This is a genomic window from Amycolatopsis sp. 3B14 (assembly GCF_050958625.1).
Taxonomy (GTDB): Bacteria; Actinomycetota; Actinomycetes; order Mycobacteriales; family Pseudonocardiaceae; genus Amycolatopsis_E; species Amycolatopsis_E thermoflava.
Genome location: NZ_JBHZEN010000047.1, coordinates 1 through 54,960, shown reverse-complemented (window position 1 = coordinate 54,960; position 54,960 = coordinate 1). Strand labels below are relative to the sequence as shown.

Here is a 54,960-nt window from a genome sequence, read left to right as displayed (position 1 = left end):
GCCGCGCAGGACGCCTTCGCCGACGGGGTGCAAGCGCTTGCCGCACGCACCGGGTGGCGGCCCGACCACGCGCCGCTGCCGCCGCTGCAGTCGACGTTCGTGACGCTCAACGACGTGCTTGGGTCGAGCAACCACCACGGCATCGCGGTGAACCTGCAACTGGCCGGGAACTGGCGCGGCGTCCCGGTGCGCGTCCTCCAGTTGCGCTACCGCACCGAGTACGTCTCGACGACGCGCGCCGCCACCATGGTCCTCGTGCCACGGCCGGTGCCCGGGCCGTCGCTGACCGTGCGGCCCGGCGACGCCGCGGCGCACCTCCCGCCGGAGGTCGCGCAGCGGATCACCACCCAGACCCTGTTCTTCACCAGCGAGCACCTCGCGGCCGTGTTCCCCGGCGAGATGACCCAGCAGGACCTCACGACCGCGACCGCGGACCTGCTCGCCGACCTGTCCGGGGCCCGCCGATGAGCGAAGAGACCGGCCCGACCGAGTGGACCGCACGCGAACCGGTCGGCGTCGGCCCGTGGGAGGGCGAGTGGCCCACCGGTGCGCACTACGACCCGGAGCTGCTGTCCGAGGGCGACCGCCGCAACGTCGTGGACGCCTACCGGTACTGGCGGCGCGAGGCGATCGTCGCCGACATCGACCGGCGACGGCACCCGTTCCACGTCGCGATCGAGAACTTCCAGCACGACCACAACATCGGCACGGTGGTGCGCACCGCGAACGCCTTCGCCGCGGCCGCCGTGCACATCGTCGGGCGGCGGCGCTGGAACCGGCGCGGCGCGATGGTCACCGACCGGTACCAGCACCTCGAGCACCACCCGGACGTGCCGTCCCTGCTGACCTACGCGCGCGACCGCGGCCTGGCGATCGTCGCCGTGGACAACACCCCTGGGTCGCAGCGCGTGGAAACCGCCGAGCTGCCACGGGAATGCGTACTGCTGTTCGGCCAGGAAGGCCCCGGCCTGTCCGCCGAGGCGCACGACGCGGCGGCGATGGTCGTGTCGATCGCGCAGTTCGGGTCGACCCGCTCGATCAACGCCGGGGTCGCCGCCGGCATCGTGATGCACGCCTGGATCAGGCAGCACGCGGACCTGTCGGCGGCCTGGTAGGCGTCACCTCGACCGGGATCCCGTTCAGCACAGCGGTTCCGGACAGCGCGTCCAGCAGGGTCTCGTCGGCCACCAGGTTGCTGTTCACGCCCGCGTGCGCCGCGGCGACCGCGGTCTGCGTGCCCGGCCCGCCGTGGCCCCAGCCGTGCGGGATGCTGACCACGCCGGGCCGGATCTCCTCGGTGATCTCGACCGGCACCTCGATCTTGCCTGCCTTGGAGCTGACCAGCGCCGGTTCCCCGTCGGCCAGTCCGAGCCGCTCCGCGTCGGCCGGGTGGACCTGCACGGTGCACCGGTTCTTGCCGCGCACCAACGGTTCCAGGTTGTGCATCCACGAGTTGTTCGACGACAGCTGCCGTCGCCCGATGAGCACCAGCTCGCCGTCCGGCACGTGCGCGAGTTCCGCGGCAAGGCGCGGCACGTCGGCGGTGATGGCCTCCGGCGCCAGCTCGACCTTCCCGCTCGCGGTCGACAGGATCTCCGGCAGGCGTGGGCGAAGCGGCCCGAGGTCCACGCCGTGCGGGGCGGCTTCGAGGTCCGCCAGGGTCAGGTCGTACGGCCCGGCGCGCAGCATCAGGTCGATCAGCCGCGCCGGCCCGCGCCGGTCCCCCGCGACGGCCGGGTCGAGCCCGGCGCGCTGCGCGATCTGGCCCGCCACGAACGCGTCCAGCGCTTCGATGTCCGGATCCGGGCCCTGCCCGGTGACGATGCTGGTGAGCCGCAGCATGGTCGCCCACTCCGGCGGCAGGTCGCTCGTCAGCGCGGCCGGAGTCCAGTTCGCCACGTTGCGCACGGCCAGCTGGTACAGCGCGACGTCGTAGTGCTCCCGTTCCAGCGGGGTGGGGCCGGGCAGGATCACGTCGGCGTGCCGGGTCGTCTCGTTGCGGTAGATGTCCAGCGACACCATGAAGTCCAGCCGCGCCAGGGCTTCCGCGAGCCGTCCGGCGTTCGGGGTGCTCAGGCACGGGTTGCCGCTGACCGTGATCAGCGCGCGGACCTGGCCGTCGCCTGGCGTGAGGATCTCGTCGGCCAGCGTCGCGACCGGCACCTCGCCCAGCACCTCCGGCAGCCCCCGCACCCGGGTCCGCCAGCGGCCGTGCCGGAACGGCCTGCGCTTGCCGGGCGCGCTGTTCGCTTGTCCCGCAGCGGCGAGCGGGAACATCACGCCGCCGGGGCGGTCCAGGTTGCCGGTGAGGACGTTGAGCACGTCGACCAGCCAGCTGGCGAGGGTGCCGAACGCCTGCGTGGTGGTGCCGATCCGGCCGTAGACCGCGGCGGACTCGGCGGCGGCGAGCTCACGGGCCATCCGGCGGATTTCGCCGGCCGGGATGCCGGTGACCGGCGCGACCGCTTCGGGGGTGAAGTCACGGGCCAGTTCGCCGACGTCCGCGACGCCCGTGACGTGCCCGGCGAGGTGGCCCAGGTCGGTCAGGTTCTCCGCGAACAGGACGTTGACCAGCGCGAACAGCAGGAGCGCGTCGGTGCCCGGGCGAATCGTGTGGTGCTCGTCGGCGACCTGCGCGGTGCGGGTCCGGCGCGGGTCGACCACGACCACCTTGCCGCCGCGCTCGCGGATCGCCCTGAGCCTGCCGCGCATGTCCGGCGCGGTCATCAGGCTGCCGTTGGAGACCAGCGGGTTCGCGCCGAGCACCAGCAGGTGCTGGGTGCGGTCGACGTCCGGCACCGGGATCGTCATGCCGTCGCCGAACAGGTAGCCGCTGGAGTAGTGCTTGGGCAGCTGGTCGACGCTGCCCGCGGTGTAGAAGTTCTTGGTGCCCAGCGCCTTGAAGAAGACGCGGCCGTAGAGCGAAGTCGACAGGTTGTGCACGCTCGGGTTGCCCGCGTACACGGCGACGGCGTCGCGGCCGTGCGCCTCCATGATCGGCAGCAGGCGGGTGTTGATCTCGGCGAACGCCTCGTCCCAGGAAACCGGGACGTGCTTGCCGTCGCGCTTGACGAGCGGGGTGCGCAGGCGGTCGGGGTCGTGGTGCAGCGCGCCCAGCGACGCGCCCTTGGGGCAGATGAAGCCGCGGGAGAAGACGTCCTCGGCGTCCCCGCGCACCTCGGTGACCTGGCTGCCGTCGAAGGTGACCGTCAGGCCGCAGGTGGCCTCGCAGAGCGGACATGTGACATGCGCCGTTGTCATCCCCTGATCGTCGACGGAACCCAGCGATATGTCGAGGGCCAATCCATGATGGGTTCATGCACAGCGACTGGGCCGCCGCCGCGGAACGGGCGATCGTCACCCGGCACCTGCGCCGGGTCTGGGGACTGCCGGGCACGCTGCTCGCCCGGAGCGGCTGGCCTGCGGCCCCCGGTCAACGGCTGCACGTGCACTGGAACTACTGGTGGCAGGCTCACCTGCTGGACTGCCTGACCGACGCGCAACTGCGGGACCCGACGCCGGCCAGGGCGGCGGCGATCGACCGGTTCGTGTCGTCGATGCGGCTGCGGAACCGGGGCAGCTGGCGCAACGACTACTACGACGACCTGGCGTGGCTGGGGCTCGCGCTGCAGCGCACCGGCCGGGACGTGGGCTTCTTCCTCGGCGAGCTGCGGTCCGGCTGGACGACGGAGGGCGGCGGCGGCATCTGGTGGCGGCGCGGCGACCGGTTCAAGAACGCGCCGTCGAACGGCCCGGCGGCGATCCTGTTCGCCCGGGCCGGTGACGTGGAGCGGGCGCGGGAACTGCTGGACTGGATGGAGAAGACGCTCGTCGACCCCGACACCGGGCTGGTGTGGGACGGGCTGCGGGTGGACAGCGGCGACCTGGTGCAGGAGATTTACACGTACTGCCAAGGGGTTTTCCTCGGCGCGTGCCTGGAAATGTCCGAACTGGACCAGGCGGCGCGCACGATCCGGGCGGTGGCCGCGAACTGCGCGCCGGGCGGCGTGCTGCGCGGCCAGGGCGGCGGCGACGGCGGGCTGTTCGCGGGAATCCTGGCGCGGTACCTGGCGCTGGCCGTGCACCGGTTACCGCCGGGCCCGGAGCCGGACGCGGCGCGCGACCTGGTGCTCGCCTCAGCGGAGGCGGCGTGGACCGGAGCCGCCGACGCCGACGGCGGCCCGCTGTTCAGTCCGGAGTGGAGCGAGCCGGCCCCCACCCCGCCCCTGCCGAAGGACCACCCCGCGCGGGACCTCTCGGTGCAGCTGGGCGCCTGGATGCTCCTGGAGGCAGCAGCGACGCTCTAACCGCGGAACTCGCCTCCGCAAACGCAGAACTCGCTTCGGCGAACGCAGAACTCGCGCCCAGGAACGTGGGACTCGCGGCCGCGAATGCAGAACTCGCGCGAGTCCCACGCTCCGCCGCGCGAGTTCTGCGCTCCGCCGCGCGAGTTCTGCGCTGGGGTGCGTGAGTTCTGCGGAACTGCCGGTGTGGTCGCGCTAGTGGCCGCAACCGCAGGAGGCGCGGTGCATCAGGCGCGGCGGCAGGCGGACCGTCTCGTGTGGCCGGTCCGGGTCCTTGATCCGGGCCAGCAGCAACCGCACCGCACGGCGGCCGATCTCCTCGATCGGCTGCGCCATCGTGGTCAGCGGCGGCTCCACCAAGTCCGACCACTCGACGTCGTCGAAGCCGGCCAGCGCCAGGTCCGCACCTGCCCGCAACCCCTGGCGGCGGACCTCGTGCAGCACCCCGACCATCATCGAGTCGTTGGCCACCACCAGCGCGGTCGGCCGGTCCGGCAACGCGAGCAGTTTCGCGGTCGCCGCCGCGCCGCCCTCGCGCGAGGAGTGCCCGGACACCACCAGCTCCGGGTTCCACGACAACCCGCCGCGCCCGAGGCCCAGCCGGTATCCGAGCGTCCGCTCCTCGGAGGTGGTCAGCCCGGGCATTCCGCTGACGAACCCGATCCGCCGGTGCCCCAGCGCGGCCAGGTGCTCGGTCAGCGCGGACGTGGACTGGATGTTCTCCGACCCGACCTGGTCCACGTCGGTCCGCATGGTCAGCCGGTCGATCAGCACGGTCGGCAGCCCGAGCGACACCAGCTCGCTGATCACGCGGCCGTCGCCTGCGGCGGGGGTCAGCAGCATGCCCTCGACCCGCCGGGACCGCAGCGTCCGGACCGTCTCCTGCTCGGTCTTCACGGTGTCGTGGGTGTCGGCGAGCAGCACCGTGTACCCGGCCGCGGCGGCCTCGCGTTCGATCGCCTGCATCAGCGCCGCGAAGTACGGGTTGGCCAGCAGCGAGATCGCGACGCCGATCTGCCGCGTGCCGCCGGTGACCAGCGAACGGGCGATCGCGTCGCCGGTGTAGCCGGTCTCCTCGATGGCGCGCAGGACCGCGGCCTTGGTTTCCGGGGCCACCGCGCGGGTCCCGTTCACCACGTGTGAGACGGTGGTGATCGAGACGCCCGCCAGATCGGCGACGTCCTTCTGGGTGGGCCTGGACGGCATCAGATTTCTCCAACGAGCACGAGCGATCCGCAAGCGTTTGCGCAAACGCTTGCCGGAGTAGTGTAAGCCCTCCTACCGTCCCCGTCGGCAAACGATCAGCCTCGATGGGGAGGGCAGCGTGAGACAGCGGAGTCTCCTGTGCCTCGTCACGGCCGGCTTGCTGGCCGTCAGCGGGTGCACCGTCGAACGCCACTGGGGCGGGAGTTCCGCTCCGGCGGGCAGCGGCCAGGCCAAGGTCGGCCTGGTGACGAAGACCGAAACGAACCCGTACTTCGTGGAGCTGCGCAACGCGGCGAGCGCCGCCGCGCAGGCCCAGGGCGCCGAGTTCATGGCGCTGGCCGGGCAGTTCGACGGCGACAACGACGGCCAGGTCCGGGCCATCGAGAACATGGTCCAGCAGGGCGTCACGACCATCCTGATCACCCCGAACTCCTCGACCGGCGTGCTCGCCGCCATCGCGCGGGCCCGGCAGGCCGGGGTCATGGTGATCGCGCTGGACACCGCGACGGACCCGGCCGACGCGGTCGACGCCACGTACGCGACGGACAACGTCGCGGCCGGGCGGCAGCAGGGCGCCTACGTCAAGGCCGCGCTCGGCGGCGCCGCCCCGAAGGTGATCATGATCGACGGCACCGCGGGCAGCACCGTGGACACCTACCGGCACAACGGTTTCCTGGAGGGCATCGGCCTGCGAGACGGCGACCCGGCGATCGTCGGCAGGGACAACGCCAACGGCGACCAGTCCATCGCGCAGCAGAAGATGGAGAACCTGCTCCAGCGCAGCACCGACCTCAACGCCGTCTACACGATGAACGAGCCGACCGCGCGCGGCGCGTACGCCGCGCTGCAGGCCCGCGGCCTGCGGATCCTGATGGGCTCGATCGACGGCGGCTGCCAGGGCGTGCAGAACGTGCGCGACGGCCAGTACGCCGCGACGGTCATGCAGTTCCCGCGCAAGATGGCCGAAGAAGGCGTCGCCGCGGCCGTGCGGTACGCGAAGACCGGCCAGAAGCCGAGCGGGTTCATCGACACCGGCTCCGTCGTGATCACCGACCGCCCGATGCCGGGCGTGCCCAGCCAGGACACCACGTGGGGCCTGCAGAACTGCTGGGGGACGAAATGACGGCGTCCACTGTGGAGCGGCGCGAGTCGCTCGGTGAGTTCTTCCTGCGCGCCCCGGCGATCGGGCCCGCGCTCGCGCTGGTGGTCGCTGTCGTCGTGTTCTCGTTGTCCACCAGCACGTTCCTGGAGCTGGACAACCTGTCGCTGGTGGTCGAGCAGTCGCTGGTGGTCGGCACGCTCGCGCTCGGCCAGACGCTGATCATCCTCACCGCGGGCATCGACCTGTCGAACGCGGCCGCGATGGTGCTGGCGACACTGCTGATGGCGAAGCTGCTGGTCGGCGGGGTGCCCGGCGGGCTGGCGCTCATCCTCGGCGTGCTGGTCACGGCCGTGCTCGGCCTGGTCACCGGTTCGCTGGTCACCCGGGTCAAGCTGCCGCCGTTCATCGTCACGCTCGGCTTGTTCACCATGCTCACCGCGGCCGCCAAGCTGGTCGCCGACGGGCAGGCGGTGCCGATCGCGCCCGACTCGCTGCTCGCCTGGCTCGGCACCCGCCGCTACCTGTTCGGCGGCATCCCGGTCACCTACGGCATGACGCTCGCGCTGGTCATGTACCTCGTGCTCTGGTACGCGCTGACCAGGACGGCGTGGGGCAAGCACGTCTACGCCGTCGGCAACGCGCCGGAAGCCGCGCGGCTGAGCGGCATCAAGGTCAACCGGACGATCGTGTCGGTGTACCTGGTCGCCGGGCTGATCTTCGGCATCGCCGCGTGGCAGGCGCTGGGCCGGGTGCCCAACGCCGACCCGAACGCCTACCAGCTCGGCAACCTCGACTCGATCACCGCGGTCGTGCTCGGCGGCACCAGCCTGTTCGGCGGACGCGGATCGGTGTTCGGGACGATGATGGGTGCGTTGATCGTGACGGTGCTGCGCTCCGGGCTGACCCAGCTCGGCGTCGACTCGCTCTACCAGGACGTCGCCACCGGTGCGCTGGTGATCGCCGCGGTGGCCGTGGACCGGCTGGCCAGGAGGCAGAAATGACCCCGACACTCTCGGCGCGCGGCCTGGTGAAGCGCTTCGGCCGGGTGACCGCGATCGACGGCGCGGACTTCGACCTCGAACCGGGCGAGGTGCTCGCCGTGGTCGGCGACAACGGCGCGGGCAAGTCAAGCCTGATCAAGGCCCTGTCCGGGGCGCTGGTGCCGGACGCGGGCGAGATCTTCGTCGATGGCGAGCCGGTGCACTTCCGGACGCCGCTGGACGCCCGGCGCTGCGGCATCGAGACCGTCTACCAGGACCTGGCGCTCGCGCCGGCGCAGGACATCGCGACCAACATGTTCCTGGGCCGGGAGATCCGCCGCCGTGGCCCGCTCGGGCTGGTCCGCAAGCTGGACACGGCGAAGATGCGCGCCGAGGCCCAGCGGGTGCTCGACGAGCTGGACATCAAGATCAAGTCGATCACGCAGCCCGTCGAGACGCTCTCCGGCGGCCAGCGGCAGGGCGTCGCGGTCGCGCGGGCCGCGGCGTTCGGGACCAAGGCCGTGATCATGGACGAGCCGACCGCCGCGCTCGGGGTCGCCGAGTCGGCGAAGGTGCTGGAGCTGATCGACCGGATCCGGCAGCGCGGCCTGCCGGTCGTGCTGATCAGCCACAACATGCCGCACGTGTTCGAGATCGCGGACCGCATCCACGTGCACCGGCTGGGCAAGCGCGTCGGCGTGGTCTCGCCGAAGACGACCAGCATGAACCAGGTCGTCGGACTGATCACCGGCGCGCTGCGCGCCGGGGCGGACGGCCAGGTCGAGGAGGTCGAGTCGGCGGTGCGGACGGGGTTGTCGGCGTGACCGTCCTGCTCGCGGGGCTGTGCACGGTCGATCTCGTGCAGCGGGTGGCGGAGTTGCCGTCCCCCGGCGAGAAGGTGCAGTCGCTCGGTGTCGAGGTGGCCGCGGGCGGGCCGGCGACCAACGCCGCCGTCACGGTCGCCGCCCTCGGCGAGGAGGCCGTGCTGGTCACGGCGCTGGGCAGACACCCACTCGCCGGGCTGGCCCGCGCCGACCTGGCCGGGCACGGCGTGCGGATCGTGGACATCGCCCCCGAGCAGGACGAACCCCCTGCGGTCAGCGCCGTCGCGGTGCGTGACCGCGACGGCGAACGGACCGTCGTCTCGCGCAACGCGGGGTCGAACCCGGGCGCCATGCCGTCCGAACTGCCGGACGGCGTCCGAGCCGTGCTCGTCGACGGGCACCTGCCCCGGCTGGCGCTGGGCGTGGCGCGCTGGGCGCGGGAGCGCGGCGTTCCGGTCGTGCTGGACGCGGGCAGCTGGAAGCCCGTGCTGGACGACCTGCTGCCGCTGGTCGACATCGCGGCCTGTTCGGCGCGGTTCCGCGTGCCGGGGCCCAGCCTGCGGGAGCGCGGGGTGCCCACGGTGGTCGTGACGAACGGCCCCCGCCCGGTGCGCTGGGAAACGAGCGACGATGCTGGTGAGATCGAGGTGCCGCGGGTGCCCGCGGTGGACACACTGGGCGCGGGGGACGTCTGGCACGGCGCATTGGTGTACGGCGTCGGGAGGTTCGGGCTGCCGGAACTGATCCGGTTCGCCAACGAGGTGGCCGCGGAGAAGGTGCGGCACGCGGGGCCACGGACGTGGGTCCCGGAGGTAGGGAAGTTGGGAGTGCGATGACGAGTCCGACGTTCGACGAGCTGCTGACCAGGGCGGAGGGCCTGGTGACGCGCGGGAGGCGGTCCATCCTGGGGATCGTGGGCGCGCCCGCGGCAGGCAAGACCACCCTGGCGCGCGGGCTGGCCGACGCGCTCGGCAACCGCGCGGTCGTGGTCGGGATGGACGGGTTCCACCTGGCGCAGGTTGAGCTGCAGCGACTGGGCCGGACCGACCGCAAGGGCGCGCCGGACACCTTCGACGCCTTCGGGTATGTGAGCCTGCTGCGCCGCATCAAGGAGACCAAGGAGACGGTGTACGCGCCGCTGTTCCGGCGCGAGATCGAGGAGCCGATCGCGGGCGCGGTGTGCGTGCCGCCGGAGGTGCCGCTGGTCATCACCGAGGGCAACTACCTGCTGGTCGACGAGGAGCCGTGGAGCGACGTGCCCGGGCTGCTCGAGGAGGTCTGGTTCCTCAAGCCCGACGAGCAGGAGCGGATCGAGCGGCTGGTCAACCGGCACCGCCGCTACGGCCGCACGCTGGTCGAGGCGAAGGGCCGGGCGCTGGGCAGCGACCAGCGCAACGCGGACCTGATCGAGACCACCGCGAGCCGGGCCGACCTGGTGCTGGAGAACCTGCCGCTGCAGAACTTCGTGATATGAGCGGGGTCCTCGTCGTCACCGGCGGCAGCCGGGGAATCGGCGCGGCGGTCGCGACGCTGGGCGCCGCGCGCGGGTACGACGTGGTGATCAACTACGCGAGCGATCCGGCGGCGGCCGAGGAGGTCGCCGCCCTGGTTCGCGCCACGGGCCGGAAGGCGCTGGCCGTCCGCGGCGATGTGGCGTCCGAGGAGGACGTGATCGCGTTGTTCGACGCGGCGGCCGGGCTGGGGCCGGTCACCGCGGTGGTGAACAACGCGGCCATCACCGGCAACACGCCGGGGCGGCTGGACTCGCAGGACGTGGCGACCGTGCGCCGCGTGCTGGACGTCAACGTGACGGGCGTGTTCCTGTGCTGCCGGGAGGCAGTGCGGCGGATGTCCACTCGGTACGGCGGAGCCGGTGGCGCCGTAGTGAACATTTCGTCCACAGCCGCGCGCACCGGTTCGCCCGGCGAGTGGACGCACTACGCCGCGACGAAGGCGGCGGTCGAGACGCTGACCTGGGGCCTGGCGCAGGAGGTGGCCGGCGAGGGGGTGCGGGTCAACGCCGTGGCGCCCGGTCTGGTGGACACCGGCCTGCACGCGGCGGCCGGGCTGCCCGATCGGGTGGAACGGCTGGCGCCGACGATCCCGCTCGCGCGCCCCGGGCGGCCGGAGGAGATCGCCGAAGCGGTCCTGTGGATGCTGTCGCCCGCCGCGTCCTACGCCGTGGGCGCGATCCTGCCGGTCGGCGGCGGTCGCTGACGCCGTCCACAGCCTGTGGATGAAACTTCGAGTTGTCCACAGGTACACCCGTGGAAACCGGGAACCCGAACGGGACGTTGTCATTCCGGAGGGGGCTCGATCGGGTGAGAAGGGACTGCATGTCGAAGCTGACCGGAGTGCACCACTTGGCGCTCACGGTGACCGACGTCGACCGGAGTGTGCCCTGGTACGAGCGCGTGCTCGACCTGCGGGAGACCGGGCGGCGGGAGGATCCGGAGAGCGGCCTGCGGAAGGTGCTGCTCCAGGCCCCCGGCGACGCGTTCTCGGTGGTCCTGCTGCAGCACCCGGACACCGAGCGCGGCCCGTTCGACGAGCGCCGGACCGGGCTGGACCACGTCGCGTTCACCGTGCCCACCTTCGCCGAGCTGAAGCAGTGGGAGCAGCGGCTCGCCGACTACGGGGTCGAGTACAGCCCGGCCAAGGAGTCGCGCACGCTGCCCGGCTCCGCGGTCGTCGTGTTCCGCGACCCGGACGGCATCCAGCTGGAGGTCTGGGCCGGCATCGACTCCTGAGACCCGGCGCTGTTGATCTGCGCGGTCGACCGCGAGAACCTGGTTCCACCACCCGACCGCGGTGGAAGCGCCTGCCCCCGGAGGACCGATGACGGACCGGATCTTCGACGCACTCGCCGACGCCGGCGCGGACCCGGACGCCGTCGGCTGGCTGGCCGGTGGCCGCGAGATCGGGTTCGCCGAGATGGACCGGCTGTCCGACCGGTTCGCGGCCGGCCTGCTGCGGCACGGGATCCGGCACGGCGACCGGATCGCCGTCCTCGGCCCCACCACGCCGGAATGGCTCGTGGTGTACTTCGCCGCGGCCAAGATCGGCGCGGTCGTGGTGGGTCTGAGCGTGCGCTACCGGGAGAACGAACTCGCCCACATGCTGCGTGATTCCGGAGCGCGCCTGGCGGTCACCGTGCCGTCGCACGACGGGGTCGACTTCCCCGCGCTGCTCGCCGGACTCGTGGAAACCGTGGTGACGTTCGGCGGCGACGGCCTGACCTTCGACGACCTCCTGGTCGACGGGCCGACGGCGGAGGCCAAGTCAGCGGTCACCCCGGACGACCCGGTGATGATCATCTACACCTCGGGCACCACCGGCACACCCAAGGGCGCCGTCCTCACCCACCGCGGCCAGCTCGCGGCGGCTCGCTCGCAGGCCAGGCACATGCGCATGACCGAGCACGACGTCCTGCCGGTCGCCGTGCCGCTCAACCACGTCAGCGGGATCACCTGTTGCGTCCTGAGCGCGCTCGTCACCCGGGCGCGCGCGGTCCTGCTGCCCGCCTTCGACCCGCGCGAGATCGCCGGCCTCTTCGCCACCGCGGGCCTCACCCTGTGGGTTGGGGTGCCCACCATGCACACGCTGCTGCTCAACCGTCCGGAGCTGGACGCGGTGGACACCTCGGCGGTGCGGCTGGTCGTCACCGGCGGCGCGAACGCCGAGCCCGCCCTGCTGGAGCGCCTGCACGCCCGGTTCCCGGTCGCCAGGGTGATGAACCTCTACGGGCTGAGCGAGACCGCGGGCGCCGTGTTGATGACGGCATGGGACGACGACTTCGACACGACCGCGACCACGGTCGGGCACCCGCTGCCGGACGTCGAGATCAGGGTCGCCGGCCCGGCCGGAGCGGACCTGCCGGCGGGTGAGACCGGGGAGCTGCTGGTCCGGTCGCCGTCGCTGATGGCCGGCTACCACGGCCGCCCGCGGGAGACGGCCGAGGCCTTCGCCGGCGGTTGGCTGCGCACCGGCGACCTCGCGACCGTGACGGACACCGGCGCGGTACGGCTGCGTGGGCGGGCCAAGGAGATGTTCGTGCAGGGCGGGTTCAACGTGTACCCGGTGGAGGTCGAAAACGTGCTCACCGCGCACCCGGACGTCGTGCTGGCCGCCGGGATCGGGGTGCCCGACCCGGTGCTCGGCGAGATCGGCCGCTACTACGTGGTGCTCGCGCCAGGGGCCACCGCGACCGCCGAGGACCTGAAGTCGTTCTGCGCCGGGAAGATCGCCGACTACAAGGTGCCGAAGGAGATCGTCGTGCGGGACAGCCTGCCGCTCACCCCCGCGGGGAAGATCCAGAAGAGCCGCCTGCGCGACTAGCGCACGCCTCGGGGCTCACGGGCCGCGGTGGGAAGGCGCCGCGGGCCTTGGCCAGGTCGATCTGCTCCTGGCCGCGCTCGGTCATCAGGCCCCGCTCGATCATCCGCGTGGCGCGCTCCTGGTTCACCCGGCTCCAGTTGCTGCCCGGCCGCCGCGGGGTGAAGCGCAGCCGGAAGCTGGTCGCGTCGTGCTTGCGGGCGTGGCTGTCGATCCAGCCGAAGCACAGCGCCTGTTCGATCGCCTCGCCGTAGCCGACGCTCGGCACCGGGCTGTCCTTGTGCTGGATGACCAGCCAGATCTCCCGCTCGGTGCCGCTGTGCGCGGCCAGCCAGTCCCGCCACTCCGCCGCGGTGCGCGCGCTATGCGTGGTCATCGCAGCATGTCCAGGTAGTGCTGGTTGAACATCACGCCGAGCACGTTGCCGAACGGGTCCACCACGGACGCCGTGACGAACCCTGGCCCGCGTTCGATGGGCTTCTCGTGCTCGGTGGCGCCGAGGTCGAGCAGCCGCCGGAAGGCGGCCTGGACGTCGTCCACGTGCCAGTAGACGATCGCGCCGTTCGGGCCCGGCTTCTCCGGCGCGTAGCGGCTGTCCTTGAGGCCGAGTTCGTGCTGGTGGTCGCCGATGCGGAATTCGAGGTAGGCCGGCGGGCCGTCCAGCGGGCGGCGGAAGTACGGCTCGGCGCCGAGCACTTCGCTGTACCAGCGGCCGGCGGCCTCGACGTCGTCGGCGTAGTAGGTGACTGTGGTGAGTCCTCGCAACATTTTCGGGTCCTTTCTCCGGTGACAGGACCCAGGCTCGCGCCTAAAGTGCTCACCAATTGAGCACTTTCTCCGGAGGAATTCGTGCGAGCCGACCGGTTGATCTCCGCGGTGCTGCTGATGCAGGCCCGCGGCCGGGTCACAGCCGCCGAGCTGGCCGCCGAACTGGAAGTGTCGGTGGCGACCGTGCGCCGTGATCTGGAGGCGTTGTCCACAGCCGGGATCCCGGTTTATCCACAACCCGGCCGCGGCGGCGGGTGGTCGCTCGTCGGTGGGGCGCGGACGGACCTGAGCGGGTTGTCGGCGGCTGAGGCGCGGGCATTGTTCCTGCTCGCCGGGCCGGTGGCGGAGTCGGACGAGGCGAAGGCGGCGTTGCGCAAGCTGGTGCGGGCGCTGCCGGGACCGTTCCGCGCGGACGCGGAGGCCGCGGCGAGCGCGACGATGATCGACCCGGCCCGCTGGGGCGAGCGCGACAAGACCCGCCCGGAGCTGGTGGACCGCCTGCAGGCGGCAGTGATCGGGCGGCGGAAGGTGCGGCTGGCGTACGCGAACTCGAAGCGGGAGCGCTCGGAGCGGCTGGTCGACCCGTGGGGCCTGGTCGACAAGGACGACGTCTGGTACCTGGTGGCCGGCACCGAGCGGGGCAGGCGGACCTTCCGCGTGGACCGGATCCTGGCGGCCGAGGCGACGGACGAACCGGCCGGGCGGCCGGACGACTTCACGCTGGCGCAGGCGTGGGACGAGGTGGTGGCCGAGGTGGAGCGGCGCCGGTCCCGCACGTGGGCGACGGTGCTCGTGGAGTCGCGGTTCGCGGATGTGCTGCGGGACCAGTTCGGGCGCCACAGCGAGGTCGTCGCGGAGGAGGACGGTCGCAGCCGGGTCCGCCTGGCCGCGCCGACGCCGCTGGACATCGCCCGGCACCTGGCCGGGTGGGGCGCGCTGGTCGAGGTGCTGGACCCCGAACCGGTCCGCGCGGAACTGGCGCGGATCGGTGCCGAACTGACGGTGCGGTACGCCTAGGTCCGGCCCGTCCTGGGAAACGTCCTAGGCCGCCGCGGGGTACTCGTTGTCCGGCTCCTCCTCGACCGGGCGGCGCATCTCCTGCCGGTACCGCACGAAGCCGTAACCCGTGCCGACCACGAAGAACGCGACCGACAGCCACACCAGCACGGTCTTGACCCACGGGATCGCGTCCAGCAGGCCGGCGCCGTAGTAGCCGATCAGCACCAGCGTCGGCACCCAGAACACGCCGCCGATCGTGGTGGCGAGCATGAACCGCCGCGAGTCCATCCGCGCGGCGCCCGCGATGAGCGGCGCCAGCGTGCGGATCCACGGGATCCACCTGGCCGCCACGATCGCGAAGAAGCCCTTGCGGTCGAGGAATTCCCGCGCCCGTTCGAGGTTGTGCCGGTTCAGCACCTTGCCCCCGCGCCGGGCGATGAACCGGACCCCGGTCTGCTGGCCGATGTAGTAGCCGACCTGGTTGCCGATCACCGCGACGACGAGCGCGGCCCCGGACAGCAGCCAGGCGCTCGCGTGCGCCCCGTGCGAGGCGAGCACCACGCCGGCCGCGAACAGCAGCGAGTCCCCCGGCAGGAACAGCCCGATGATGAGCGCGCACTCGATGAACACGAAGCTGAGCACGATGACCCAGACCAGCAGCGGGCCGGCGGTGTTCAACCAGCCAACGCCGACGGCTTCGGACGCGGCGAAGTCGAAAGTCACCCGGAAAGCGTACGTGCCGTACGCAACCAACAGTCAGCCGATCGGCGGAAAACAGATGATCGTTACGGAACGCGGTCGCACACCGAACAGCGTGTGCGACCGCGCATCCGCTCACATTTGCGGCAGCGACTCGCCCTGAACAGCCTCGATGTCGAGTTCGATCTTGATGTTCGACCCGATCGCGGCGACCCCGGCGCGCACCATCGCGTTGTAATTGATCGCGAAATCGTTCCGGTGCAGTTGCGTTTCCGCGTGGAACGCGACCCGCACCCCGCCCCACGGGTCGGGCCCGTACCCGCCGTAGGTCAGGTCCAGCTCGATCGGCTTGCGCTCGCCGTGCAGCGTCAGCTCCCCGGCCAGCGTCCAGGTGTCGGCGCCGCGCTGCCGCATCCCGGTGCTGACGAACCCGATCACCGGGTAGGACTCGACGTCCAGGAACTCCGGCGACCGCAGGTGGTCGTCGCGCATCTTGATGCCGGTGTCGATGCTCGCGGCCTTGATCTCCGCCTCGACCCGCGACTGCTCGGCGGGGCGGCCGATCTCGATGCGGCCGCTGATGTCGGAGAACCGCGCCTTGATGCTGGCGATGCCCAGGTGCCGCGCGGTCGCCACGGCGCTGGAGTGCACCGGGTCGATCGTCCACGGCCCGGCGGGCGGCAGCTCGACGGCGCCCGCCACCGGGGTCACCACCAGGTCGCCGAGCGAGCCCGACCCGTCCGACCCGATCTGCGCGGTCCGCGCCACCGGGGCGTACCCGGCGGCGGTGAGGACCGCGGTGTAGACGCCCGCGGGCAGCGGTGGCGTGACCACCGCTCCCGTCTCGTCGGCGACGGCGCGGGCGACCTGCTGGCCGCTCATGTCCGTCACGGTCAGCACCGCGTTCGCCACCGCCCAGCCCTCGGCCGTGCGGATCTGCGCGCGCAATCCGCTCATGAGTGCTCCACCCCGTTGTTCGCCGGGTCGCCGAGCTGGTCGAGGACCTGCTCGTACCCCAGCCGGACGTCGTGCTGGATGTCGCCGCCACCGGGCAGGTTGACCTGGCTCGTCGCGGGTGGGTACCCGCTGGCGACCACGGTGTAGTCGCCCTCCGGCAGGTCGCTGACGACGTACTCGCCGTTCTCGTCGGTCCGCGCGACCGCGGCGACGTTGCCCTCGGCGTCCAGCACCGTGATCCGCGCGTCCGGCACCGGGCGGCCGCCGTCGGTACGGGCGGTCCCGGCCAGCAGCACCGCGGGCGCGATCTCCACGTCCTGCTGCAGCACACCGCTCTCCGGCACGGTGATCAGCGAGGCCACCGGGCGCATCCGGTCGGCGCTGGCGACCAGCGTGTAGGTGCCGGAGCCGACGCCGCGGAAGACGTAGCCGCCCTGGGCGTCGCTGATCGCGGCCCCGGTGACCTCACCGCGCGAGTCGGTCAGCGTCACGGTGGCGCCGGCCAGCGGAGAACCCTTGCCGGCCACCCGGACGACACCGCTCAGCTCGCCCGACCCGATGAGCGTCAGGTCGAGCCGCGCGGGACCGTCCGCGACGACCACGCTGGCCGCCTGCGGCTGGTGCCCGGCCGCCGACACGATGAGCACGTACGTGCCGTTGCCCGGCGCGGCGATCCGGTAACCGCCGTCGCCGCCCGCGGTCGCCCGCGAGACCTGCCTGCCCCGCTGGTCGATCAGGGTCAGCGCGGCGCCGCCGACGGACGTGCCGTCCTGGCGCCGGATGGTGCCGGTGACCGGCTGCCCGCCAGTGCCGAGGGCCTGGTCCGCCCCGGCGCTCGCGACCGCGTTCGTGATCGGCGCGGTCTGGGCCGCGAGCTGGTACTCACCGTGTCCGTTGTCGCTCAACGCATGCCTCCCACCAACTAGCGCGGGTTCGCGGTCCTCCTCGAACGCGGCGTCCGCGTCCGCCCAGGTGTCCGCTTCCGCCTCCGCCTTCGCCTCGTCGTCCGGCAGCAGCGCCTCGCCGCCCTCGACCGGCGGCGCGGGCGTGGCCGGGCCACCGGCCAGCGGGATCTCCCTCATGAACGCCAGCACGATCGCGGCGAGCAGGGCGACCCCGGCGGCGACGTAGAAGACGCCGTGCATCGAGTTGGTGAACCCGGTCAGGATCGGGACCTTCACCGCGTCCGGCAGGTTGTGCAGGCCGCTGGTGTCCGCCTGCAGCGCGCTCAGCTGGTTCTGGTCGAAGCCCGCGGGCAGGTTGCCGCCGAAGGCGTCGGCGATCTTGCCCGGCAGCAGGTTGAACAGGATGGTCAGGAAGACCGCGACACCCAGGGTGCCGCCCATCTGCCGGAAGAACGTCGCCGACGCGGTCGACACGCCCATGTCGCGGCGCGGGCCCGCGTTCTGCGCGGCGATGATCAGCGTCTGCATGCAGCCACCGAGACCGAAGCCGATCAGCAGCGCGACGACCAGCGGCTGCCACAGCGGGCTGTCGTAGTGCACCTGCGCGTACAGCACCGCACCCGCGGCGATCAGGACCGTGCCGACCACCGGCAGGATCTTGTAGCGGCCGGTCTTCGCGGTGATGCGGCCGGAGATCTGCGAACCGGTCATGATGCCCAGCACCAGCGGCAGCATCAGCAGACCCGCCTCGGTCGGCGTGTAACCGCGGACGACCTGGAAGTACAGCGGGATCATGCTCAGCGCGCCGAACATGCCGAGGCCGACGAGCGTGCCGCCGCCGATCGCGACGCTGAACGTCGAGTTGCGGAACAGCCGCAGCGGGATCAGCGCCTCGTCCTTCATCACGTACTCGACGAAGAGGAACAGCACGACGCCGAACGCCGCGACCGCGTAGCAGATGACCGACGTGGTCGAGCCCCAGCCCCAGGTGCGGCCCTGCTCGGCGACCAGCAGCAGCGGCACCACGGCGATGGCCAGCGAGATGGCGCCGAACCAGTCGATGCGGTGGTCCTGCCGCTGGTGCGGCACGTTCAGTACCTTGGCGACGACCGCCAGCGCCACGACACCGATCGGGACGTTGATCAGGAAGATCCAGCGCCACCCGTCGAAGCCGGCCAGGCTGTCGAAGCCGGAGAACAGGCCACCCAGCACCGGACCGAGCACGGTCGCGCTGCCGAAGACCATCATGAAGTAGCCCTGGTACTTGACCCGCTCGCGGGCCGGCACCACGTCACCGATGATCGTCATGGCCAGCGACATCAGACCGCCGGCGCCCAGGCCCTGGAACGCCCGGAACGCGGCCAGCTCGTACATCGAGGTGGCGAACGTGCAGGCGGCCGAGCCGACCACGAACAACGCGATCGCGGTCAGGTAGAACGGCTTGCGGCCGTAGATGTCGGACAGCTTGCCGTACAGCGGTGTCGCGATGGTCGCGGTGATCAGGTACGCCGTGGTCGCCCACGCCTGCTCGTCGAAGCCGTGCAGGTCGTTGGCGATCTTGACGATCGCGACGCTGACGATGTTCTGGTCCAGCGCCGCCAGGAACATCCCCAGCAGGAGTCCACTGAGGATGGTCAGGATCTGTTTGTGCGTCAGGCGCGGACCCTCGTCCGCGACGGCGCCCGCGACGGGCGCCGGTTGTTCTCTTGTGGAGCGTGTCATGCGCTTTCCCCCTTGCTGCGCGCCGAGACCTGGTCGGCGAGTTGTGGAGCGTGAGCTTCGATCCCCGTGTTGAGCCGGTCGAGGAGCTTGTTCAGGACGCGGCGCTCCTCCTCCGGCCACTCGGCGAGCACCTCGGCCAGCCACCGGTTGCGTTGCCTGCGGTTCTCCTCGAACACACGCAGCCCCTCGCTGGTCGGCGCGAGCAGGCAGGCCCGTCCGTCCTCGGGGTCGGCGAGGCGCTCGACCAGGCCGTGCTGCACCAGCGAGCTGCTCTGCCTGCTGATCGTCGAGATCTCGGCGTGCAGCGCCTCGGCGAGCCTGCTCGTGCGCTGTGGCCCGTCGTGGACGAGCTGGAACAGGATCGCGTAGGCGGCGCGTTCGATCCCGTCCGGTCCGAGCTTCGCGACCTGCGACTTCGCCTTGGTGAGGAGCCGCATGAACCGGACGAGCTGCACGCCGAGCTCGTCGGCGATGTCGAGCTCGGTGTCCGTGAAGGCCGCTTCCTCTACGGGAGATGGCATGGCCGATCACTCTCTTCGTACGGGATGTCTTATTTGACCGAAGCAACTAGTTGCTCATGTCAAGGATGCACCCGCGATAGTTGGTTGCGCCACTCAAATAACCCGTCTGTGGTCGATGACACTTTAGTTGCCACAGGCAAGTGATTTCCGGGGCCGACTACTGCGGAAAAATTTTTCCGCACTGCGGACGTGATGGGCACTACCATAGATGCATGAGCACCGACGCTTTGCTGACGAAACTGCGCGCCGAGCTGGGCAAGGACGCTGTTCTGACCGATGCGGACGTCACCGGGAGCTACTCCCGCGACATGATGCCGCTGGCCCCGTCGGGCCGGCCGTTGGCGGTGGTGCTGCCCTCGGACGTCGAAGGCGTGCAGGCGGTGGTCCGCGCGTGCGCCGAGGCGAAGGTGCCGATCGTGCCGCGCGGCGCGGGCAGCGGGTTGTCGGGCGCCGCGAACGCCATCGACGGGTGCGTCGTGCTCGTGATGACCAAGCTGGACCAGATCGTCGAGATCGACGCGGGCAACCGGCTCGCCGTCGTGCAACCTGGCGTGGTCAACCTCGACTTCCGCAACGCCGTGGAGAAGCACGGCCTGTTCTACCCGCCGGACCCGTCCAGCTACGACTGGTGCACGATCGGCGGCAACCTGTCCACCAACGCGGGCGGGCTGTGCTGCGTGAAGTACGGCGTGACCACCGACTCGGTGCTGGGCCTGGAGGTCGTGCTCGCCGACGGGTCGCTGCTGAAGACCGGCCGCCGCACGGTGAAGGGCGTGGCGGGCTACGACCTGGCGCGGCTGTTCGTCGGCAGCGAGGGCACGCTCGGGGTGATCACGCAGGCCACGGTCGCGCTGAAGCCCCTGCCGCAGGCGCCGGGCACGCTGGTCGCCGGGTTCGACACGACGGAGGCGGCAGGCACCGCGGTGGCGCGGACCGTGCGCGAGGGCCTGGTGCCCTCACTGATGGAGATCATGGACGCCAGCTCGATCAAGGCGGCCGAGACGTACCTCCGGACGGACCTCGGCGCCGGTTCCGACTGCCAGGCGCTGCTGCTGTGCCAGTCCGACGCGGGCGGCGAGGTGGCGCGGCGCGAGCTGGCCGCGCTGGAGCAGATCTGCAACGACTGCGGCGCGACGATGACGTACGCGACGGACGACCTCGAAGAGGGCCGGATGCTGATGCAGGCGCGGCGGGTGGTGCTGACCGCGCTGGAGCAGTACGGCGTGTGGCTGACCGACGACGTGTCCGTGCCGCGGACGCGGATCGCCGAGCTGATCGCAGGCTGCCAGCGGATCAGCGAGGAGGTCGGGCTGCGCATCGCCGTGGTCGGGCACGCCGGCGACGGCAACATGCACCCGACGATCGTCTACCAGCCGGACGACGAGGACGAGTTCGCCAGGGCGCGGCGCGCGTTCGACGAGATCCTCGACGTGGGGCTGAAGCTGGGCGGCACGGTGACCGGTGAGCACGGCGTCGGCAAGATCAAGAAGGAGTGGCTGGAGCGCGAGATCGGCCCGGTGGGCATGCGCGTGCACCGGCAGATCAAGCAGGCGCTGGACCCGGAGAACCTGTTCAACCCGGGCTCGATGTTTTCGATGACCTGAGACGCTGCCGATCCAGGCTGGTGTACGACGCCTTCGCTCCACCTGGCGACGGCGCAGGCGATCTTCGGCAGGCACCTGACCGGGTTCGTCACCTACGACAAGCGCTTCCTCGAATGCGCCCGGTCGATGGGACTGCCGGCGATCGCGCCCACCTGAGACGCGAAAAGGCCGCCGCACCCGAGCAGGATGCGGCGGCCTTCGTGCGTCTACGTCAGCGCTCGATGCGCGGGATCCGCTGCGTGACCTCGGTGTCGGACTCGGCGGGGGTCTCGGCGGCGGCCAGCTTCTTCTCGCGGCGGGCCTTCGCCCACTCGATGATGATCGGCACCACCGAGACCAGCACGATCAGGATGAAGATGGCCTCGATGTTGTTCTTGATGAACGAGATGTTGCCGAGCAGGTGCCCCAGCGCCGTGATGCCACCGGCCCACAGGATGCCGCCGATCACCGTGTAGGTGAAGTACTTCTTCGGGTCCATGCGGCCGATGCCCGCGATCCAGGTGATGAACGTCCGGACGAACGGCACGAACCGCGCCAGCACGACCGCCTTCGGGCCGTGCTTCTCCAGGAAGGCGTGCGTCTTGTCGACGTACTCCTGCTTGAAGAACCTCGAATCCGGGCGCCGGAACAGCGCCGGGCCCGCCTTCCAGCCGATCGCGTAGCCGAGGACGTTGCCGAGCAGCGCCGCGACCGTCACCAGCGTGCAGACCAGCCACAGCGGCGCCTGGATCGAACCCTGCGCGACGAACAGGCCCGCGGTGAACAGCAGCGAGTCACCGGGGAGCACGGGAAAGACGCTGCTCTCGATGAAGATGATCAGGCACAGCCCGAGGATCACGTACGCGCCGAACTCGGTCAGCAGGTACTCCGGGTTGAACCACTTCGGCATGAGAGCGAGCGTGGTCGCGGTCTCGGCGAGAATCACAGCACAAAACGGTACAGGGTGACCCTGTGTGCAGTATGTGGGCTCACAGGAGAGTGATGAGACCGATGACCGCGCCGGTCGCGAGACCGAGGAGCGCGGCGAGGCCGAGGACCCAGTAGGCAGGCAGGTGGCGGACCGGGGGCACGTTCCGGCGCGGCGCCCGCGGGGCGGTCCGGTCGGCCGGGTTTTCCAGTGCGGCGCGCTCGCGTTCCAGCGAGCTGGCGTCCGCGCCGGACAGCAGGCCGAACTGCGGCCACCCGCCCGACGGCGGGCCGGGGTGCGGCGCGCTGCGGGCCTGCGCCTGCAGCGCCTCGGCCAGCAGCCGTTCCGGGTCCTTCGGCTCGCTCACCCTGCACAGCGTAATCAACCGTGGCTGGCCGCTGAAGCCGGAACTCACACCCGCGAACGCAGGACTCGCGCCTGGGAACGTGGGACTCGCGGGGGGTCGGGCAGGATGTCGGGATGCGTGAGCTGATCTACGTCTCGGCGTCGAAGCTCCGGCAGCTCGTCCCCGACCTGCCTGCGCGGGGCGGCGCCCTGCGGGACGTGGAGGCCGAGGTGACCACCCCGGTCGGCGGTTTCAAGGTCGGCAAGGCGGCGCGGGAGGCCGAGCCGGGGCTCGCGGGCGCGGTCGCGCGGCTGGAGGCCTCGGAGCGGGCCCCGAAGTGGTTCGCCGACCCGGACGTGCGGCCGGGGCAGTGGGTGCACTTCGAGGCGCCGATGAGCTACGGCGTGGTGGTCGGCGCGGCGACCTTCCTGGACGTCGGCGAGCCCGTCGACGGCTACCCGTCCGGCGGGGACCTGCGCCTGCTGCTGCACGGGTCGAGCGCCCACCTGCTCGGGGCCGGGCACCCGGAGCACCCGACCGGGCGGGAGGTGACGTTCTCGCTGTGGCTGCACTTCACCCATGCGCTGCGCGAAGCGACCGTCGAGAACGGCCGGAGCGACCTCGACGACAACCAGCTGTTCGCGGGGTGGCTGAGGCGGGTCCTGAACTGGCTGGACCGGGAGTTCCAGCCGCGCTTCACGGCCGCCTGGCTGGCCGGATACGCGCGCGTGACCGCGCGGATCCCCACGCCGTCGGGCACGGTGCTGGCCGCGACGCCGCTCTACGTCGAGCACGTCGAGCCGCCCGCCTGATCAGGCGCTCCAGGCGCCCTGCCGCAGCACCCGCTGTGGCCGGAGGTCGGCGTCCAGCACCACCAGGTCGGCGGCGAGGCCGGTGCGCAGCGACCCGAGCCGGTCGGCGAGGCCCAGTAGTTCGGCCGGGCGTCCCGAGGTCGCGCGGACCGCGTCGGGGATGGTCAGGCCGGCGCCCTTGACCAGGTTGCGGAACGCGGCGTCCATGGTCAGCGTGCTGCCGGCGAGCGAACCGGTGTCGGCGAGCGTCGCCACGCCGTCCCGGACGTCGACCTCCAGACGGCCCAGGTGGTAGCGGCCGTCAGCGGCGTCGGTGGCCGACATGGCGTCCGTGATAAGGATCGTGCGGCCGCGGCCGGCGTAGCGGGCCGCCATCCGCAGCACCGTCGGGTGCACGTGGACGAGGTCGCAGATCAGCTCGACGGTGACGCGCTCGTCGTCGAGCAGGACGCCGATCGGGCCGGGCTCGCGGTGGTGCAGCGGGCGCATGCCGTTGAACAGGTGCGTCGCGACGGTCGCGCCCGCGTCGATGGCCGGGCGGATCTGCTCCTCGGTGCCGTCGGTGTGCCCGATCGCGGCGATCACGCCGGACTCGGCCAGCTGGCGGACCGCGCGGACACCGCCGTTCAGCTCGGGCGCGAGCGTCACCATCCGGACCGCGCCGCGGCCCGCGCGCAGCAGGGCGTCGACGGTCGCCGCGTCGGGTTCGCGCAGCACCGCGGGGTCGTGGGCGCCGCAGCGGGCCGAGGCGATGAACGGGCCCTCCAGGTGGATGCCGGCCAGCTCGCCCTCCTCGACGAGCTCCCGCAGCACGGCCATCTGGTCCACCAGCGTGCGCACCGGATCGGACACCAGGCTCGCCAGCATGGTCGTGGTGCCGTGCCTGCGGTGGGCCTTGATCGCGGTGACGATCTCCTTCGCGTCGCCGCTGGAGAACGACCCGCCCCCGCCGCCGTGGCAGTGCGCGTCGACGAACCCGGGCACCACGTAGCACCCGCCGACGTCCACCTGGTCGCCCGGCGGTGGCGTCCCGGTGCCGATACCCGCGATCGCCCCGCCGGACACCGCGAGCCACCCGTCGTCCACCAGTCCTTCGGGGAGGGCGAGCCTGCCACCCGTCAGCACGAAACCCGTCACAGGCTCCAGCATATTGGTCTAAACCAGCTTAGGCACTCATGGCCTTCTGGAGAGCCTCCAGGGCCCGGCTCGCCGTGGACTTCACGGTGCCCTTCGAAATGCCCGCGACCTCGGAGATCTCCGCTTCGGAGAGCCCGCCGTAGTAGCGCAGGACGAGGACCTCGCGTTGCCGCGGCGGCAGCTTCGACAGCGCGTTCACCACCGACTGGTGTTCGCTGGACAGCATCGCGAGGCTCTCCGCGGACCGGGCGTTGACCACGTGCGGCGGCACGTACTCGCGGGCCGTCTTGCGGCGGCGCAGCACGCTGCGTGAGCCGTTGACCACCGCGGTGCGCAGGTAGGCGACCGCGGACGCGGCGTCGCGCAGCTTGCCCCAGTTGCGGTAGAGCCCCGTGAACGCCTCCTGCACGACGTCTTCGGCCGTGGCCGGTTCGTCGACGAGCAGGATCGCGAGGCGGACCAGGCGCATCCGGTGGATCTTGTACAGATCCTCCAGGGTCAGCGGACCCGCAGGCTGGGCCGGCGCGACCCCGTCCATGGTGCGCAAGTGCCCGAGCGTGCGTTCGACGCTGCGCTCCGCGCTGCCGTCCGGCATGTACTCCCGCCTGTCCTCGGCCCGACCGTTGTCCACGTGCTGTACACGCGGGAACCAGCGTATCGGTTGATTCACTTCACCCGGTAGCGTGCGGAGCAGGTACGCAGACGGAGGTGCGCATGGCCTGGTTCCTGGTGCAGACGGTTTACGACCAGGGGAAGTACGGGGAGGTCCGGCCCCGGCACCGCGAGTACCTCGCCAAGCTCGCCGCGGAGGGCACGGTCGCGGTGGCCGGCCCGTTCGCCGACGACTCGGGTGGCGCGTTCCTGATCCAGGCCGAGGACGCCGACGCACTCCAGGCCGTCCTCGACGCCGATCCGTACGTCGTCGAAGGCGCCCTGGAGAGCTTCACGGTGCGGGAGTTCAAGCCGACGCTGGGCGCCTGGGTTCAGTAGGCGCCGCCGAGCTTGGTGTGGTCCCAGCTGACGACCTTCGTCGGCGTGAACACCAGCCCGACGCGCTTGGCCGCCTGGGCGGCGACCACCTCGGCGGCGAATGAGCCGCCGCCGTAGCGCTCCGCCATGGCCGAGCCGATCTCCGCGACGGACGGCGTGTCCTCGACGATCTCGACGTCGGCCTCGAACTGGACGCCGCGCAGCTTGTCGTAGGTGTCGCCGGTCTCGACGAGCACGGTGGCCTGCGGCAGCCGCCGCAGGTTGGCGACCTTCTGCGATTTGCGGTAGGTCCAGGTCGCGACCCCGTCGCCGCGGGGCACGTACCAGAGCGGCGCCAGGTGCGGGCGGCCGTTGGGGTTGATCGTGGCGACGTTGATGACCCGTTGCTCGGCGAGGAACGCGAGGACCTCGTCGGGGGACATCTTGATCAGGTCACGGCGGGACATGCGGGGCCTCCTCAGTGGATCGCTGCCCGTCCACCATGCCCGGTGATGGCGGCTTCGCGCGCGCCGCGTGCCTTGATGTCCTCCAGCGCGGCCTTGTCGGCGGCGGGAACGCGGGTGCGCGCCCCGAGCTCGACGATCGGCGGGAGGAACGAGCGGAAGGCCTTGAGCACGCCGACCCACTTGGGCACGTGGATGACGCGGGCGCGCTTGAGGACGCCCGCCTCGATGAGGTCGAGGGCGACGTTGAGGGGGTAGGTCTTGCCGAGCAAGCCGGGCATGCCAGCACGGAGCTTGCCGAAGACCGGGTGCGCGTCGGCGCTGTCGACCAGGTCGGTCTTGATCCAGGTCGGGTGGGCGACGCCGACCTTGACGCCCAGGTGGGCGACCTCGGCGCGGAGGCTGTTGCAGAACGCCTCGACGCCGGCCTTCGCGGCGGCGTAGTTGGCCATCCCGGGGGCGTGGGTGATCGCCGCGAGGGAGGAGATCGCCAGCAGGTACCCGCGGCGCTCGATGACGTGGGGCAGCGTGACGCGGAAGGTGCGCCACACGCCGAGCAGGTCGACCTCGATGACCTTTTCGAATGCCGCGGGGTCGACGGAGCGGACGAAGCCCGTGGTGGCGATACCCGCGTTGGCGATGACGATGTCGATGCCGCCGAAGTGCTCGACCACGCCCGCGGTGGCCTTTTCGAGGGCGGCCCAGTCGGTGACGTCGGCTTCCCAGGCCTTGGCGGAGTCCCCGATGCGTTCCGCGACCTTGCGCTGTTCGTCCGCTTCGAGCCCGACGAGGGCAACCTTGGCCCCCCGAGCCGCGAGACGCTCCGCGAGCCCGGCGCCAATGCCGCGCGCAGCTCCGGTGATGAGCACGACCTTGCCTTTTACGTTCGCCATGGACGGACCATATACCAACCTACCGGGAGTAAGCTACTCCTCAGTAGGGTGTTCTTGGCCGGCGGTCGGGTTTGGGCTCGGGGTCACGCTGGGTTCGGGCTGAGGTTGGCGCTGGGTTGGGGTTGGCGCCGGGGCTGGGTTGGGATTGGCGCAGGGGCTGGGGTTGGGGTTAGCGCCGGGGCCTGGGGCTGCGGTTTGCGCCGAGGCTGAGGGGGCGCCAGGGCTGCGGCTGGGGTCTGGCGCTGCGGTTGGCGCTGGGGCTGCTGGCGGCTGGGCGCTGCGGTTGGCGCCAGGGCTGCGGCTGGGCGCTGGGGTTGGCGCCATGGCTGAGGGGGCGCCAGGACTGCGGTTGGCGCCAGGACTGCGGTTGGGGCCTGGCGCTGCGGTTGGCGCTGGGATGGTTTTCGGGGCGCCGCGCGGGTGGGTACCTCACGGCAGCACCGGTGGACACTCCACGGCCCCACGAGTGGGCACCTCGCTCACGGCCCCACGAGTGGGCGCCTCGTGAGCGCGTGAGTGGGCATCTCGAAGCCGCACCACTGGATACCTCATGCAGGCGGGCACCAGTGGCCACCTCGCGCCCCACGAACGAGCACCACGTGCACCCGCCGAAGGACACCTCACGACCGCGCGAGTGGTCACCTCGCAGTCCAACGAGCCGGGCACCTCGCAGGCACGCCAGTGGGCATCTCGCAGCCACACCCCTGGGCACCTCGTGCCTGCGGGTGCCAGTGGGCACCTCGTAGCGGCACGAATGAGCATCTCGTGAACCCGCCGGTGGGCACCTCGTGGCGGGCGAGTGGCCCATTCGCGCGGTCACGAGGTGCCCACTTGCGCATCCGGGCGAGGTGTCCGGTGGTGCGCCCACGAGGTGCCCACTCGCGTCATAACGAGATGTCCACTGGTCCCCGGGCAAGATGTCCACTCGCGCGCTCACACGAGAAGGCCAGCCGCGCCGCCCCAAATTGCATCAGCCGAATCGGGCACCACCGCGACCCCAAACCAACCCAATCGAGCCAGCCCAGCCCAGCCGAACCGCCGCCACTACCGCCATGCCGGCCCAGCCAAATCGGCCACCGTCGCGAGCCCAGCCCAGCCCAGCCCGAGCGAACCAACCCAGCCCAGCCAAACCAACCACCATCGCGAGCCCATCGCCAGCCCAGCCCAGCCCAGCCCGAGCGAGCCAACCCCGCCCAGCCAAATCGGCCACCATCGCGAGCTCAACGCAACCCAGCCCGAGCGAGCCAGCCCACCGCCGACCCAAGCCCAGCCCAACCGAGCCACTCACCTACTGCGAAGCATCATCCAAAACAGCCAGCTCCTCCGCCCCCAACCGCAACTCCACCGAGGCCAGCAAATCCGTCAACTGCTCCACATTCCGGGCACTGGCGATGGGCGCCACCACCGTCGGCTGTGCGGCCAGCCATGCCAGCGCCACCGCGGCCGGAGAGGTCCCGTGCGCGGCCGAGATCTCGTCGAGCGCCTCCAGCACCCGCTCGCCCCGGTGGTCCAGGTACTCGACCGCCTTCTCGGCGCGTGGGCTGCCGCTCGCCTCGCGGCTGCGGTACTTGCCGGTCAGGAAGCCGCGCGCCAGGCCGAAGTAGGGCAGCGTCGCCAGGCCCTCCTGCGCCACCAGCGGGGCCAGCTCCTGCTCGTAACCGCGCTCCACCAGGTTGTAGTGCGGCTGCACCGCGACGTACCGGGCGAACCCCTCCCGGTCCGAAATGGACAGTGCCTCCGCCAGGCGCTCGGCGCTGTAGTTCGACGCCCCCAGGTGCCGCACCTTCCCGGCCCGCACCAGCTCGTCGAACGCACCCAGCGTCTCCTCCAGCGGCACGTCCGCCACATCGCGGTGGGCGTAGTACAGGTCCAGGTAATCAGTCTGCAACCGGCGCAGCGAATCCTCCGCCGCCTCGCGGATGTTCTTCGCGCTCACCCCCGGCCGCGCCGCCCAGCTGCCCACCTTCGTCGCGATCACCACGTCATCCCGGCGGCCACGGCGCTTCAGCCACCTGCCGATGATCGTCTCGGACTCGCCGCCCGAATTGCCCGGGATGCGGGCCATGTACACATCCGCCGTGTCGATGAAGTTGCCACCGGCTGCCGCGTAAGCGTCCAGCACGGCGAAGGACTGCGCCTCGTCGGCCGTCCAGCCGAACACGTTGCCCCCGAGGATCAGCGGGAACACCTCGAGATCACCGATTTTCGCCATGATCCGAACGTAGCGGAATGCCGGCACCCCTCGCCGTAGTTGGGACGGTCATGGCTATCGAACTCGGCAAGATCGGTATCTGGCGGGGCGGGCACCAGCTGACCGTGGAACAAGCGCGCGAAGCCGAACGCCTCGGCTTCGGCGCAATCTGGATCGGCGGCTCCCCCGACGGGCAGCTGACCATCGTCGACGAGCTGCTGGACGCGACCGAGAACATCAAGGTCGCCACGGGCATCGTCAACATGTGGAAGGACGACGCGGCCACGGTCGGCGCGTCCTGGCACCGCATCGAGGCCAAGCACCCCGGCCGCTTCCTGCTCGGCGTCGGCATCGGCCACCCGGAGGCGACGCAGGAGTACCAGAAGCCCTACGACAAGATCGTCGACTACCTCGACGGCCTGGACGAGGCCGGCGTACCGGTCGCCGCCCGGGCGCTGGCCGCGCTCGGCCCGAAGGTTCTCAAGCTCTCCGCCGAGCGCACCGCGGGCGCGCACCCGTACCTGACCACGCCGGAGCACACCAGGGAGGCCCGTCGCGTCCTCGGCGACGGCGTGCTGCTGGCGCCCGAGCAGAAGATCGTTTTCGAGGCCGACCCGGAGAAGGCCCGCGCCATCGCCCGCCCGACCATCGAGAACCCCTACCTCCACCTCGTCAACTACCGCAGCAACCTGCTCCGCCACGGCTGGACCGAGGCCGACCTCGACAACGGCGGCAGCGACGCGCTGATCGACGCACTCGCCCTGCACGGCGACATCGACTCGATCGCCGCCGGCATCACCGCCCACCTCGACGCAGGCGCCGACCACGTCTGCGTCCAGGTCCTCGGCGACGACCCGCTGCCCGGCTACCGCGCCATCAGCGAAGCCCTGCTGTCCTGACCCGCCCCAGACCGCCGAAGCCGCTCCGCCCGCACCAGGGCGGAGCGGCTTTTCTCACTTGATCGTTCCCGACCTCCGCGGCAGAGAGCCAGCACACTGTCCTCCCACCGCCGACCTCGTACGATTCGGGCAAGGAAGGCGAACCACAGCTAGGAGGACCAACGATGCCCATCGCCACCCCCGAGGTCTACGCGGAGATGCTGGACCGGGCCAAGGCGGGCGAGTTCGCGTACCCGGCGATCAACGTGACCTCGTCGGAGACCCTCAACGCCGCCCTGCGCGGGTTCGCCGACGCGGAGAGCGACGGGATCATCCAGATCTCGACCGGTGGCGCCGAGTTCGCCTCTGGCACCCGGGTCAAGGACATGGTGACCGGCGCGACCGCGCTCGCCGAGTTCGCGCACGTCGTCGCCGAGAAGTACCCGGTCAACATCGCCCTGCACACCGACCACTGCCCCAAGGACAAGCTGGACGGCTTCGTCCGCCCGCTGATCGCCCTGTCCCAGGAGCGCGTGAACAAGGGCCAGAACCCGCTGTTCCAGTCGCACATGTGGGACGGCTCGGCCATCGACCTGGACGAGAACCTGGAGATCGCCACCGAGCTGCTCGCCAAGGCGGCCGCCGCGAAGATCATCCTCGAGGTGGAGATCGGCGTCGTCGGCGGTGAAGAGGACGGCGTCTCGAACGACATCAACGAGAAGCTCTACACCGCCGAGGGCGACTTCGTGAAGACCGTCGACGCGCTGGGCACCGGCGAGAAGGGCCGCTACCTGCTCGCCGCCACCTTCGGCAACGTGCACGGCGCCTACAAGCCCGGCGCGGTCAAGCTGCGCCCGGAGGTGCTCAAGCGCGGCCAGCAGGTCGCGGCCGAGAAGCTGGGCCTCGCCGAGGGCAGCAAGCCGTTCGAGCTCGTCTTCCACGGCGGCTCCGGCTCGCTGCTGTCCGAGATCCACGAGGCGGTGTCCTACGGCGTGGTGAAGATGAACATCGACACCGACACCCAGTACGCCTTCTCCCGCCCGATCGCCGACCACTTCTTCAAGAACTACGACGGCGTCCTGAAGATCGACGGCGAGGTCGGCAACAAGAAGACCTACGACCCGCGCAGCTACCTCAAGCAGGCCGAGGCCGCCATGGCCAAGCGCATCGTCGAGGCCGCCGAGCACCTCAAGTCGGCGGGCCAGAAGCTCAGCTGACCGCGACCTCCCGGTGGGTCCTCACCCGGGTGAGGGCCCACCAGAGGACGGGCAGGCCGGCCAGCACCACGAGGGCAGGCCAGTAGGCGAACGGCGGCGCGGACTCGGTGTGCGCGTCGCCGAGCAGCCACGGCCGCAGCTGCGCCTGCAGCCACAACGCGCCGTACCCGAAAGCGGTCACCAGCAGCCCGCCGGCCAGCGGCGTCAGCACCCGGTGCGACCGCCCGATCCGGAACGCGACGTCCACCGCGAGCCCGACAGCGAGCAGGTAGAACGGGATCGCCGAGGCCGGGAACGTGCCCACGACCAGCAGCGGCCAGATGATCGCGCGATAGGCCACGTACGCGGCGGCCACCGCGGTCGCCGCCCACGCGCGGCCGATCGTGTGCCGCGCCAGCGCCAGCACCAGCGCGGAGACCCCGATGCCCCACAGCGGGTAGACCCAGTCGGCGATCGGCATCGCGAAGTGCAGCACCGCGACCCGGTCGACCGGGTGCCCGATCTGCTCGGCGGCGAAGCTCAGCAGCGACGGCTCGGCCTCCGGCGCCCCGCGCTCCCACGCCCGCAGGCTGATGATGCCGTACTCCTGCTGCCCGTTCGGGAAGAACGTGTTCTCCAGGAAGAACACCCACAACCCGGTCAGCACCAGCGTGCGGAACCGGCCCGGCGGCGCGGACTTCAGCCAGCCGTCGATGACACCGGCGAGCATCACGCCGGTGCCGATGTAGAGCAGCATGTGCGTGGGGCTCCACGCGGTCAGGTCGAGGCCGCTGACCCGGTGGTTGATGACGTCCAGCGGCGCGGCGATCAGGAACATCACCAGCCCGGCCTGCATCAGCCGCAGCGACCGGCGGTCGCAGCCGAGCCCGGTGTAGCTGTGGATCGCGACGAGGACGATGACGATCCCGGTGCCGACCGTGTTGATCAGGTGCGGCGGGGCGAAGTCGTCGCGGATGAACTTGAAGTGCCACGACATGTCCCAGGACGAGCCGAGCACCTTGAAGGTGAACGCGACCAGCCACATGCCGTAGGCGAACCGCAGCACCCACTCGGGCGTCGGCTGCCCCGGCACCCCGCGCACCCAGTGGGTGGCGAAGAAAAGCTTGGTCTTGCCGATGGGTCCGCGCGGCACGGCGACACCCTCGGCGGCCCCCTCGAGCGCCTTCGTCATGCGGACATCATCCACGGTCGGCGGGGCTGGGCGGAGCGAGATGCCGGAATTTCAGGGTTCACCCTGAGGCGTGACACGCTTGCGTCCACACGCGGCGGCGGGCATCGTGTCCGCCCGTGATGCCGAAACGTCTCGTCGCCACGGTGCTGATCGCCGCTCTCGTCCTCCTCGGCAGCGGGGTCCTCGCAAGCCTGTTCGTCTGAAAACCTGGTCGTGTCCCCGGCCTGGGTGCCGGTGCCGGTAGCGGAGCCGGTCGCCTGCACGGCGGCACCGGCCGACGCCGCTTACAAGCACCCAGTCGCCGCCGCCGATACTGGGCAGCATGACGAACCTGCTGGAACCCGATCCCACCCGGCTGCCCGAGCGCGTGGACGCGCAGGCCGCGATGGACGCCGGCACCGACCCGTCCGACGTGGCCGCCGAACACCCCGACTTCAGCGAGGCCTGGGCGGCGCTGGCCGAGCGGGCGCTGGAGGCGGGCGAGTTCGTCCCCGCCTACGCCTTCGCGCGCACCGGCTACCACCGCGGCCTGGATCAGCTGCGCCGCGCCGGGTGGAAGGGCTTCGGCCCGATCCCCTGGGACCACCGCCCGAACCAGGGCTTCCTGCGTGCCCTCGCCGCCCTCGCGAAGGCGGCCCAGCGCCTCGGTGAGACCGAGGAGTACGAGCGGTGCCGGAAGTTCATCGCCGACTCCGACCCGGCGGCCGCCGCGGCGACCGGCCTCCAGTAGATCCGCACCATCTAGAACTCCCCGCAGTTGTCAGGTGCCGCCTTGCCCGCGAACCGGCCTTCCAACCAGGCGAAGGCGGCCGGGTAGCCGGCGACGGCGCCACCGACGTGGGTCGGCACCGCGAGGGTGTCGAACTGCACGGTGGCGCCCTCGTCGCACCAGTTCCGGGCCATGGTCCGGCCCTGCTCGTAAGGCACGATGTCGTCCAGCGCGCTGTGCACGACGTACATCGGCACCTCCGGTTCGAGCGTCCCGATCCGCTGCTCCTCGACGACCGACGCGTACGGCTCCTCGGCCAGGTACTCGCCGATCGAGCGGCCGTCGACGGTCAGGTCGGTGGTGCGGGTGAAGGCGTGGTTCACGATCGACTCGGCGGTGCACTCGTCCTCGACCTGCGCTTCGAGGGCCTTGCCCCGGTCGTTGAGGACGTCGGTGATGCGCAGCTCGGGGTAGGCGTAGTTGACGCTCGCGACCGCGAACATCAGGAAGCCGACGGCGTAGGCGCCGTCCAGGCTGCGGCCGACCGCGGCGAGGTCCGCCGGGACCGCGCCCGCGTAGGCGCCCTTGAGGTCCAGCTCCGGCGCGTAGGACGGCTGCAGCTCGGCGGCCGCGGCGGATGCGCCACCGCCCTGCGAGTAGCCGGCGATCGCGACCGGCCCGTCTGCGGGCACGCCCGGTAGCTGCTGCGCCGCGCGGATCGAGTCGAGGACAGCGTGGCCTTCGGCCGTGCGGTTGACGTAGGTGTGCACGCCGGGAGTGCCGAGGCCCTCGTAGTCGGTGACGACCACCGCGTAGCCGCGCGCGAGCAGGCCGGCGATGAACGGGCCCTCGTACTCCCCGCCCGCGGCCAGCGCCTTCGACGGCGCGCACTGGTCGCCGAGGCCCTGCGTGCCGGGCGCGTAGGCGATGAGCGGCCGGTCGCCCGCGCCGTACCACGGCGTCTTCGGCGTCAGCACGGTTCCGGTGACCGCGACGGCGTCACCGTGCGTGTCCGTGCTGCGGTACATGATCCGCTCGACGTCGGCGGGAGCGCGAAGCAGTTTCACCGGGTCGAGGAAGAACTCGCTCGGCGCGTGACGGATGATGGCGCCGTTGTCACTCGGCAGGGTGGCCGGCGGATCGTAGAAGTCAGCAGAGGAGGTCACGGCGCCGGCGGGCGTGGTCGTCAACGACAGCGCGGCGACCGCCGCGGTCACGATCGCCACGAGCCGGCGATTCGAAAGGCGCATGAACGCTCCCCGGTGAGCTATTTTCCGACAGCTATGTCGGAAAAGGATTGTGGTGAGGTGGCAGGCATGTCAATGCCCCGAAAGCGTGGCCCCGGCAGGCCCCGGAAGCTGCCGGTCGCCGAACAGCGCGCGCTCGTGCTCGCCGCGGCGGGGCACGTGTTCGCCACGAGCGGCCTGCAGGGCGCCACGATCGAACAGATCGCCCGCGAGGCCGGTCTGACCCGGCAGGCGGTCTACGAGCTCTACGGCGACAAGAACGCGTTGTTCGCCGCCGTGGTCGAACAGGCGGAGGAACAGGCCTACGCGGCGATCGCCGCCGCCGGCGCGAGCGACGCCGATCTGGATCTGAAGAGCTGGGCGCGCAAGAACTACGCGAACCTGTTCGACTTCGTCGCCGGGCACCCGGACGCGCTGCCGCTGTTCCAGGAAGCCGAGCGCACCGGCAATTTCGCGTTGTCCCGGCTGCGGAAGCGGCTGGCCCTGGTCTACACCGAGGCGAGCGGGCAGCGGTGGGCGGAGTTCGGCGTCGAACCGGGCCGCGCGGACACCGCGCTGGTCACGATGTACTTCGCGATGGTCGAATCGCTGGTGCGGCTCAACTGGAACGGCGACGCGCCGGACCGCGACGCGTTGATCGACCTGCTGACCGAGTTCACGATCGGCGGCGTGCTGCGGCTGTACAGCCAGGCGCCGGAGGTCATCGCGCGCGTCCGGTAGGTGTCCAGGATGCGGGAACCGGGGCCGGGGCGGGAGTTCTTTCCGTAGCGTCGAAGGCATGGCGCCGTCTCAGCTCGCGATCGTGGGGGCGGGGCCGCGTGGCGTCGGCGTGCTGGAGCGGCTGTCGGCGAACGCGGCCGAGTTGCTCGGGCCCGCGGGGCTGGTGGTGCACCTGATCGACCCGTTTCCGCCTGGCGCGGGCCGGATCTGGCGGTACGAGCAGTCGCCGTTGCTGCGGATGAACTCGATGGCCGAGGACGTCACGATGTTCACCGACGACACGGTGACGATGGACGGGCCGGTCCGGACGGGGCCGTCGCTGTGGCAGTGGGCGCAGGAGGTGCGCGCGGGGCGGATCCGCTACGACGTGCCCGAGGACCTGCGGGACGAGCTCGCGGCGTTGCGCGGCACGTCCTTTCCGACGCGGCGGCTGGCGAGCGCCTACCTGGACTGGGTGTACCGGCACGTACTGGCCGGGCTGGCGCCGGGCATCGAGGTGGTGGAGCACCGCACGCGCGCGACGCGGATCGACGACACCCGCGTGTGGCTGGACGGTGTGGACGAGCCGCTGGACGTGGACGTCGTCGTGCTGGCGGTCGGGCACCTGGACGCCGAACCGGGTTCGGGTGAGCGGGAACTGGCGGAGTTCGCGGACGCGCACGGGCTGGCGTACTACCCGGCGGGGTACACGGCGGACGTCGACTACCAGCACGTCGCGCCGGGCGAGCCGGTGCTGGTGCGCGGGTTCGGGCTGGCGTTCGTCGACCTGATGCTGTTGCTCACCGAGGGCCGCGGCGGGCGGTTCGAGGAGCGGTCGGGCGGGCTGGTCTACCGCCCGAGCGGGGCGGAACCGGTGCTGCACATCGGTTCCCGGCGCGGGGTGCCGTATCACGCGAAGCCCGGTTACCGGTTGCAGGGATCGGCGCTGCGCCTGCCGCGGTTCTTCGGTCCGGAGCGGGTTGCGGAGCTGCTGGCGCGGGACCGGCACCTCGACTTCCGCGCCGACGTGTGGCCGCACGTCGCGAAGGAGCTGGCGTGGGGGTACTACAGCGAGCTGTTCACCGGTCATCCATCGCGGGTGCTGATGTCGTTCGAGGATTTTTCCCGCTGCTTCGCGGATTTCGCGTGGGACAGCGCGGAGATGCGGGCGCTGGTGCGGCGGGCGGTGCCTGCCGAGGAGGACCGGCTCGACCTGGAGCGGCTGGACCGGCCGTTGGCGGGCCTGCGGTTCGAGACGGCGGAGGAGTTCGGGAAGCACCTGAGGTCCTATGTGGAGGCGGACCTGGCGCGGCGGGCGGACCCGGCGTATTCGGCGGATCTGGGTGCGTTCATGGCTTTGTTGTCGGCGTACCAGCAGATGCCGGCGCTGACCGCGTCCGGCGCGCTGAACGTGTCCGATGTGGATGGCTGGTGGCACGGGTTCTTCTCGTACTACGCGAGCGGCCCCCCGCCGCGGCGGTTGCACGAGTTGCTGGCGTTGCACCAGGCCGGGGTGGTGTCGTTCCTGGGGGCGGACGTCTCGATTTCCCTGTCGCCGGAGGGGTTCGTGGCGTCGTCGGGCAGCTTCCCGGGTTCGGTGACGGCCCGGACGCTGATCGAGGCGCGACTGCCGGCGCCCAGTGTTTCGCGGGCGTCGGACGGGTTGCTGGCGCAGTTGCGGGGCGCGGGCGAGCTGGCGGAGGAGCACGTGCGGGACCTGCCGTCGGGCCGCATCTCGACGCGGGTGTCGGACGGGCGGCTGCTGGACGCGGCGGGCCGCCCGCAGCCCCGGCGGTTCGCGCTGGGGCCGCACACGAGCGCCCGCTCGGCGGCGGCGTTCACCCGCCCGCGCACGAACGGCCCGTCGTTCCGGCAGAACGACGCGGCGGCACGGGAGATCCTGCGGCTGGTGGGGTGATTCGTGAGCCGCGGCCGGGCGCGGGCCGGAGTGGCTGGCGCGGTCGGTTGAGTTCTGGAGCCGGCGCTGGCGCTCGCGGGCCCCGGAGTGCGGCAGGCTGCCGCCCGGGTACCAGCGGGCGGCGGCCTGCCACCGGCCCCGGGCGTGAACGTCCCGGTTGCAGTTCCGGGGCCGGCTCGACCAGCATTCACCCACGGGCGGACCGGCCCGTGCGCGGGACGCTGCCCACCGCGGCAGTGCGAGGCGCGGATCGCCCGCCCGCGGACGAACGGCCGCTTCCTTCAGGCAGAACGAAGCGGCCGCGCGGAAGATCATGCGACTGGTGGGTGATCTCGGCGGAGGCGCGGCAGGGTGCCGGGCGCGGGGGGCGCCAAGCGGGGCGGACCGGTGCGCCTGGCATCGCAAGGTTCAGTTTCCGGGGCCTGCGCTGGCGGGCCCCGGGGCGCGGCGGGCCGCCGCCCGGGTACCAGCGGGCGGCGGCCTGCCACCGGCCCCGGGCGTGAACGTCCCGGTTGCAGTTCCGGGGCCGGCTCGACCAGCATTCACCACCGGCGGACCGGCCCGTGCGCGGGACGCTGCCCACCGCGGTACTGACGCACCGCACCACCCCCGGCGCGGTGGGCCGCGATCTTCGGCCACACGGCCTGGATCAACGGGAAACCGAATGCGAATCCCGTGGCTCAGCAGCGGTCCAGCATCTCCGTCAACGCCGCCTTCTCCGCGCTGTCGATCGTCAGCTGCCACTCGTACTTCACGTCGATCCACATCTTCGCGTAGGTGCACCAGTAGCCGGTGAGCGGAGGCTTCCACTCGTCGGGCGACTTGTCGCCCTTGGCCTGGTTGACGTTGTCGGTGACGGCGATCAGCTGCGGGTTGGTCAGGTCGTTGGCGAACGCCTCGCGCTTGGCGGTGGTCCAGGCCGACGCGCCGGTCCGCCACGCTGCGGCGAGCGGCACGACGTGGTCGATGTCGACGTCGGAAGCGGCGGTCCAGGTGGCGCCGTCGTACGGGCTCTTCCACGTGCCCGACGTGGCGGCGCAGCTGGAGTCGGTGACGACGTTCGTGCCGTCCCGCTTCAGCACGACCTCGCGGGTGTTGCAGCTGCCGCCCTGGTCGTCCCAGTGCGGGAACTTGTCGCGCGAGTAACCGGTGGACGTGCCGTCCGCCTGGACGGTCAGCGCCGCCAGCTCGGAGCGGGCGGTGGTCTCGGACGGGATGTTCGGCGGCTCCGCCACCGCGGTGCCGGTCGCGAGGCCGGTGGTGAACAGGGCCGAGAGGCCCAGGACGATCAGCGAGTTTCGGGCGATGCGCATAGGTGCCGCCTTCGGGTGATCGGTGAGGACCCTCCGAAGGTCGAACATGAAGATGGCGAAAGCAATACCTGTGGGTGATTTACCGACGACAGTAGGTTAACTATCAGTGATCGCCAGCAGGTCCTCGGTGTGCCGATACCAGGTCCAGCGGGTCACCGGCCGCGGGTGGGGCACCCCGTTCTGCACCACTTCCGCCGGGTGGCAGCCCAGCTGGCAAGCCCGCCCGGACGCCTCGGTGACCCGCCGGAACAGCCCCCGGGTCACCCGCACGTCGACGCCCTCCGCGCCGGGCCGGACCACGAACGACCGCGCCGAGCCACGGAACGCGACCGTGTCGTCACAGTATGCCTCGCCGGTGACCGGACCTACCGCCGCTTCACCCACCAGGACTCCGCCACTGTCGTCCCGCACGAGCACCCGCGGCCGCGGCTCACCCTTCCGGGCTAGTGCGAGCGCCTCCGACGGGTCCGACGGCAGCCCCCACAGCCGCGCCGCCGGCGAGCCCGGATCGGTCGGCACGTATCCCACCGGCGTGTCCCCCAACCGGTTCTTCCGCATGATCCGCACCACGACCGCGGCGAGGTCCGCATCCGTGCCGACGACGATCAACGGCTCCCCGGAAGTGCCCTCTAGCAGGGGATCCACGTCGTTCCGGCCGGGGCGCGCGGGCACTTCCCGCACTCCCGGCTCGTTGCGAAGGAGTGACGAACCAGACCCGCAAGCCAGCACCGTTCCCCGCGCCACCGGGTCCTCCGTTACGCTCATGCACCGGCATTTGCCTGCGCTGAATTTCCTGTTGCCGAATACCTGGAGTGTCACATGCCGGCCATCGTGCTCATCGGTGCCCAGTGGGGCGATGAAGGCAAGGGCAAGGCCACCGACCTGCTCGGCGACCGCGTCCAGTGGGTCGTCCGCTACCAGGGCGGCAACAACGCCGGTCACACGGTCGTGCTCCCCAACGGGGAGAACTTCGCCCTGCACCTCATCCCGTCCGGGATCCTCACGCCGGGCGTGACGAACGTGATCGGCAACGGCGTGGTCGTCGACCCCGGCGTGCTGCTCGACGAGCTGGACGGCCTGGAGAAGCGCGGCGTGGACACCAGCCGCCTGCTGCTCTCCGCCGACGCGCACCTGATCATGCCGTACCACGTGGCGATCGATAAGGTCACCGAGCGTTACCTCGGCAGCCGCAAGATCGGCACCACCGGCCGCGGCATCGGCCCGTGCTACCAGGACAAGATCGCCCGCGTCGGCGTCCGCGTGCAGGACCTGCTCGACGAGAAGATCTTCCGCCAGAAGGTCGAGGCGGCCCTGGAGTTCAAGAACCAGGTGCTGGTCAAGGTCTACAACCGCAAGGCGCTCGACGCCGACCAGGTGGCCGACGAGGTGCTGGCCGCGGGCGAGAAGTTCGCGCACCGCATCGCCGACACGCGGCTGCAGCTGAACAAGGCCCTGGAGAAGGGCGAGACGGTGCTGCTGGAGGGGTCGCAGGGCACGCTGCTCGACGTCGACCACGGCACCTACCCGTTCGTCACGTCGTCGAACCCGACCGCGGGTGGCGCGAGCGCCGGGTCGGGCATCGGGCCGGGCCGCATCGGCACCGTGCTCGGCATCCTCAAGGCCTACACCACGCGCGTCGGGTCGGGCCCGTTCCCGACCGAGCTGAACGACGCGATGGGCGAGCACCTGCGCAAGGCGGGCGGCGAGTTCGGCGTCACCACCGGGCGGTCGCGCCGCACCGGCTGGTTCGACGCGGTGATCGCCCGGTACGCCACGCGGGTCAACGGGATCACCGACTACTTCCTCACCAAGCTCGACGTGTTGTCCGGCCTGGAGCGGGTGCCGATCTGCGTCGGGTACGAGGTGGACGGCTTCCGCACCGAGGACATGCCGATGACGCAGACCGACGTGCACCACGCCGTGCCGATCTACGAGGAGCTGCCCGGCTGGTGGGAGGACATCTCGCACTGCCGGACGTTCGAGGAGCTGCCGGCGAACGCGCGGGCGTACGTGGAGCGGATCGAGGAGCTGTCGCAGGCCCGGGTCTCGGCCATCGGCGTCGGCCCGGGCCGCGAGCAGACCATCGTCCGCCACGAATTCCTCTAGGCCAGGGCGGTCTTCGTCGGGGTCGGGTTGCGGAACAGGTCGAGCACCGGGCAGTGCTCGTCGACCTGGCGTTTGAGGTCCTCGTAGGCCTCGCGGGTCGCCGGGCCGTCCAGGTCGACCGTCACCCGCACGTCGGTGAAGCCGGGGCGGGTCTCGTTGAAGCCGAAGAAGCCGTGCAGGTCGAGATCGCCCTCGACGGTGACCTTCACCGAGGTCAGCGGCACGCCCAGCTTGGCGGCCCAGAACTGGTACGTGATCACCTGGCACGAGCCGAGCGCGGCCAGCGCGTACTCGACCGGGTTGGCGGCGGTGTCCGTGCCGCCCAGCGGCGCCGGTTCGTCGACGCGGAAGGCGTGGTCCCGCACCTTCACGTCGACCTGGGTTCCGGTGACCAGCTGGTGGTCGACGGTGAACGAGACGGCGGCGTTGGCGGGATCGGCCGAGACGGCCTGGCGGGTTCCCTCGATGACATCGGTGAGCGACATGGTCATCACGGTGACGGGAGTGCCCCGCCCGCCGCGAGGGCTCCCACGACCTGGGACGCGGGAATCGGCGCCACCCGGCCGCCGTTGCCGGTGATCATGAGCATCGGAGTGGCGCTGGCCACCGCGACGGCGACCAACTACGTCGACGCGATCGTGGCGCAGGCGAAGCAGGTGGCGGCCGACGGGCTGAGGTCGGTGTGGTTCGGGCAGCGGTTCGACTACGACGCGGCCGCGCTGGCGACCGTCGTCGGGCGCGAGGTGCCGGAGTTGTCCGTCGGCACGTCGGCGATCCCGATCTTCGGACGGCACCCGCTGCTGATCTCCAGCCAGGCCCAGACCGCGCAGGCCGCCACGCACGGGCGGTTTCAGCTCGGGCTGGCGCTGGGCGCGAAAGGCCTGCTGGAAAGCACTTTCGGCCTCACCTACGAGCGTCCGGTGGCCCGGTTGCGCGAGTTCCTGACCGTGCTGCGCGAGCTGTTCACCACCGGCACCGCCGACTTCCGCGGCGAGGTCCTCACCGCTGTGCCGCCGCTGCCGACCGCGGTTCCCGGCGCGGACCCGGTGCCGCTGCTGGTCGCCGCGATGGGGCCGCAGGCGTTGCGGGCCACCGGGGAACTCGCCGACGGCACCCTGCCCTACCTGGCCGGGCCGAAGGTGCTGGCCGGCGAGATCGTCCCGGCCATCACCGCCGCCGCGAGCGGGCAGCCACGCGTCATCGCCTTCGTGGCGGGCGTGGTCACCTCCGACGTCGAGCGGGTGCGCGCCAACGCCGTCGAGCAGCTCGCGTTCTACGAGCGGATCCCGTCCTACCAGCGGGTCATCGGCCTGGAGGGCGCGTCGCGAGCCGGTGAGCTGGCGGTCATCGGCGACGAGGAGACCGTCGCCGCCGAGATCCGGCGCTACTTCGACGCCGGGGCCACCGAGGTGGTGTTCACCCAGACCGACCTGGGCAGCGCCGAGGACCAGCGGCGCACCTGGCGGTTGCTGGGAGAACTGTCCGGGAAGTGACGCGACCTGCCGATCAGGTTCACCGATCTGTGGTGAGGAGGGCGCGCAGGTCGCCGACCAGGCGATCGGCGCCCGCCTTGCCGAGCGGGGCGAGGAACTCGCGTTCGGCCTCGCCCCGCGCGCGCTCTGCCTTGTCGAGGGTCTCCCGGCCGAGGCCGGTCAGCTCGACGATGTTCTTCCGCCGGTCCTCCTGACTGCGGCGCCGCTCGACGAAACCCTTGTCCTCCAGCACGTCCACCAGCGCGACCATCGTGGTGCGGTCGACGCCGAGCCGCTCGGCGGCGGCGAGCTGCGACAGCGGGTACTCGGCCGCCAGCACGGCCAGCACCGCCAGCTCACGGCCGTCGAGCCCGAACGGTTCGAGCGCGCGCGCCACCGCCGCGGTCAACTCCAACTGGGTGTGCTTGAGGAGATAGCCGAGCCGCCCGGTCAGCACCTCGGGAGGTTCACCCGCCATGCCCGCAGCCTATCTAAAAGCTGATCGTCAGCTCGCCTGATCATCTGCTAGCTTGACGATGTGCGCTTCGGATTGAAAACCACCCCCATGCACGTCTCCTACGACGAGATCCTGCGGGTCTGGCAGGAAGCCGACGGCCTGCCGCAGATCGAGGACGCCTGGCTCTGGGACCACCTCCTGCCACTCGCCGGGCCCGCGGACGGTCCGGTCCACGAAGGCTGGACGCTGCTCACCGCACTGGCCGCGCAGACCGAGCGGCTGCGGCTGGGACTGCTGGTGTCCAGCAACCGGCTCCGCCACCCGGCGATGCTCGGCAAGATCACCAGCACGCTGGACGTCGTTTCCCGCGGCCGGCTGGTCGTCGGGCTCGGCGCGGGTGGCACGCATCAGCCGGCCGGGGCGGGTGGTATTCCTGGCGAAAACCCGGCCATCGCGGAGTACGCCGCCTACGGCCTCACCCTCGTGCCGCCCGCCGAGGGCCTCGGCCGGCTCGCGGAGAGCATCGAGATCCTCAAGCTGATGTGGACGCGGGACCGCTTCGACTTCGACGGGCGGTACTACACGCTGACCGGCACGCGGAACGAACCGAAGCCGGTGCAGCGCCCGGGACCGCCGCTGCTGATCGGCGGCTGGGGCACCCGGATGCTGCGGCTGGTGGCCGAGCACGCGGACGCGTGGAACCTCCCGGGGCCGCCGCACAACAGCGTCGAGTTCGTCGCCGAGCGGAACCGGGTCCTCGACCGGCAGTGCGCGGAGATCGGCCGCGATCCACGCGAGATCGAGCGGTCCGTGCAGCTGATCGTGTCCTACGACGACCCGGCGAGCTCACGCGAGCTCGTGCGACGGCTCGCCGACGCCGGGATGGACCACATCGTGCTGAGCCTGCGGCCGCCGTACCCGCCGGGCGCCGCGCGGTGGCTGGTCGACGAGATCACGACAGCCGTGCCGTGAGGGTGTCCGACAGGGCGAGCTCTTCGAGGTCGAGTTCGCGCAGGACCTTGCGCAGCACCTCGTCGTCGAGCTTGCCGTCGGCCCGCTGCTCCAGCATCGTCTCGCGCTGGACGAGCAGCAGTTCGCGGCGCGCCTGCACGAAGGCGGCGTGCGGACTGGACTCGCGTTCCTCGGCGCTGAGCGAGATCGCCGCGACGGCGCCCCGGTAGCGGGTCTCGACCAGCGCCCGCAACCGGTTGACCAGCCGGTCGGCCTTCTCCGGCGGGATGTCGAGCCGGTGGCACAGTTCGGGGGCCAGCTCGTCGAGCCGGGCCACGGCCGCGTGCATCGCCGCTTCGCGGGCCGCCATCTCCTCCTCCGCGTCCTGCTCGGCGTCGTCCTTGTCGTGCACGCCGAGCTTGCGGATCACCGCGGGCAGGGTGAGCCCCTGGATCAGCACGGTCCCGATCGCGACGACGAACGCGAACAGCTGGATCTCGTCCCGGCCGGGGAACGGCTGGCCGGCGTGGGTCGACAGCGGCACACCGGCCGCCGCGGCGAGCGTCACCACGCCACGCATGCCGGCCCAGGACAGCACGAGCAGGTTCCGCGTCGGCGGCCGTTCTCGTTCCCGGCCGAACAGCCGGAGGGTGTGCGGCAGGTAGGCGTTGAGGAACACGTACGGGATCCGGATGGCGATGGTGACCGCGAGGATGGCGATCGCCGAGAGGAAGAGCTGCCAGTTGCCGCGCGCGTTCTCGTTGGCGCTCTCCAGCACGAACGGCAGTTGCAGGCCCATCAACGCGAACACGAGCGCTTCGAGCAGCACGTCCAGCGACGCCCAGATCGACGAGTCCTGCACCCGCGTCGCCGAGCCCGCGTACAGCGACCGGTCGCCGAGGTACAACCCGGCGGCGACCACCGCGAGCACACCCGAGCCGCTGAAGTCCTCGGAGAACGGGTGCAGGTGCTCGGCGACGACGTACACGGCGAACGGCACGATGATGCCGAAGACCGACTCCATCAGCGGATCGTCGAGCTTGCGCCGGATGTAGGAGACGAGCACCGCCGCCGCGAGCCCGACGCCGATCCCGAGCACGGCGGCGACGAGGAACACCAGGAACCCGTGGCCCAGCGACCCCGCCGCACCGAGCACCGCCGCGAGACCGATCTTGTACAGCGTCAGCGCGGCGGCGTCGTTGACCAGGCTCTCCCCGGTGAGCACGGTCATCAGCCGTCGCGGGAGCCGCTGACGGCGGCCGATCGCGGCGGCCGTGACAGCGTCCGGCGGCGCGACGACCGCGCCCAGCACAAACGCCGAGGCGAGCGGCAGGTCCGGCAGCAGCAGGTGCACGACGAACCCGACGACGAGCGCCGTGACGACGACGAGGACCACCCCGAGCCCGATGATCGGCCGGGCGGCGGCCTTGAACTGGGCGAACGAGCTCTCCCGCGCGGTGGAGTAGAGCAGCGGCGGCAGGACCAGGGTGAGGATGAGCTCCGGCTCCATCTGCACCCGCGGCACGCCCGGGATGAACGACACCGCCAGCGCCGCCACAACGACCAGCAGGGGCGCCGACAGGTTGAACCGCCGGGCGATCGCGGTGAGACCGAGCGCGCCGGCGAGCACGCCCATCAAGGTCAGGAGCTCCATGGGTAGATGCTTACCCAGCGAGCCGCGCTCCACCCGGTGAGTGACGAGCGCGCGGCGGCGCGCGGGACCCGCGCGAGTGGGGAACTCGCGCCCGTGAGCGGGGAACTCGCGTGCGCGAGCGGGGAACTCGCCAACCCAGGCACGGAACCCGCCAACCCGAGCGCAGAGCCCGCCGGGCCGGGTGCGGAACTCGCCGAGCCGAGCACGGAACCCGCCGGGCCGGGTGCCGGACTCGCGGCGGCTACACGAAAAAGGGCCCGGGCAGCAGTTCAGCGCAGCCCGGGCCCTTCCGAAAGAAACGTCAGTGCATCATCACCGCGGGCGGGGCGCCCTCGGCGGCGTCCTCCTCCGGCGGCAGCGCCGGCTTCTTCGGCAGGAACAGCGCCGGGATCAGGCACAGCGCCACCAGCACCAGCGTCCAGGTGAATGTCGACGCGAAGGCGTCCGCGCTGGCCACCGCGGCGGCGTCGTGCGTCGCCGGGTTCATCAGCGCGGCCGTGGCGGCGAGCTGGCCCTCGCTCGTCGCCACGCCGAACTTCCCGGCGAGCAGGCTGGCCAGGATGATCGACACAATGGCCGACCCCACGGCACCGGCGGTCTGCTGCACGATGTTCATCGCCGTCGAGGCGCGCGCCACCGTGCGCTGCGTCAGCGTCTGCAGCGCCGCGGTGCTGATCGGCATCATGCTCATGCCCATGCCGAGACCCATCACGAACAGCGCGCCCATCAGCAGCAGGTAGGACGTGTCGGCGCCGACCTGCGTGAATACCGCGACGCTCGCGATGATCAGCACGATCCCGGGGAGCACGACCTTGCCCGCGCCGATCTTGTCGACCAGCTTGCCCGCGATCGGCATGGTGATCATCGCGCCGATGCCCTGCGGCGCCAGCAGCAGACCGGCCTGCAGCGCGCTTTCGCCGCGCACCAGGACGAAGTAGGTCGGCAGGATCAGCATCGACCCGAGGAAGGCGATCATGAACAGGGTCATGGTCACCATCGCGATGCTGAACGTGCGGTTGCGGAACAGGGTCAGGTCGACCAGCGGGTTGGCGACCTTCAGCGCCCGCACGATGAAGGCCACGATCAGCACGATCCCGATGATCCCCGGCAGCCAGACGTTGGTCGCGCCGACGCCGCCGTGGTGCGGGATGTTCGACACGCCGTAGATCAGCGCCGCGAGACCCGGCGACAGCATCACCATGCCGGCGAAGTCGAACTTCTCGGCCGGTCGCGGCTCGTCCTTCGGCAGCAGCCGCCACGCCAGCAGGATCGCGACGATGCCGATCGGCACGTTGATGTAGAAGATCCAGCGCCAGCTCACCGAGTCGACCAGCCAGCCGCCCAGGATCGGGCCGCCGATGGGGCCGAGCAGCATCGGCACGCCGAGCACGGCCATCACGCGGCCGACGCGGTGCGGGCCCGCGGTCTTGGTCAGGATCGTCATGCCCGCCGGCATCAGCATGCCGCCGCCGAGGCCCTGCAGGACCCGGAACACGATCAGCGATTCGATGTCCCACGCCGCCCCGGCCAGCGCGGAGCCGACCAGGAAGAACGTGATCGCCAGCATGTAGAGGCGCTTGGTGCCGAACCGGTCGCACGCCCAGCCGGTGACCGGGATGACCGTGGCCAGCGCCAGCATGTACCCGGTCGCGATCCACTGGATCGTGTCGAACGAGGTCTCGAACTCCAGCGTCAGCGCCTGGAGCGCGACGTTGACGACGGTGGTGTCGAGGATGGCCATCACGCTGCCGAGCACGACGACGGCGGCGACCTTCAGCACGGCGCTGTCGAGTTTGTCGGCGTCCGCGGGTCTTGGTTCCGAAGCAGTGGTCATGAAGTGGTCCGTCCAAGGTCTACGAGCGGGCAGGGCCGACCGCAGGAGGAAACCCCGAAGAAAAGCGCAAATCCCCCTCAGTCCACTCTGAGACTAGCCGGGCGACAGGCTATGACGCGAAGACTTTTCGAGTGGTCGGGATCACTTCAGCGGAAAGCGAAAACGCGGGCACGGCGCGTGGCCGTGCCCGCGTCGTCCACTCAGGACCGGACGGCGACCAGCGCGGTGTCCGGCTGGTCGGCGAACAGGCCGTCGATGCCGGTGGCGAGGAACGCGTCCAGCTCGGCGAAGACGTCGCCCCACGCCGACGGGTCGGCCGACGAGCGCAGGTTGGCAGGCAGGAAGCTGTTCTCGTTGCGGAAGGTGTAGGGCACGACCTTCAGTCCCGCGTCGTGCGCGTCCTTCACCAGCGAGGTCGGCGCGCCGAGCGCGCCCGCCGCGGTCCGCGGGATGATCTGCGCCTTCTCCGGGCCGAGGTAGTCGGCGTAGGTGGAGATCTCCTTGAGCCCGGCCGGGGTGACCAGGTCGGCGTAGGTGCGCTTGTCGCCGCTCGCGACGAAGTCGGCGGGCGCGCCGGTGGCCGAGGTGAGCTGCACCAGCGGCACCTTCACCTGCTTGCTCAGCGCCTTGAGGTTGGCCACCTCGAACGACTGGATGATCACCGGCGCGTTGTGCTTGTTCAGGCCGTTGCGGTTGAGGAGGTCGACCAGCTTCGGCTCGGTCGGGTTGCCGATCGAGGCGAAGTAGGTGGAGTGCTTGATCTCCGGGTAGGTGCCCAGCGTGCGGTGCAGTTCGCGGCCGAGGCGCTTGGTGAGGTCCAGCACCTCCTGGTACGTCGCGATCTGCCACCGGCCGTTGTAGATCTTGTTGTCCGGGCGGATGTCCGGGATGCGCTCGGTGGCGCGCAGGGTCTTCAGCTCGGCGAGCGTGAAGTCCTCGGTGAACCAGCCGGTCAGCGCGACACCGTCGATGACCTTGGTGGTCTTCCGGTTGGCGAACTCGGGGTGGGCGGCGACGTCGGTCGTGCCGCCGATCTCGTTCTCGTGCCGGGCGACGAGCTGGCCGTCCTTGGTGGGCACGAGGTCGACGTCGACCCAGTCGGCGCCCTGGCGGTAGGCCAGCTCGTAGGAGGCCAGCGTGTGCTCCGGCCGGTAGCCGGGCGCGCCCCGGTGTCCGACGACCACTGGTTCGGCACGCTCCTTGTCAGCCGGGGCGGCTTGGCTCGCGCTGGTGACGCCGGCGGCGCCGACCAGGAACAGGCCGGACAACGCCAGGGCGGCGAGTCTTCTCCGCACGGGAACCTCCTGTGGGGACGAAAGGGATCTCCGCGCCACTCTCACCGCCGAGTGCTACGGCAGCCACACGGGTGGACGTCGGGTGGCTGGCGGGCGGGTAAACGGCACGTGCCGATGCCCGGCGTCTAGGCTCAGGGTTTGTGCGCGTCCTCGTAATCGGGTCCGGTGCCCGCGAACATGCCCTGCTCCTCGCCGCGTCCCACGACCCGGCTGTCACCGCGCTGGCCTGCGCGCCCGGCAACGCCGGCACCGCGGCGCTGGCCGAGCAGCTCGGTGTCGACGTGGCCGACCCGGCCGCGGTCGCCGAGCTGGCGAAGCGCTGGCAGGCCGACCTCGTGGTGATCGGGCCCGAGGTGCCGCTGGTCGCCGGCGCGGCCGACGCCGTCCGCAAGGCCGGCATCCCGGTCTTCGGCCCGTCCGCCGCCGCGGCCCGTATCGAGGGCTCGAAGGCGTTCGCCAAGGACGTGATGGCCACCGCGAAGGTGCCGACCGCGCGCAGCGAGATCGTGGACAACCCGGCCAAGCTCGACGAGGCGCTGTCCCGCTTCGGCCCGACCTGGGTGGTCAAGGACGACGGGCTGGCCGCGGGCAAGGGCGTCGTCGTCACCCCGGACCGCGACGCGGCGCGCGCGCACGCGATGAAGCTGCTCGACGGCGGCCACCCGGTGCTGCTGGAGTCGTTCCTCGACGGGCCGGAGGTGTCGCTGTTCTGCCTGGTCGACGGCCGCACCGTGGTGCCGCTGCTGCCCGCGCAGGACTTCAAGCGCGTCGGCGACGGCGACACCGGCCCCAACACCGGCGGCATGGGCGCCTACGCGCCGCTGCCGTGGGCGCCCGCGGGCCTGGTCGACGACATCGTGCACGACATCGTCCAGCCGGTGGTCGACGAGATGGCCGCCCGCGGCGCCGAGTTCTCCGGCCTGCTTTACGCGGGCCTCGCGATCACCTCCGACGGCCCCCAGGTCATCGAGTTCAACTGCCGGTTCGGCGACCCGGAAACCCAGGTCGTGCTCGCGCTGCTGGCCACCCCGCTGGCCGGGCTGCTGCACGCGACCGCGACCGGCACCCTCGCCGAGCACCCGCCGCTGGAGTGGCACCCGGGCTCCGCGGTCACCGTCGTGATCGCCGCCGACGGCTACCCCGGCGTGCCGCGCGCGGGCGACGTGATCACCGGCGCCGAGTCCGAGGGCGTGCTGCACGCGGGCACGCGCCGCCGCGACGACGGCGCCGTGGTCTCCCACGGTGGCCGGGTGCTGTCCGTGGTCGGCGTCGGCGAGGACCTCGACGCGGCCCGCGCCCAGGCCTACGAGCGGGTCGCGAAGGTGCACCTGTCCGGTTCGCACCACCGCACCGACATCGGGCTGAAGGCCGCCCGCGGCGAGATCACCGTGCCGGGTGCTTCGGCGAATTCCGGCCCGAGCTGACACCCGGGTTGGTAGCCTTCCTACCGGAACTGGTCGGTTACCGTCCGTACCCGGGGAGTGAGTTGTGGCAGAGGACGACCTGCGCGGCGCCGGCCAGGGTCTCGCACCCACGCTCGGCGCCCTCGGCGCGACCGTGCCGTCGGTGCCCCACGACCTGCGGGTCGACCCGGACAAGGTGCTGCTGGTCGCGCAGGTCGTCAACGAGCAGGCCGACGCCCTCGACGACCGCATCCGGCAGAAGCTGATCGACCTCAACATCACCGCACCCGCCGAGGACGTCATCAGCACCACCGCCACCGACGCGTGGAACCGGCTGGTGGCCCGCGGCGAGGACTCCTACGCGGCGCGCGTGCAGGCCTACGTCCGCAACCTGCGTGACCTGGCCGCGCAGCTCCGGCAGGCCGCGCAGGCCTACCAGGCCGGCGAGGAGGAGAAGGTCATCGCGCTGGGGGACCGCGGTGCCGGCCCTGCCTAGGACGGTCGTCGCGGCCGCGCTCGTGGTGTCCGGCTGCACGTCGACCGTGTCCGGCGTCGCCGGGCCCGCCACCCGGCCGGGCCACGAGCCGCCCGAACTGCCCGCCCGGCAACGCGAACTGCCGCTGCGGGACGCCGACCCGTGCGCCCTGCTCACGTCCGCCCAGCTGGACCAGCTCGGCGAAAACGGCGCGCCCCGCACGCTGCCGGAAGACAGCCGGCGCGACGGCCCGACCTGCGCCTTCGACGTCGACGCCAGGCCGCCGACGTACACCTACTACCTCGAGGTCATCGGCAACGCCGACATCGAGGACTGGCGCACCGGCGCGCACCGGCGGACCAGCATGGTCCAGCAGCCGGTCGCGGTGCCCGGGTTCCCCGCGCTGGTGAACTACGCGCCCAGCGAGGGGATCCAGGACTGCGAGACGCTCGTCGGCGTCGCCACGGGCCAGACACTGCGCGCCCAGATGGCGCCCGACGACCGCTCGTTCACCCAGCAGCAGTTGTGCGACATGGCGACGAACGTCGCGAAGCTGGCCGTCCAGACGCTCGAAACGCTGAAGTGAGGTGTGGCGTGGCCACGTTCGACAGCAGCAAGTACGACATCCCGACGCTCGTGGCGAAGCTGCGCGACCAGCGGTTCGACGGCTACCAGCCGGAGCAGCTCGCGCAGGTGGTGGAGAAGTTCCGGGACGGCGCGGGCCCGTCGGGCATCACCGGGGCCGTCGAGGCGCTGAAGTCGATCTCCGGCGCGCTCGCCGACACCGAGGAGGCGCTGCGGACCCAGCTGAAGGCGCTCGGCGTGGAGTGGCAGAGCCGCGCGGCCGGGCAGGCGTCCTCGGTCGTCGCGCGGGAGGCCGGGTTCTCCGGTGAGGCGACGGCGAAGGTCGAGCAGGCCGCGCAGATGATGTACGAGCAGGCCGAGGCCTTCACCCGGACCAGGAACAAGCTGCCCGCGCCGGAGGACCTGCGCAAGGCAGGCGGCTACACCTTCGGCGACACGGTGTTCAGCCTGTTCGGGTTCGAGACCGATCACGCGGCCGACGTGCGCACCGCCGAGGAGGCCAAGGCTCAGGCGGTGGACGCGCTCAACGCCTACGCCCACGACAGCGGCAACTACCTGGGCTCGACGTCCACTGTGGACGCACCGGCGCCGGTCTCGCTGCTGTCCGCGCCGGGGACCGGTGTGGTGGCGGGGATCGGCGGGTCGTCGGCGCCGGTGCCATCGCTGCCGGACAACGCGCCGACCCAGGCCCAGGGCACGAAGGACGTGACGCCGGCGCGAGTGGACATCCCGACACCGCCGATGGGCGTGCCTGCCGCTCCGGCTGCGGGTGCCGCCCCGATCGCCGGTGTCGCCCCGACGGGCGCGGGCCGTGGGACGACCGGTGGACGCCCCGCTTCGACCGCGCCCACCGGATCAGTTGCCGGCGGCGCTGGTTCCCCCGGCGGAGCCGGCTTCGCCGGGGAGCGCCGGGCGTCGGGTTCGCCCGAATCGAAGACCGCCGGTGGCCAGTCCGGCGCCGCGACCGGCGGGCGGGCGCTTCCCAACACTGGTTCCGCCGTAGGCGCCCGGCCCGGCTCCACCGGGCAACCGGGCGCCGGGCAGGTCCACGGTGCAGGAGGTCGCTCCGCTGCTGTTCCCGGAGGGAACCCGGGAAGCGGGTTCAGCGCAGCAACACCTGCCGAAGAAGCGCTCGGCAGGGGTCGTTCCGCGGGCGCCATGCCGCCCTCCACCACCTCCCCCAACGCGGTCGGCCCCGGGTTCGCCGCCGTGCGGGCGCCCTCCGGGCTCAGCGGGCTCGCCGAAGCCGCCCCCGCGCTCGGCGCGGCCGGGGCGAGCGGCGCGCTGGCGGGCGAGGGCGAACGGCAGAGCCGAGTCGGACGAAACACCGCGGGCAACCGCATTCACCAGATCCCCTCCGACGACCTGCCCGAGGAGGAGGAAGCCCGCCTCGCCCGGCGCGGCGGCCACACCCCCGACTCGGCGACCACCCGGTCGATCCTGGAACCCGCCGCGCCCCAGGACGGCGAGGAGGACGCTGGGCACGTCCGCCGCTTCGGCGTCGACGACAACGACCTGTTCACCGACCGGCGGGACGTCTCACCGGACACGATCGGCGACCGATGAGCCTCGTCCTGACGACGCTCGAGTTCGACGTCCTGTGGGAGAGCCTGCGTCTGCCCCGCGCCCACCCGGCACTGCGGGTGCCGAGTGCGGGCCGCACCCACACCGAGCGGCGGCAGCTCGCGGGCCGCGCCTGGGAGATGCTCGCCGAACGGGGGCTCGCGCGCGGGCAGCGCGCCGTGGGCGAGATCGTCGACATGGCGACGCTGCTGGCGAACCCGCAGGTCGCGATCGATGTGTGGGTGTGGACGGACCGGGAGATCCGCGGCCTCGCGGTGACCAACGGCAGCCAGGCGCTGCTCGCGGTGGTGGACTCGGGCGAGGTGTGGCTGATCCCGGCGCGGCCGAACGCGCTGGCCGAGTCGGCGGTGTCGGTGGCCGGTGAGCAGCCGGCCGGCGTCGGGCACTCGGTGAGCCTGCCGCACAGCACGCTGCGGGCGGCCGACGCGGACGCGAAGGGCGACCCGAAGTCGCTGGTCACGGCCCTGGAGGACCGGGGTGTCGAGCTGTGGGAGGCGCAGGAGCTGGCCGGGATGCTGGTCGGGATGACCACGCGCGGGCAGTTCGGCGCCGAGCGGGAGGGGCGGCGCGCGGGCCGGGTGGTCGCGTTCTACGACACCGACGCGGGCCGGTACCTGCTGCAGGTGGGCGGGCAGGACTGGGCGACGGTCGCGCCGGCCGACAACCAGCTGCTGGTCAGCCGGGTCGCGGAGCTGCTCGACGAGGTGTGAACCACCGGATGGTGGAACTTGACCGAAACCGCGTACAGGCTGCGACGACCGTCCTACAGTGAGCGACGTGCCTGAGAGTGATCCGGATTCGCTCGAGTACGTGGCCGGGCAGGTCGAGGCCATCCACGAGCAGTTCAAGAAAGCCAAGGACAAGGTCACGGGCGTGACCGGGGAGAACCCGTTCGGGGCCATCAAGCGCCCGGACGAGCTGGAGCCGGGCGAGCACCCGTCGGACGGCATGGTCGACGCGCTGGGGTCGTTGCGCGACGGCGTGCACAAGCAGTTCGACGCGGCTGCCGAGCTGATGACGTCGACCGGCAGCGCCCTGCGCGACGCGGCGCGGGCGCTGCGCGAGACCGACGACGCGGCACGCGACAGCGTGACCGTCAAGGACGGAAGCCTGCGGGTCTGACATGGTCGCCGCACCCGGGATGCCGCCCGAATGGAACGACGTGGTGGCCCGCGCGCAGCAGGTCGAGAAGCTGAACCCGGCGGGGATCCAGGCCGTCGCGGACCAGTTCACGCAGGCGTCGAAGGACTCGGCGGACCACTCGGTGGCGCTGCGGAACGCGACGGCGGCGCTGGGCGGCGGCACGTGGACCGGTCCCGCGGCCGACGCGTTCTTCGCCTACGTCAAGCAGATCGGCGACGCGGGCAAGAAGGTCAACGACCACCTCGACGAGGTCGCGCGGGAGCTGTCCGGCCTGCAGACGTCGCTGGCCGACGTCAAGGGCCGGATCGACACGATCCGGCAGCAGGCGCAGGCGGACATCGAGAAGGCCAACAGCGACGCGGTGACCAACGCGAACGCGGCCGAGGCGATGGAACGCGAGGTGCGCGAGGGCAAACCGGGCGCCACGATGCCCTCGCCGACGTCGGCCGAAATCATGGCCGCGAACGCGCAGAAGACGAGCGGCATCGCGGCCGGCGCCCGGGACCAGATCCAGGGGCTGCTGGGCAGCGCGAACGAGCAGATCAACCGGGTGATGGGCCTGGTGCGCAAGGAGGTCCAGGGCGGGTACGCGTCGGCGCCCCCGCTGGGCGGCAAGCCGAAGACGATGCAGAGCACCGGCGGACTGCGTTCCGGCGGCGGTGGCGGTGGGGGCTCGCGTGGCGGAGGTGGTCTGGGCCCGAGCGGCGGACCGCCCAGCAGCCAGCCCCCGGGAAACGTGCGGCAGTGGATCGAAGAGGCGATCCGCATCCTGCAGGCCGCCGGCGTGCCGGTCACGGAAGCCGACATCGACAAGATCTGGACGATCATCGAAAAGGAGTCGGGCGGCAATCCAAACGCAATCAACCTTTGGGACTGCGTGCCGCTGGACACGATGATCCTGACCCGCCGCGGATGGCTGAAGCACGACGACGTCCGGATCGGCGACGAGACGATCGGATACGACCGGGAGACTGGCCGCAGCCGGTGGACGCGCATCACGCGGGTGGTGCACCACGCGGACGCCCCGCTGGTCCGGCTGCACAACTCACGCTGGTCCGCCCGCACGACGCCCAACCACCGTTGGCTGAGCTTCCCCCGCGTGCACGTGACGCGGCCGGACCTGCCGGTGCGCTGCCCGGAATGCGGCTGGGAGCCGCGCGGCCGGGTGCAACCGGCGAACGGGGTCGCGGTGCACCGCCGGAAGGTTCACGACATCGCGACAGGCGCCCAGCGGAACGTGCACACCACCGAAGGCAGGTTCGTCACGAGCCGCGAACTCACCAGCCGCGACCGGCTGCTGCTCGCCGCACCGGCCGACACGCCGTCCGGTCTGGACGTCACCGAACGCGAGGCCGCCATCCTGGGTTGGATCGCCGGCGACGGGCACGTGGAGACCCGCCGGCACCGGCCCAGCATGTCGATCGCACAGTCGAAGCCGCCGATGGTGGCCAAGCTGCGTGAGCTTCTGGCCGGGGTGCCCCACGCCGTGTACATCGACGACCGAGGTGGTTGCGGGCCGCGCCACCAGTTCCGGCTCGACCCCGGCTACGCTCGCGAGCTGCTCGCGCGGGCGGGCCACCCGAAGTCGGACGCAGTCCGGCAGGTGCTGGCCATGTCGGCGGAGCAGCGCACCGCGTGGCTCGACGCGCTCGTCGACGCCGAAGGCACGGTGACGGCCGGCCGCGTGGTGGTCTACCAGGCACCCGGCACGGTGCTGGAAGCCGCGACGCTCGCCGCCTACCTGTCGGGCAAGCGCCCCCGCGTCCTGCACTCCCGGCGCGCGACGAAACCGGAGACTTGGCAGGCCGAAGCGTCGCTGCACCTCAACACCCCGATCATCACCGGCGCGTTCCTGAAGACCGGGGACGCGGGCCGCGGTGACGTGTGGTGCGTGACGACGGACCTCGGCACGTGGACGGCACGCGAGGGCGACCACGTCTTCCTCACGGGCAACTCGAACGCCGAGAAGGGACACCCGTCGAAGGGGTTGATGCAGTGCATCGACTCGACGTTCAACGCGCACAAACTGCCCGGCCACGACGACATCTACAACCCGGTCGACAACATCATCGCCGGGGTGCGGTACACGTTCAGCAGGTACGGCGGTTTTGAGGGGCATCCCGGCCTGAAGGCGATGGCCGCAGGCGGCGGCTACCAGGGCTACTAGCCCGCGAACAAACAGTGCTGGGTGGTCATCCCGTCGC

53 protein-coding genes and 2 pseudogenes (1 of these 55 only partly in view) are annotated in these 54,960 nt (G+C 71.4%); 31 read left to right on the top strand and 24 right to left on the bottom strand.

Annotation, left to right across the window (positions count from 1 at the left end):
- Both ACCP09_RS25575 and ACCP09_RS25570 read left to right on the top strand, forming a co-directional pair.
- On the top strand, positions 1–468 hold the 3' portion of the coding sequence (locus ACCP09_RS25575; RefSeq protein ID WP_433750928.1) for a hypothetical protein. 78 nt of this gene lie to the left of the window's left edge; the window shows 468 of its 546 coding nt (coding positions 79–546); its start codon lies beyond the left edge, outside the window; the stop codon is at positions 466–468.
- Entirely contained in the window at positions 465–1,115 is a 651-nt protein-coding gene (locus ACCP09_RS25570; protein ID WP_123684499.1) for a TrmH family RNA methyltransferase, read from the top strand. The genes ACCP09_RS25575 and ACCP09_RS25570 overlap by 4 nt, the downstream gene beginning before the upstream one ends.
- On the opposite strand, the gene ACCP09_RS25565 is transcribed toward ACCP09_RS25570, so the two are convergent.
- Positions 1,081–3,261, bottom strand: coding sequence for a molybdopterin-dependent oxidoreductase (locus tag ACCP09_RS25565; protein WP_433750925.1), 2,181 nt, complete (start codon positions 3,259–3,261; stop codon positions 1,081–1,083). The genes ACCP09_RS25570 and ACCP09_RS25565 overlap by 35 nt on opposite strands.
- 56 nt (positions 3,262–3,317) lie before the next feature.
- Between ACCP09_RS25565 and ACCP09_RS25560 the strand changes: the two genes are divergently transcribed.
- Positions 3,318–4,307, top strand: coding sequence for a glycoside hydrolase family 76 protein (locus ACCP09_RS25560; RefSeq protein WP_433750922.1), 990 nt, complete (start codon positions 3,318–3,320; stop codon positions 4,305–4,307).
- Positions 4,308–4,499: 192 nt separating this feature from the next.
- Here ACCP09_RS25560 and ACCP09_RS25555 read toward each other — a convergent pair whose 3' ends face one another.
- Positions 4,500–5,510, bottom strand: a complete 1,011-nt coding sequence (locus tag ACCP09_RS25555; protein WP_378365370.1) for a LacI family DNA-binding transcriptional regulator — start codon at positions 5,508–5,510, stop codon at positions 4,500–4,502.
- 118 nt (positions 5,511–5,628) lie between these two features.
- On the opposite strand from ACCP09_RS25555, the gene ACCP09_RS25550 reads away from it, so the two are divergent.
- The 8 genes from ACCP09_RS25550 to ACCP09_RS25515 all read left to right on the top strand — a co-directional run bounded on the left by ACCP09_RS25550 (position 5,629) and on the right by ACCP09_RS25515 (position 12,754).
- Positions 5,629–6,633 carry a substrate-binding domain-containing protein gene (locus ACCP09_RS25550; protein WP_027933394.1) on the top strand — a complete coding sequence of 335 codons (1,005 nt, stop codon included), beginning with the start codon at positions 5,629–5,631 and terminating at the stop codon, positions 6,631–6,633.
- Complete coding sequence (locus ACCP09_RS25545) at positions 6,630–7,613, top strand: ABC transporter permease (RefSeq protein WP_020418401.1); 984 nt, start codon at positions 6,630–6,632, stop codon at positions 7,611–7,613. The genes ACCP09_RS25550 and ACCP09_RS25545 overlap by 4 nt, the downstream gene beginning before the upstream one ends.
- Positions 7,610–8,416 carry an ATP-binding cassette domain-containing protein gene (locus tag ACCP09_RS25540; RefSeq protein WP_433750917.1) on the top strand — a complete coding sequence of 269 codons (807 nt, stop codon included), beginning with the start codon at positions 7,610–7,612 and terminating at the stop codon, positions 8,414–8,416. The genes ACCP09_RS25545 and ACCP09_RS25540 overlap by 4 nt, the downstream gene beginning before the upstream one ends.
- A complete protein-coding gene (locus tag ACCP09_RS25535; RefSeq protein ID WP_433750914.1) occupies positions 8,413–9,252 on the top strand; it encodes a PfkB family carbohydrate kinase in 840 nt (279 codons plus the stop codon). The genes ACCP09_RS25540 and ACCP09_RS25535 overlap by 4 nt, the downstream gene beginning before the upstream one ends.
- Positions 9,249–9,890 carry a nucleoside/nucleotide kinase family protein gene (locus ACCP09_RS25530; RefSeq protein WP_017985686.1) on the top strand — a complete coding sequence of 214 codons (642 nt, stop codon included), beginning with the start codon at positions 9,249–9,251 and terminating at the stop codon, positions 9,888–9,890. Before ACCP09_RS25535 ends, ACCP09_RS25530 begins: the two co-directional genes overlap by 4 nt.
- Positions 9,887–10,633 (top strand): SDR family oxidoreductase, encoded by a 747-nt coding sequence (locus tag ACCP09_RS25525; protein WP_433750911.1) that lies wholly within the window; start codon positions 9,887–9,889, stop codon positions 10,631–10,633. The genes ACCP09_RS25530 and ACCP09_RS25525 overlap by 4 nt, the downstream gene beginning before the upstream one ends.
- A 119-nt stretch (positions 10,634–10,752) precedes the next feature.
- The gene (locus ACCP09_RS25520) at positions 10,753–11,166 is read left to right on the top strand and encodes a VOC family protein (protein ID WP_433750908.1); all 414 of its coding nucleotides are present in this window, start codon (positions 10,753–10,755) and stop codon (positions 11,164–11,166) included.
- 88 nt (positions 11,167–11,254) lie between these two features.
- Positions 11,255–12,754: a class I adenylate-forming enzyme family protein gene (locus ACCP09_RS25515; protein WP_433750905.1), complete on the top strand. Its 1,500-nt coding sequence runs from the start codon at positions 11,255–11,257 to the stop codon at positions 12,752–12,754.
- On the opposite strand, the gene ACCP09_RS25510 is transcribed toward ACCP09_RS25515, so the two are convergent.
- Together ACCP09_RS25510 and ACCP09_RS25505 are read right to left on the bottom strand one after the other, a co-directional pair.
- Entirely contained in the window at positions 12,711–13,127 is a 417-nt protein-coding gene (locus ACCP09_RS25510) for a YdeI/OmpD-associated family protein (RefSeq protein ID WP_433750902.1), read from the bottom strand. The two genes, ACCP09_RS25515 and ACCP09_RS25510, sit on opposite strands and share 44 nt — an antisense overlap.
- Positions 13,124–13,519, bottom strand: a complete 396-nt coding sequence (locus ACCP09_RS25505) for a VOC family protein (RefSeq protein ID WP_433750899.1) — start codon at positions 13,517–13,519, stop codon at positions 13,124–13,126. Before ACCP09_RS25505 ends, ACCP09_RS25510 begins: the two co-directional genes overlap by 4 nt.
- Positions 13,520–13,600: 81 nt before the next feature.
- Between ACCP09_RS25505 and ACCP09_RS25500 the strand changes: the two genes are divergently transcribed.
- Entirely contained in the window at positions 13,601–14,536 is a 936-nt protein-coding gene (locus tag ACCP09_RS25500) for a helix-turn-helix transcriptional regulator (RefSeq protein ID WP_433750896.1), read from the top strand.
- Positions 14,537–14,560: 24 nt separating this feature from the next.
- On the opposite strand, the gene ACCP09_RS25495 is transcribed toward ACCP09_RS25500, so the two are convergent.
- The 4 genes from ACCP09_RS25495 to ACCP09_RS25480 form a co-directional block, all read right to left on the bottom strand.
- Entirely contained in the window at positions 14,561–15,241 is a 681-nt protein-coding gene (locus ACCP09_RS25495; RefSeq protein WP_017985690.1) for a DedA family protein, read from the bottom strand.
- A gap of 111 nt (positions 15,242–15,352) precedes the next feature.
- Entirely contained in the window at positions 15,353–16,174 is an 822-nt protein-coding gene (locus ACCP09_RS25490) for a YceI family protein (RefSeq protein WP_027933386.1), read from the bottom strand.
- Entirely contained in the window at positions 16,171–18,801 is a 2,631-nt protein-coding gene (locus ACCP09_RS25485) for an MFS transporter (RefSeq protein WP_378332830.1), read from the bottom strand. Before ACCP09_RS25485 ends, ACCP09_RS25490 begins: the two co-directional genes overlap by 4 nt.
- The gene (locus tag ACCP09_RS25480; RefSeq protein ID WP_017985693.1) at positions 18,798–19,322 is read right to left on the bottom strand and encodes a MarR family winged helix-turn-helix transcriptional regulator; all 525 of its coding nucleotides are present in this window, start codon (positions 19,320–19,322) and stop codon (positions 18,798–18,800) included. Before ACCP09_RS25480 ends, ACCP09_RS25485 begins: the two co-directional genes overlap by 4 nt.
- 212 nt (positions 19,323–19,534) lie before the next feature.
- Here ACCP09_RS25480 and ACCP09_RS25475 point away from each other — a divergent pair, with 212 nt between their 5' ends.
- Positions 19,535–20,926, top strand: coding sequence for an FAD-binding oxidoreductase (locus tag ACCP09_RS25475; protein WP_123684490.1), 1,392 nt, complete (start codon positions 19,535–19,537; stop codon positions 20,924–20,926).
- A gap of 211 nt (positions 20,927–21,137) precedes the next feature.
- Here the strand turns inward: ACCP09_RS25475 and ACCP09_RS25470 are convergent, their stop codons facing one another.
- Together ACCP09_RS25470 and ACCP09_RS25465 are read right to left on the bottom strand one after the other, a co-directional pair.
- A complete protein-coding gene (locus ACCP09_RS25470) occupies positions 21,138–21,851 on the bottom strand; it encodes a DedA family protein (RefSeq protein WP_433750888.1) in 714 nt (237 codons plus the stop codon).
- Between the two features lie 43 nt (positions 21,852–21,894).
- Positions 21,895–22,200 (bottom strand): hypothetical protein, encoded by a 306-nt coding sequence (locus ACCP09_RS25465; protein ID WP_123684488.1) that lies wholly within the window; start codon positions 22,198–22,200, stop codon positions 21,895–21,897.
- 113 nt (positions 22,201–22,313) lie between these two features.
- Here ACCP09_RS25465 and ACCP09_RS25460 point away from each other — a divergent pair, with 113 nt between their 5' ends.
- The gene (locus tag ACCP09_RS25460) at positions 22,314–22,991 is read left to right on the top strand and encodes an SAVMC3_10250 family protein (protein WP_027933382.1); all 678 of its coding nucleotides are present in this window, start codon (positions 22,314–22,316) and stop codon (positions 22,989–22,991) included.
- Here ACCP09_RS25460 and nagA read toward each other — a convergent pair whose 3' ends face one another.
- Both nagA and ACCP09_RS25450 read right to left on the bottom strand, forming a co-directional pair.
- The gene (gene nagA / locus ACCP09_RS25455) at positions 22,992–24,116 is read right to left on the bottom strand and encodes an N-acetylglucosamine-6-phosphate deacetylase (RefSeq protein ID WP_433750967.1); all 1,125 of its coding nucleotides are present in this window, start codon (positions 24,114–24,116) and stop codon (positions 22,992–22,994) included.
- Positions 24,117–24,156: 40 nt separating this feature from the next.
- Entirely contained in the window at positions 24,157–24,723 is a 567-nt protein-coding gene (locus tag ACCP09_RS25450) for a SigE family RNA polymerase sigma factor (protein WP_026153625.1), read from the bottom strand.
- 119 nt (positions 24,724–24,842) lie between these two features.
- On the opposite strand from ACCP09_RS25450, the gene ACCP09_RS25445 reads away from it, so the two are divergent.
- On the top strand, positions 24,843–25,118 hold the full coding sequence (locus ACCP09_RS25445; RefSeq protein WP_027933380.1) for a YciI family protein: 276 nt from the start codon (positions 24,843–24,845) through the stop codon (positions 25,116–25,118).
- On the opposite strand, the gene ACCP09_RS25440 is transcribed toward ACCP09_RS25445, so the two are convergent.
- The 3 genes from ACCP09_RS25440 to ACCP09_RS25430 form a co-directional block, all read right to left on the bottom strand.
- Complete coding sequence (locus ACCP09_RS25440) at positions 25,112–25,564, bottom strand: pyridoxamine 5'-phosphate oxidase family protein (RefSeq protein WP_433750883.1); 453 nt, start codon at positions 25,562–25,564, stop codon at positions 25,112–25,114. The genes ACCP09_RS25445 and ACCP09_RS25440 overlap by 7 nt on opposite strands.
- A gap of 11 nt (positions 25,565–25,575) precedes the next feature.
- Positions 25,576–26,454, bottom strand: a complete 879-nt coding sequence (locus tag ACCP09_RS25435) for an SDR family oxidoreductase (RefSeq protein WP_027933378.1) — start codon at positions 26,452–26,454, stop codon at positions 25,576–25,578.
- A 1,288-nt stretch (positions 26,455–27,742) separates the two neighbouring features.
- Positions 27,743–28,666 carry an aldo/keto reductase gene (locus ACCP09_RS25430; protein ID WP_433750879.1) on the bottom strand — a complete coding sequence of 308 codons (924 nt, stop codon included), beginning with the start codon at positions 28,664–28,666 and terminating at the stop codon, positions 27,743–27,745.
- A 50-nt stretch (positions 28,667–28,716) separates the two neighbouring features.
- Between ACCP09_RS25430 and ACCP09_RS25425 the strand changes: the two genes are divergently transcribed.
- Together ACCP09_RS25425 and fbaA are read left to right on the top strand one after the other, a co-directional pair.
- Complete coding sequence (locus ACCP09_RS25425) at positions 28,717–29,544, top strand: LLM class F420-dependent oxidoreductase (RefSeq protein ID WP_433750876.1); 828 nt, start codon at positions 28,717–28,719, stop codon at positions 29,542–29,544.
- Between the two features lie 164 nt (positions 29,545–29,708).
- Positions 29,709–30,740: a class II fructose-bisphosphate aldolase gene (gene fbaA, locus ACCP09_RS25420; protein ID WP_017985705.1), complete on the top strand. Its 1,032-nt coding sequence runs from the start codon at positions 29,709–29,711 to the stop codon at positions 30,738–30,740.
- On the opposite strand, the gene ACCP09_RS25415 is transcribed toward fbaA, so the two are convergent.
- A complete protein-coding gene (locus ACCP09_RS25415) occupies positions 30,733–31,911 on the bottom strand; it encodes a hypothetical protein (protein WP_433750867.1) in 1,179 nt (392 codons plus the stop codon). The two genes, fbaA and ACCP09_RS25415, sit on opposite strands and share 8 nt — an antisense overlap.
- Positions 31,912–32,233: 322 nt before the next feature.
- Between ACCP09_RS25415 and ACCP09_RS25410 the strand changes: the two genes are divergently transcribed.
- The gene (locus ACCP09_RS25410; RefSeq protein WP_027933374.1) at positions 32,234–32,641 is read left to right on the top strand and encodes a DUF3151 domain-containing protein; all 408 of its coding nucleotides are present in this window, start codon (positions 32,234–32,236) and stop codon (positions 32,639–32,641) included.
- Between the two features lie 11 nt (positions 32,642–32,652).
- On the opposite strand, the gene ACCP09_RS25405 is transcribed toward ACCP09_RS25410, so the two are convergent.
- Positions 32,653–33,870, bottom strand: coding sequence for a lipase family protein (locus ACCP09_RS25405; protein WP_433750864.1), 1,218 nt, complete (start codon positions 33,868–33,870; stop codon positions 32,653–32,655).
- Between the two features lie 66 nt (positions 33,871–33,936).
- On the opposite strand from ACCP09_RS25405, the gene ACCP09_RS25400 reads away from it, so the two are divergent.
- On the top strand, positions 33,937–34,587 hold the full coding sequence (locus tag ACCP09_RS25400; protein WP_037322782.1) for a TetR/AcrR family transcriptional regulator: 651 nt from the start codon (positions 33,937–33,939) through the stop codon (positions 34,585–34,587).
- A 58-nt stretch (positions 34,588–34,645) separates the two neighbouring features.
- Positions 34,646–36,484, top strand: a complete 1,839-nt coding sequence (locus tag ACCP09_RS25395) for an FAD/NAD(P)-binding protein (RefSeq protein WP_378332837.1) — start codon at positions 34,646–34,648, stop codon at positions 36,482–36,484.
- A gap of 680 nt (positions 36,485–37,164) precedes the next feature.
- Here the strand turns inward: ACCP09_RS25395 and ACCP09_RS25390 are convergent.
- Together ACCP09_RS25390 and ACCP09_RS25385 are read right to left on the bottom strand one after the other, a co-directional pair.
- A complete protein-coding gene (locus ACCP09_RS25390) occupies positions 37,165–37,797 on the bottom strand; it encodes an HNH endonuclease family protein (protein ID WP_017985711.1) in 633 nt (210 codons plus the stop codon).
- A 96-nt stretch (positions 37,798–37,893) separates the two neighbouring features.
- Positions 37,894–38,562 carry a hypothetical protein gene (locus tag ACCP09_RS25385; RefSeq protein WP_433750859.1) on the bottom strand — a complete coding sequence of 223 codons (669 nt, stop codon included), beginning with the start codon at positions 38,560–38,562 and terminating at the stop codon, positions 37,894–37,896.
- 54 nt (positions 38,563–38,616) lie between these two features.
- Here ACCP09_RS25385 and ACCP09_RS25380 point away from each other — a divergent pair, with 54 nt between their 5' ends.
- Positions 38,617–39,903: an adenylosuccinate synthase gene (locus ACCP09_RS25380; RefSeq protein WP_020423309.1), complete on the top strand. Its 1,287-nt coding sequence runs from the start codon at positions 38,617–38,619 to the stop codon at positions 39,901–39,903.
- On the opposite strand, the gene ACCP09_RS25375 is transcribed toward ACCP09_RS25380, so the two are convergent.
- The gene (locus ACCP09_RS25375) at positions 39,900–40,388 is read right to left on the bottom strand and encodes an OsmC family protein (protein WP_027933369.1); all 489 of its coding nucleotides are present in this window, start codon (positions 40,386–40,388) and stop codon (positions 39,900–39,902) included. The two genes, ACCP09_RS25380 and ACCP09_RS25375, sit on opposite strands and share 4 nt — an antisense overlap.
- Positions 40,389–40,484: 96 nt before the next feature.
- Between ACCP09_RS25375 and ACCP09_RS25370 the strand changes: the two genes are divergently transcribed.
- The gene (locus ACCP09_RS25370; RefSeq protein WP_433750854.1) at positions 40,485–41,396 is read left to right on the top strand and encodes an LLM class F420-dependent oxidoreductase; all 912 of its coding nucleotides are present in this window, start codon (positions 40,485–40,487) and stop codon (positions 41,394–41,396) included.
- A 19-nt stretch (positions 41,397–41,415) separates the two neighbouring features.
- Here the strand turns inward: ACCP09_RS25370 and ACCP09_RS25365 are convergent, their stop codons facing one another.
- Positions 41,416–41,853 carry a MarR family winged helix-turn-helix transcriptional regulator gene (locus tag ACCP09_RS25365; protein WP_431902066.1) on the bottom strand — a complete coding sequence of 146 codons (438 nt, stop codon included), beginning with the start codon at positions 41,851–41,853 and terminating at the stop codon, positions 41,416–41,418.
- An 87-nt stretch (positions 41,854–41,940) separates the two neighbouring features.
- Here ACCP09_RS25365 and ACCP09_RS25360 point away from each other — a divergent pair, with 87 nt between their 5' ends.
- Positions 41,941–42,804: an LLM class flavin-dependent oxidoreductase gene (locus ACCP09_RS25360; RefSeq protein WP_433750964.1), complete on the top strand. Its 864-nt coding sequence runs from the start codon at positions 41,941–41,943 to the stop codon at positions 42,802–42,804.
- Here ACCP09_RS25360 and ACCP09_RS25355 read toward each other — a convergent pair.
- From ACCP09_RS25355 to ACCP09_RS25345, 3 genes are all read right to left on the bottom strand, one after another.
- Positions 42,785–44,437 carry a Na+/H+ antiporter gene (locus ACCP09_RS25355; RefSeq protein WP_027933364.1) on the bottom strand — a complete coding sequence of 551 codons (1,653 nt, stop codon included), beginning with the start codon at positions 44,435–44,437 and terminating at the stop codon, positions 42,785–42,787. The two genes, ACCP09_RS25360 and ACCP09_RS25355, sit on opposite strands and share 20 nt — an antisense overlap.
- 301 nt (positions 44,438–44,738) lie before the next feature.
- Positions 44,739–46,271: a DHA2 family efflux MFS transporter permease subunit gene (locus ACCP09_RS25350; RefSeq protein WP_027933363.1), complete on the bottom strand. Its 1,533-nt coding sequence runs from the start codon at positions 46,269–46,271 to the stop codon at positions 44,739–44,741.
- A 200-nt stretch (positions 46,272–46,471) separates the two neighbouring features.
- Positions 46,472–47,539 (bottom strand): glycerophosphodiester phosphodiesterase, encoded by a 1,068-nt coding sequence (locus tag ACCP09_RS25345; protein ID WP_433750961.1) that lies wholly within the window; start codon positions 47,537–47,539, stop codon positions 46,472–46,474.
- 167 nt (positions 47,540–47,706) lie between these two features.
- Between ACCP09_RS25345 and purD the strand changes: the two genes are divergently transcribed.
- The 8 genes and pseudogenes from purD to ACCP09_RS25305 all read left to right on the top strand — a co-directional run.
- A complete protein-coding gene (purD, locus tag ACCP09_RS25340; RefSeq protein WP_433750849.1) occupies positions 47,707–48,990 on the top strand; it encodes a phosphoribosylamine--glycine ligase in 1,284 nt (427 codons plus the stop codon).
- 64 nt (positions 48,991–49,054) lie between these two features.
- Positions 49,055–49,465 carry a type VII secretion target gene (locus ACCP09_RS25335; protein WP_017985721.1) on the top strand — a complete coding sequence of 137 codons (411 nt, stop codon included), beginning with the start codon at positions 49,055–49,057 and terminating at the stop codon, positions 49,463–49,465.
- The gene (locus tag ACCP09_RS25330) at positions 49,449–50,030 is read left to right on the top strand and encodes a DUF3558 domain-containing protein (protein ID WP_433750846.1); all 582 of its coding nucleotides are present in this window, start codon (positions 49,449–49,451) and stop codon (positions 50,028–50,030) included. Before ACCP09_RS25335 ends, ACCP09_RS25330 begins: the two co-directional genes overlap by 17 nt.
- Positions 50,031–50,038: 8 nt before the next feature.
- Positions 50,039–51,595, top strand: a complete 1,557-nt coding sequence (locus ACCP09_RS25325) for a PPE domain-containing protein (protein WP_433750843.1) — start codon at positions 50,039–50,041, stop codon at positions 51,593–51,595.
- Positions 51,592–52,323 carry an ESX secretion-associated protein EspG gene (locus tag ACCP09_RS25320; protein WP_027933358.1) on the top strand — a complete coding sequence of 244 codons (732 nt, stop codon included), beginning with the start codon at positions 51,592–51,594 and terminating at the stop codon, positions 52,321–52,323. The genes ACCP09_RS25325 and ACCP09_RS25320 overlap by 4 nt, the downstream gene beginning before the upstream one ends.
- 67 nt (positions 52,324–52,390) lie before the next feature.
- Positions 52,391–52,735 carry a hypothetical protein gene (locus ACCP09_RS25315; RefSeq protein ID WP_063630515.1) on the top strand — a complete coding sequence of 115 codons (345 nt, stop codon included), beginning with the start codon at positions 52,391–52,393 and terminating at the stop codon, positions 52,733–52,735.
- Between the two features lies 1 nt (position 52,736).
- A pseudogene (locus ACCP09_RS25310) lies at positions 52,737–53,036 on the top strand (WXG100 family type VII secretion target); the annotation flags it as partial.
- Between the two features lie 1,671 nt (positions 53,037–54,707).
- Positions 54,708–54,923: pseudogene (locus ACCP09_RS25305) on the top strand (transglycosylase SLT domain-containing protein); the annotation flags it as partial.
- Positions 54,924–54,960 lie beyond the last annotated feature (37 nt).

Bases quoted from the DNA above. Each gene is read 5' to 3' on its own strand.
- ACCP09_RS25570 (WP_123684499.1), top strand. From the start codon at position 465: ATGAGCGAAGAGACCGGCCCGACCGAGTGGACCGCACGCGAACCGGTC.
- ACCP09_RS25565 (WP_433750925.1), bottom strand. From the start codon at position 3,261: ATGACAACGGCGCATGTCACATGTCCGCTCTGCGAGGCCACCTGCGGC.
- ACCP09_RS25560 (WP_433750922.1), top strand. From the start codon at position 3,318: ATGCACAGCGACTGGGCCGCCGCCGCGGAACGGGCGATCGTCACCCGG.
- ACCP09_RS25555 (WP_378365370.1), bottom strand. From the start codon at position 5,510: ATGCCGTCCAGGCCCACCCAGAAGGACGTCGCCGATCTGGCGGGCGTC.
- ACCP09_RS25545 (WP_020418401.1), top strand. From the start codon at position 6,630: ATGACGGCGTCCACTGTGGAGCGGCGCGAGTCGCTCGGTGAGTTCTTC.
- ACCP09_RS25540 (WP_433750917.1), top strand. From the start codon at position 7,610: ATGACCCCGACACTCTCGGCGCGCGGCCTGGTGAAGCGCTTCGGCCGG.
- ACCP09_RS25530 (WP_017985686.1), top strand. From the start codon at position 9,249: ATGACGAGTCCGACGTTCGACGAGCTGCTGACCAGGGCGGAGGGCCTG.
- ACCP09_RS25525 (WP_433750911.1), top strand. From the start codon at position 9,887: ATGAGCGGGGTCCTCGTCGTCACCGGCGGCAGCCGGGGAATCGGCGCG.
- ACCP09_RS25520 (WP_433750908.1), top strand. From the start codon at position 10,753: ATGTCGAAGCTGACCGGAGTGCACCACTTGGCGCTCACGGTGACCGAC.
- ACCP09_RS25515 (WP_433750905.1), top strand. From the start codon at position 11,255: ATGACGGACCGGATCTTCGACGCACTCGCCGACGCCGGCGCGGACCCG.
- ACCP09_RS25510 (WP_433750902.1), bottom strand. From the start codon at position 13,127: ATGACCACGCATAGCGCGCGCACCGCGGCGGAGTGGCGGGACTGGCTG.
- ACCP09_RS25505 (WP_433750899.1), bottom strand. From the start codon at position 13,519: ATGTTGCGAGGACTCACCACAGTCACCTACTACGCCGACGACGTCGAG.
- ACCP09_RS25490 (WP_027933386.1), bottom strand. From the start codon at position 16,174: ATGAGCGGATTGCGCGCGCAGATCCGCACGGCCGAGGGCTGGGCGGTG.
- ACCP09_RS25485 (WP_378332830.1), bottom strand. From the start codon at position 18,801: ATGACACGCTCCACAAGAGAACAACCGGCGCCCGTCGCGGGCGCCGTC.
- ACCP09_RS25480 (WP_017985693.1), bottom strand. From the start codon at position 19,322: ATGCCATCTCCCGTAGAGGAAGCGGCCTTCACGGACACCGAGCTCGAC.
- ACCP09_RS25475 (WP_123684490.1), top strand. From the start codon at position 19,535: ATGAGCACCGACGCTTTGCTGACGAAACTGCGCGCCGAGCTGGGCAAG.
- ACCP09_RS25460 (WP_027933382.1), top strand. From the start codon at position 22,314: ATGCGTGAGCTGATCTACGTCTCGGCGTCGAAGCTCCGGCAGCTCGTC.
- ACCP09_RS25450 (WP_026153625.1), bottom strand. From the start codon at position 24,723: ATGCCGGACGGCAGCGCGGAGCGCAGCGTCGAACGCACGCTCGGGCAC.
- ACCP09_RS25445 (WP_027933380.1), top strand. From the start codon at position 24,843: ATGGCCTGGTTCCTGGTGCAGACGGTTTACGACCAGGGGAAGTACGGG.
- ACCP09_RS25440 (WP_433750883.1), bottom strand. From the start codon at position 25,564: ATGTCCCGCCGTGACCTGATCAAGATGTCCCCCGACGAGGTCCTCGCG.
- ACCP09_RS25435 (WP_027933378.1), bottom strand. From the start codon at position 26,454: ATGGCGAACGTAAAAGGCAAGGTCGTGCTCATCACCGGAGCTGCGCGC.
- ACCP09_RS25430 (WP_433750879.1), bottom strand. From the start codon at position 28,666: ATGGCGAAAATCGGTGATCTCGAGGTGTTCCCGCTGATCCTCGGGGGC.
- ACCP09_RS25425 (WP_433750876.1), top strand. From the start codon at position 28,717: ATGGCTATCGAACTCGGCAAGATCGGTATCTGGCGGGGCGGGCACCAG.
- fbaA (WP_017985705.1), top strand. From the start codon at position 29,709: ATGCCCATCGCCACCCCCGAGGTCTACGCGGAGATGCTGGACCGGGCC.
- ACCP09_RS25415 (WP_433750867.1), bottom strand. From the start codon at position 31,911: ATGACGAAGGCGCTCGAGGGGGCCGCCGAGGGTGTCGCCGTGCCGCGC.
- ACCP09_RS25410 (WP_027933374.1), top strand. From the start codon at position 32,234: ATGACGAACCTGCTGGAACCCGATCCCACCCGGCTGCCCGAGCGCGTG.
- ACCP09_RS25405 (WP_433750864.1), bottom strand. From the start codon at position 33,870: ATGCGCCTTTCGAATCGCCGGCTCGTGGCGATCGTGACCGCGGCGGTC.
- ACCP09_RS25400 (WP_037322782.1), top strand. From the start codon at position 33,937: ATGTCAATGCCCCGAAAGCGTGGCCCCGGCAGGCCCCGGAAGCTGCCG.
- ACCP09_RS25395 (WP_378332837.1), top strand. From the start codon at position 34,646: ATGGCGCCGTCTCAGCTCGCGATCGTGGGGGCGGGGCCGCGTGGCGTC.
- ACCP09_RS25390 (WP_017985711.1), bottom strand. From the start codon at position 37,797: ATGCGCATCGCCCGAAACTCGCTGATCGTCCTGGGCCTCTCGGCCCTG.
- ACCP09_RS25385 (WP_433750859.1), bottom strand. From the start codon at position 38,562: ATGAGCGTAACGGAGGACCCGGTGGCGCGGGGAACGGTGCTGGCTTGC.
- ACCP09_RS25380 (WP_020423309.1), top strand. From the start codon at position 38,617: ATGCCGGCCATCGTGCTCATCGGTGCCCAGTGGGGCGATGAAGGCAAG.
- ACCP09_RS25375 (WP_027933369.1), bottom strand. From the start codon at position 40,388: ATGTCGCTCACCGATGTCATCGAGGGAACCCGCCAGGCCGTCTCGGCC.
- ACCP09_RS25370 (WP_433750854.1), top strand. From the start codon at position 40,485: ATGAGCATCGGAGTGGCGCTGGCCACCGCGACGGCGACCAACTACGTC.
- ACCP09_RS25365 (WP_431902066.1), bottom strand. From the start codon at position 41,853: ATGGCGGGTGAACCTCCCGAGGTGCTGACCGGGCGGCTCGGCTATCTC.
- ACCP09_RS25360 (WP_433750964.1), top strand. From the start codon at position 41,941: ATGCACGTCTCCTACGACGAGATCCTGCGGGTCTGGCAGGAAGCCGAC.
- ACCP09_RS25355 (WP_027933364.1), bottom strand. From the start codon at position 44,437: ATGGAGCTCCTGACCTTGATGGGCGTGCTCGCCGGCGCGCTCGGTCTC.
- ACCP09_RS25350 (WP_027933363.1), bottom strand. From the start codon at position 46,271: ATGACCACTGCTTCGGAACCAAGACCCGCGGACGCCGACAAACTCGAC.
- ACCP09_RS25320 (WP_027933358.1), top strand. From the start codon at position 51,592: ATGAGCCTCGTCCTGACGACGCTCGAGTTCGACGTCCTGTGGGAGAGC.